General features: G+C 36.8%; 41 protein-coding genes (1 of these 41 running past the window's edge). 18 read left to right on the forward strand and 23 right to left on the reverse strand.

The window, feature by feature from the left end; genetic code table 11:
* From ABR854_RS04095 to leuS, 3 genes are all read right to left on the reverse strand, one after another.
* Positions 1 to 7,680, reverse strand: a 7,680-nt coding sequence (locus tag ABR854_RS04095) for an Ig-like domain-containing protein (RefSeq protein WP_350264087.1), incomplete at its 3' end; no start/stop codon positions are given.
* Between the two features lie 614 nt (positions 7,681 to 8,294).
* Positions 8,295 to 8,480 (reverse strand): hypothetical protein, encoded by a 186-nt coding sequence (locus tag ABR854_RS04100; protein WP_350264089.1) that lies wholly within the window; start codon positions 8,478 to 8,480, stop codon positions 8,295 to 8,297.
* A gap of 132 nt (positions 8,481 to 8,612) precedes the next feature.
* The gene (leuS, locus tag ABR854_RS04105; RefSeq protein WP_350264090.1) at positions 8,613 to 11,450 is read right to left on the reverse strand and encodes a leucine--tRNA ligase; all 2,838 of its coding nucleotides are present in this window, start codon (positions 11,448 to 11,450) and stop codon (positions 8,613 to 8,615) included.
* A 200-nt stretch (positions 11,451 to 11,650) separates the two neighbouring features.
* Between leuS and ABR854_RS04110 the strand changes: the two genes are divergently transcribed.
* Entirely contained in the window at positions 11,651 to 12,568 is a 918-nt protein-coding gene (locus ABR854_RS04110) for an SAM hydrolase/SAM-dependent halogenase family protein (protein ID WP_350264091.1), read from the forward strand.
* An 85-nt stretch (positions 12,569 to 12,653) separates the two neighbouring features.
* Here the strand turns inward: ABR854_RS04110 and ABR854_RS04115 are convergent, their stop codons facing one another.
* From ABR854_RS04115 to ABR854_RS04130, 4 genes are all read right to left on the reverse strand, one after another.
* Entirely contained in the window at positions 12,654 to 13,586 is a 933-nt protein-coding gene (locus ABR854_RS04115; protein WP_350264092.1) for a dihydrodipicolinate synthase family protein, read from the reverse strand.
* Positions 13,587 to 13,652: 66 nt separating this feature from the next.
* Positions 13,653 to 15,023, reverse strand: a complete 1,371-nt coding sequence (locus ABR854_RS04120) for a DUF3748 domain-containing protein (RefSeq protein ID WP_350264093.1) — start codon at positions 15,021 to 15,023, stop codon at positions 13,653 to 13,655.
* 10 nt (positions 15,024 to 15,033) lie between these two features.
* Complete coding sequence (locus tag ABR854_RS04125) at positions 15,034 to 17,253, reverse strand: ligand-binding sensor domain-containing protein (RefSeq protein ID WP_350264094.1); 2,220 nt, start codon at positions 17,251 to 17,253, stop codon at positions 15,034 to 15,036.
* 24 nt (positions 17,254 to 17,277) lie between these two features.
* Complete coding sequence (locus ABR854_RS04130) at positions 17,278 to 18,462, reverse strand: sialidase family protein (RefSeq protein ID WP_350264095.1); 1,185 nt, start codon at positions 18,460 to 18,462, stop codon at positions 17,278 to 17,280.
* Positions 18,463 to 18,650: 188 nt separating this feature from the next.
* Between ABR854_RS04130 and ABR854_RS04135 the strand changes: the two genes are divergently transcribed.
* On the forward strand, positions 18,651 to 20,006 hold the full coding sequence (locus ABR854_RS04135; RefSeq protein ID WP_350264096.1) for a PhoPQ-activated pathogenicity-related family protein: 1,356 nt from the start codon (positions 18,651 to 18,653) through the stop codon (positions 20,004 to 20,006).
* A gap of 62 nt (positions 20,007 to 20,068) precedes the next feature.
* On the opposite strand, the gene ABR854_RS04140 is transcribed toward ABR854_RS04135, so the two are convergent.
* The 3 genes from ABR854_RS04140 to ABR854_RS04150 form a co-directional block, all read right to left on the reverse strand.
* Entirely contained in the window at positions 20,069 to 20,893 is an 825-nt protein-coding gene (locus ABR854_RS04140) for an enoyl-CoA hydratase/isomerase family protein (protein ID WP_350264097.1), read from the reverse strand.
* Positions 20,894 to 20,911: 18 nt separating this feature from the next.
* Entirely contained in the window at positions 20,912 to 21,772 is an 861-nt protein-coding gene (locus ABR854_RS04145; protein WP_350264098.1) for a hydroxymethylglutaryl-CoA lyase-like TIM-barrel protein, read from the reverse strand.
* A 101-nt stretch (positions 21,773 to 21,873) separates the two neighbouring features.
* Complete coding sequence (locus ABR854_RS04150; RefSeq protein ID WP_350264099.1) at positions 21,874 to 23,022, reverse strand: acyl-CoA dehydrogenase family protein; 1,149 nt, start codon at positions 23,020 to 23,022, stop codon at positions 21,874 to 21,876.
* A gap of 141 nt (positions 23,023 to 23,163) precedes the next feature.
* Here ABR854_RS04150 and ABR854_RS04155 point away from each other — a divergent pair, with 141 nt between their 5' ends.
* Positions 23,164 to 24,768, forward strand: coding sequence for an acyl-CoA carboxylase subunit beta (locus ABR854_RS04155; RefSeq protein ID WP_350264100.1), 1,605 nt, complete (start codon positions 23,164 to 23,166; stop codon positions 24,766 to 24,768).
* Positions 24,769 to 24,837: 69 nt separating this feature from the next.
* Here ABR854_RS04155 and ABR854_RS04160 read toward each other — a convergent pair whose 3' ends face one another.
* The 3 genes from ABR854_RS04160 to ABR854_RS04170 all read right to left on the reverse strand — a co-directional run bounded on the left by ABR854_RS04160 (position 24,838) and on the right by ABR854_RS04170 (position 29,839).
* Positions 24,838 to 27,162, reverse strand: a complete 2,325-nt coding sequence (locus ABR854_RS04160; RefSeq protein ID WP_350264101.1) for a family 65 glycosyl hydrolase domain-containing protein — start codon at positions 27,160 to 27,162, stop codon at positions 24,838 to 24,840.
* A gap of 79 nt (positions 27,163 to 27,241) precedes the next feature.
* Positions 27,242 to 27,892, reverse strand: a complete 651-nt coding sequence (gene pgmB, locus ABR854_RS04165; protein WP_350264102.1) for a beta-phosphoglucomutase — start codon at positions 27,890 to 27,892, stop codon at positions 27,242 to 27,244.
* Between the two features lie 75 nt (positions 27,893 to 27,967).
* A complete protein-coding gene (locus tag ABR854_RS04170) occupies positions 27,968 to 29,839 on the reverse strand; it encodes a glycoside hydrolase family 13 protein (protein ID WP_350264103.1) in 1,872 nt (623 codons plus the stop codon).
* 108 nt (positions 29,840 to 29,947) lie between these two features.
* Here ABR854_RS04170 and ABR854_RS04175 point away from each other — a divergent pair, with 108 nt between their 5' ends.
* The 5 genes from ABR854_RS04175 to ABR854_RS04195 all read left to right on the forward strand — a co-directional run bounded on the left by ABR854_RS04175 (position 29,948) and on the right by ABR854_RS04195 (position 36,700).
* Positions 29,948 to 31,777 (forward strand): alpha-amylase family protein, encoded by a 1,830-nt coding sequence (locus tag ABR854_RS04175; RefSeq protein ID WP_350264104.1) that lies wholly within the window; start codon positions 29,948 to 29,950, stop codon positions 31,775 to 31,777.
* Between the two features lie 38 nt (positions 31,778 to 31,815).
* Positions 31,816 to 33,153, forward strand: a complete 1,338-nt coding sequence (locus tag ABR854_RS04180; protein WP_350264105.1) for an MFS transporter — start codon at positions 31,816 to 31,818, stop codon at positions 33,151 to 33,153.
* A gap of 166 nt (positions 33,154 to 33,319) precedes the next feature.
* Positions 33,320 to 34,336 carry a sensor histidine kinase gene (locus ABR854_RS04185; RefSeq protein WP_350264106.1) on the forward strand — a complete coding sequence of 339 codons (1,017 nt, stop codon included), beginning with the start codon at positions 33,320 to 33,322 and terminating at the stop codon, positions 34,334 to 34,336.
* 125 nt (positions 34,337 to 34,461) lie between these two features.
* The gene (locus ABR854_RS04190) at positions 34,462 to 35,199 is read left to right on the forward strand and encodes a LytR/AlgR family response regulator transcription factor (protein ID WP_350264107.1); all 738 of its coding nucleotides are present in this window, start codon (positions 34,462 to 34,464) and stop codon (positions 35,197 to 35,199) included.
* 271 nt (positions 35,200 to 35,470) lie between these two features.
* Positions 35,471 to 36,700 (forward strand): aspartate aminotransferase family protein, encoded by a 1,230-nt coding sequence (locus tag ABR854_RS04195; protein ID WP_350264108.1) that lies wholly within the window; start codon positions 35,471 to 35,473, stop codon positions 36,698 to 36,700.
* A 152-nt stretch (positions 36,701 to 36,852) separates the two neighbouring features.
* Here ABR854_RS04195 and ABR854_RS04200 read toward each other — a convergent pair whose 3' ends face one another.
* From ABR854_RS04200 to ABR854_RS04210, 3 genes are read right to left on the reverse strand one after another with little or no spacing between them, the layout of a single operon-like run.
* On the reverse strand, positions 36,853 to 38,406 hold the full coding sequence (locus tag ABR854_RS04200) for a DUF1501 domain-containing protein (protein ID WP_350264109.1): 1,554 nt from the start codon (positions 38,404 to 38,406) through the stop codon (positions 36,853 to 36,855).
* 43 nt (positions 38,407 to 38,449) lie between these two features.
* Positions 38,450 to 40,063, reverse strand: a complete 1,614-nt coding sequence (locus ABR854_RS04205; RefSeq protein WP_350264110.1) for a DUF1800 domain-containing protein — start codon at positions 40,061 to 40,063, stop codon at positions 38,450 to 38,452.
* A gap of 46 nt (positions 40,064 to 40,109) precedes the next feature.
* Positions 40,110 to 40,781 carry a DUF2461 domain-containing protein gene (locus ABR854_RS04210; RefSeq protein WP_350264111.1) on the reverse strand — a complete coding sequence of 224 codons (672 nt, stop codon included), beginning with the start codon at positions 40,779 to 40,781 and terminating at the stop codon, positions 40,110 to 40,112.
* Between the two features lie 58 nt (positions 40,782 to 40,839).
* On the opposite strand from ABR854_RS04210, the gene trpS reads away from it, so the two are divergent.
* The 5 genes from trpS (at position 40,840) to ABR854_RS04235 (ending at position 44,653) form a co-directional block, all read left to right on the forward strand.
* Positions 40,840 to 41,814, forward strand: coding sequence for a tryptophan--tRNA ligase (trpS, locus tag ABR854_RS04215; RefSeq protein ID WP_350264112.1), 975 nt, complete (start codon positions 40,840 to 40,842; stop codon positions 41,812 to 41,814).
* A gap of 1 nt (position 41,815) precedes the next feature.
* A complete protein-coding gene (locus ABR854_RS04220; protein WP_350264113.1) occupies positions 41,816 to 42,391 on the forward strand; it encodes a phosphatase PAP2 family protein in 576 nt (191 codons plus the stop codon).
* A gap of 10 nt (positions 42,392 to 42,401) precedes the next feature.
* The gene (locus ABR854_RS04225) at positions 42,402 to 42,827 is read left to right on the forward strand and encodes a DUF2147 domain-containing protein (RefSeq protein WP_350264114.1); all 426 of its coding nucleotides are present in this window, start codon (positions 42,402 to 42,404) and stop codon (positions 42,825 to 42,827) included.
* 69 nt (positions 42,828 to 42,896) lie between these two features.
* Positions 42,897 to 43,532: an ABC transporter ATP-binding protein gene (locus ABR854_RS04230; protein ID WP_350264115.1), complete on the forward strand. Its 636-nt coding sequence runs from the start codon at positions 42,897 to 42,899 to the stop codon at positions 43,530 to 43,532.
* Between the two features lie 5 nt (positions 43,533 to 43,537).
* The gene (locus tag ABR854_RS04235) at positions 43,538 to 44,653 is read left to right on the forward strand and encodes a hypothetical protein (RefSeq protein ID WP_350264116.1); all 1,116 of its coding nucleotides are present in this window, start codon (positions 43,538 to 43,540) and stop codon (positions 44,651 to 44,653) included.
* A gap of 54 nt (positions 44,654 to 44,707) precedes the next feature.
* Here ABR854_RS04235 and dnaK read toward each other — a convergent pair whose 3' ends face one another.
* From dnaK to ABR854_RS04250, 3 genes are all read right to left on the reverse strand, one after another.
* The gene (gene dnaK / locus ABR854_RS04240; protein WP_350264117.1) at positions 44,708 to 46,603 is read right to left on the reverse strand and encodes a molecular chaperone DnaK; all 1,896 of its coding nucleotides are present in this window, start codon (positions 46,601 to 46,603) and stop codon (positions 44,708 to 44,710) included.
* Positions 46,604 to 46,708: 105 nt separating this feature from the next.
* Positions 46,709 to 49,423 carry an NPCBM/NEW2 domain-containing protein gene (locus tag ABR854_RS04245; protein ID WP_350264118.1) on the reverse strand — a complete coding sequence of 905 codons (2,715 nt, stop codon included), beginning with the start codon at positions 49,421 to 49,423 and terminating at the stop codon, positions 46,709 to 46,711.
* A 135-nt stretch (positions 49,424 to 49,558) separates the two neighbouring features.
* Complete coding sequence (locus tag ABR854_RS04250; RefSeq protein ID WP_350264119.1) at positions 49,559 to 50,146, reverse strand: DUF937 domain-containing protein; 588 nt, start codon at positions 50,144 to 50,146, stop codon at positions 49,559 to 49,561.
* Positions 50,147 to 50,297: 151 nt separating this feature from the next.
* On the opposite strand from ABR854_RS04250, the gene ABR854_RS04255 reads away from it, so the two are divergent.
* On the forward strand, positions 50,298 to 50,723 hold the full coding sequence (locus ABR854_RS04255; RefSeq protein WP_350264120.1) for a nuclease A inhibitor family protein: 426 nt from the start codon (positions 50,298 to 50,300) through the stop codon (positions 50,721 to 50,723).
* A 91-nt stretch (positions 50,724 to 50,814) separates the two neighbouring features.
* Here ABR854_RS04255 and rplT read toward each other — a convergent pair whose 3' ends face one another.
* Both rplT and rpmI read right to left on the reverse strand, forming a co-directional pair.
* Positions 50,815 to 51,159: a 50S ribosomal protein L20 gene (rplT, locus tag ABR854_RS04260; RefSeq protein ID WP_064196411.1), complete on the reverse strand. Its 345-nt coding sequence runs from the start codon at positions 51,157 to 51,159 to the stop codon at positions 50,815 to 50,817.
* Positions 51,160 to 51,440: 281 nt separating this feature from the next.
* Positions 51,441 to 51,635, reverse strand: a complete 195-nt coding sequence (gene rpmI, locus ABR854_RS04265; protein ID WP_015030871.1) for a 50S ribosomal protein L35 — start codon at positions 51,633 to 51,635, stop codon at positions 51,441 to 51,443.
* Between the two features lie 278 nt (positions 51,636 to 51,913).
* Between rpmI and dnaE the strand changes: the two genes are divergently transcribed.
* From dnaE to trxA, 4 genes are all read left to right on the forward strand, one after another.
* A complete protein-coding gene (dnaE, locus tag ABR854_RS04270) occupies positions 51,914 to 55,492 on the forward strand; it encodes a DNA polymerase III subunit alpha (RefSeq protein ID WP_350264121.1) in 3,579 nt (1,192 codons plus the stop codon).
* 65 nt (positions 55,493 to 55,557) lie between these two features.
* Positions 55,558 to 55,731, forward strand: coding sequence for a hypothetical protein (locus tag ABR854_RS04275; RefSeq protein ID WP_350264123.1), 174 nt, complete (start codon positions 55,558 to 55,560; stop codon positions 55,729 to 55,731).
* Positions 55,728 to 56,018 carry a type II toxin-antitoxin system RelE/ParE family toxin gene (locus tag ABR854_RS04280; protein WP_350264124.1) on the forward strand — a complete coding sequence of 97 codons (291 nt, stop codon included), beginning with the start codon at positions 55,728 to 55,730 and terminating at the stop codon, positions 56,016 to 56,018. Before ABR854_RS04275 ends, ABR854_RS04280 begins: the two co-directional genes overlap by 4 nt.
* A 130-nt stretch (positions 56,019 to 56,148) precedes the next feature.
* Positions 56,149 to 56,472: a thioredoxin gene (gene trxA / locus ABR854_RS04285; RefSeq protein ID WP_350264431.1), complete on the forward strand. Its 324-nt coding sequence runs from the start codon at positions 56,149 to 56,151 to the stop codon at positions 56,470 to 56,472.
* Positions 56,473 to 56,554: 82 nt separating this feature from the next.
* Here trxA and ABR854_RS04290 read toward each other — a convergent pair whose 3' ends face one another.
* Together ABR854_RS04290 and topA are read right to left on the reverse strand one after the other, a co-directional pair.
* Positions 56,555 to 57,253 (reverse strand): SIR2 family NAD-dependent protein deacylase, encoded by a 699-nt coding sequence (locus ABR854_RS04290; RefSeq protein ID WP_350264125.1) that lies wholly within the window; start codon positions 57,251 to 57,253, stop codon positions 56,555 to 56,557.
* 124 nt (positions 57,254 to 57,377) lie between these two features.
* Positions 57,378 to 57,671: the 3' portion of a type I DNA topoisomerase gene (topA, locus tag ABR854_RS04295; RefSeq protein ID WP_350264126.1), read on the reverse strand. Its footprint extends 2,175 nt past the window's final position; the window shows 294 of its 2,469 coding nt (coding positions 2,176-2,469); its start codon lies off the right edge, out of view — the gene reads right to left on this strand; it ends in the stop codon at positions 57,378 to 57,380.

Genomic DNA, 57,671 nt, shown 5'->3' on the forward strand with positions numbered 1-57,671 from the left:
CGTGGTACTTGCCGTAGCTGTACAGCCATTGGCATCTTTCACCGTTAAAGTATAATTACCTGCACTTAATGCTGAAAATACATTACTACTTTGGAAAGTCGAACCATCTTTTGAATAAGTATAAGCCGTTGTACCACCGCTTGCCAATAAACTAATGCTACCCGTGCTGTTTGATTGACAAGTCAAATTCGTTGGGGTGGCTGTCAAAGTTATGTTTGATACAGTAATAGTTATAGTATTTGAAGAACTACTTTCACAACCAGTTACAGTACATATTGCGGTATAATTCGTAGTTACACTTGGCGAAACACTTAATGGACTCCCTGTACCTACTATTGTATTTGAAGCATTTTTCCAAGTTATTGTTCCTTCACATGAATTAGAAATACTTAGATTCGTACTTGAACCAACACATATTGTAGTACTGCCAGTTGCAGTTGGTGTTGTTGGAATCGAATTTATTGTCACAGCCACCGCCGTTCTATCAGTTTCACAAGTGATTAAAGGGCTTGAACCAACTACTGCAAATGCTCTTGCAACATAGTAAATTTGTGAGGCTGTTAATGTTGGTGTATTATATGTTTCATTTCTTGTTCCAGATGTTGGAGATAATGCTGTAATTGAATTTGCTGCATTATACCAATTAAATGTTCCCAAAGACACACTACTATTTGCTGAAAATGAGGCTGAGCCGCTCCCACAAAAACTTGACGAAGCTGGGTTGACCGTTGGTATTCCACTAAGTGAATATGGTGCATTTACAGTAATAATATTTGAAGTTTTGGTACAATATTCTGAAACTACTGTAACTGTATAATCGCCAGCAGTTGATGTAGTATGTGTCGAGTTCGTTGCTCCCGATATTCGATTACCGTCCAAATTCCATTGATATGAATACGAACCCGTTCCACCAACTGGTGAAGCAGTTAAGGTCGTTGTTCTATTTAAAACACCTGTTCCACAAAAATAAGTATTTCCTGAAATAGTCACAGATAAAGGTGGAGTAACAGAAACTTTTGCAATGGCCATGTCACTACATCCAAATTGAGATCTAACTGTTCCAAAAAAGGCTGTAATTTGTGTTGTTGTTGTTGGGTTTATAAATACACCACTTATTGAATTTGTGCTTCCGCTATTCGGGCCTGAAAGATTAGTGGTGTTATCTCGATTCCATGAAAAGGTGGTCGTTCCATTGACAGATTTTCCATCAGAAATAAGCAAATTAATACTTTCTCCGCTACAAATTTTTGCAAAATCGGGTGTTATTGTTGCTTGAGGTATTGGATTAACAGTTATTGTGAAGTTTCTTGGACTTCCCACACATGTTATTCCGTCATTCGTATAAGAAGGTGTTACGGTAATTACGCCAGTAACTGATGTATTTCCAGTATTTGTAACCGTAAATGTAGCAATATTGCCTGTCCCACTTGCGGCTAATCCTATCGCTGTATTAGTATTTGTCCAATTATAAGTTGTTCCGCTTACTGCTCCTATAAAATTTGCCGATGTTGACGTTCCACTACACAAGCTTTGATTTGAAACTGCATTTACTGTTGGGGTTGGATTTACCAAAATAGTGAAATTTTTGACCGTTCCTGAACATGTAACTCCATTGTTTGTATAACTTGGTGTAGTGGTAATTACACCCGAAATTGGTGAACTACCAGTAATTATAGCTGTAAATGTTGCGATATTTCCTGTCCCACTTGCCGCTAAACCAATGCTTGGATTTGTGTTTGTCCAGCTATAAACAGTCCCAGAAACTGCCCCTGTGAAAGCAATCGCAGTTGCTTGAGTGCCATTACACAAGGTTTGGTCTGTTATCGCATTAACCGTTGGAATCGGATTTACTGTAATTGTAAAGCTTGTTGACGAGCCTATACAAGTGAGTCCATTATTGGTATATGTTGGTGTTATCGAAACTATTCCATTTATGGGTGAAGTTCCAGAATTGGTTGTAGTAAAGGCTGCAAGGTTTCCTGTGCCGCTCGATGGCAAACCTATATTTGAATTAGTGTTCGTCCAGTTATAAAGTGTACCACTAACAGCCCCCGTAAAATTAACTGCTGAACTTGTTGAACCATAACAATGCGTTTGATTTGCAACGGCATTAACTGTTGGCGTTGGATTGACTATAATATCAAAACTTTGTGTTAAACCTGTGCAAGTTAAACCACCATTTGTGTACGAAGGTGTAACCGTTATCGTGCTAACAAGTGGAGAAGTACCTGTGTTTGTTGCAACAAAAGCCGCAATATTCCCTGTGCCACTTGTAGTTAAACCAATGTTTGAATTTGTGTTTGTCCAGTTATAAATCGTACCTGCAACAGCTCCTGTAAATGTAACTTGCGTAGTTTGTGAGCCATTACATAAGGTTTGGTCCATAACCGCATTGACTGTTGGAATTGGATTCACGGTAATGGTAAAACTTTGCGAACTTCCTGTGCAAGTTACCCCATTGTTGGAATAAGACGGCGTAACGTTTATTGTTCCTATATTTGGAGAACTGCCAGAATTTGTAGTAGCAAATGCAGCAATATTTCCAGAACCACCTCCTCCCAAGCCGATGTTTGTATTCGAATTTGTCCAATTATAAACTGTTCCACTCACTGCTCCTGTAAAATTAATTGCGTTTGTTGTAGCTCCAGAGCAGAGTATTTGATTGGTAACAGTATTGACTGTTGGTGTTGGATTGACAGCAATTGTGAAAATTTTCGGTGTACCCGTACACGTAACTCCTCCATTTGTAAATGACGGACTAACAGTTATTTCGCTAAAAATTGGTAAACTTCCAGTATTTGTTGCTGTAAATGCTATAATATTTCCTGTCCCACTGGCAGACAAACCAATGCTTGTATTTGAATTTGTCCAGTTATAAATCGTTCCAGTAACCGCTCCCAACATGGTTATTGCCGTAGTTTGCGAACCATTACATAATGATTGGTCTGTAATATTATTAACCAATGGAGTTGGATTTACCGTAATTGTAAAATTCTGAGGTATTCCTGTGCAAGTTACACCTTGATTCGTATATGATGGCGTAGCTGTAATCGTTCCTGAAATTGGACTACTGGTCGAATTAGTCGCCGTAAAGGCTAAAATATTGCCACTTCCGCTCGCAGAAAGGCCGATATTTGTATTTGTGTTTGTCCAATTATAAATAGTTCCACTTACCATACCTGTGAAATTTACTGCCGTAGTTGTAGAAGTATTGCAAAGGACTTGATTCGTTATCGAATTAACAGTAGGAATAGGGTTGACTGTGATATTAGCGGTTGCGACCGTACTTTTACAATTATTTGCAACAATTTCGCAAACTGCATAATAATTGGTTGTTGCACTTGGTGTAACTGTTACTGACGAAAGAGAGTTGGTCAAATTAACATCTGAATACCATAGAGGAACACCCGTGTTACAGGTTGCTGATAAATTTACACTTTGCCCTGCACAAATAGTTGGAGAAGTCACTGTTGGAGCAGCAGGTTTTTCAATTATTTCTACATTCAATGTTTTTGTACAACCTCGTGCATCAATTACTTGGGCAATGTGAGTTCCAGCCGATAAACCAGTAAACGAACTCCCACCCCAGCTACCACCATCAACTCTATATTGATATGGAGCTAAACCTCCTGATGCACTCAAGCTAAACATACCCGTATTTCCGACAATGCAATCATTTTGACTTACAAGAGACAATACAATATCTGCTACAGTATTTATACTCAACGTTTTTTCTAAAATGCAGCCATTTGCATCTTTCACTCCCACAGTATAAGTTCCTGATGATAGATTTGAAAATGTAGTTGTGCTTCCATAACTACTACCATTTATATTATACGTTAATGCTCCAGTTCCTCCAGCTCCCGAAATAGTAATTATGCCATTATCTCCAGTTGTACAATCATTAGATGACTGAATTGAAAGGGACAGTGGGTCAGCTTGTGTTATATTAACAAACTGAGCAATTAAACATCCTTTGCTATCTCTGGCAGAGATCGTGTATGAGCCAGCAAAAATACCAGCAAAAACATTATTAGTTTGAAAATCAACACCATTCTTTGAAAATTGATAGCCCGGTGTTCCACCTGTAGCACTGGCGATAATTGTAACTGGCGAACCAGCACAAGCAGCATTACCTACTTCCAAGCTCAATGCTGGATTAGGATTAACCACTATTGCAATCGCTGCCCTCTCAGTTTCACAACCATTTTGTGTCTGAGAAGCATAATAATTGGTTGTGCCAACCGTATTGGTAGATGGCGTAGGTGCAGTATTAGTGCCAACCCCACCTGTTATAGTATTATACCATAGAACTGTTGCTCCCGAAGCCCCCACTACATTTAATTGGGAAGCTGTAATCCCTTGGCAATATTCGGTTGTACTTGATGGCAGTGTTGCTGGTGTTTGATTGACTGTAATTGTTATATTTCCTGCCGTGCTTTTACACCCTGAGGCACTTACACATGCACCATAATAAGTTGTGGTCATTGTTGGTCTGACCGGACTTGAAACTACATTTGTTAATGCCGGCTCTGTGTACCAAGTTATAATTCCTGAACTACAAGTAGCCGTTAAAGTAGAACTTTGTCCCGAACAGATTGTAGTCGAACTCGCTGCAATACCTGTGGGTGCTGATGGGGTAGGGTTTACATTTACTGTTACATTTTCTGCGGCACTTTTACAGCCTAATCCACTCACACAAGCCACATGATAGGTTGTAGTTGTAATTGGACTTACTGTCGTTGCTACCGTCGTTGTAAGGGCGGCATTGGTGTACCAAGTTATTGTACCACTTGCACAGGTAGCTATCAAAGATGTACTCTGCCCAACACAGATTGTGGCAGGACTTGCCAAAATATTTGTAGGAGTTAATGGAGTAGGGTTTACTGTAACAGTTATATTTCCTGCACTACTTTTACAGCCAGCCGTACTTACACAAGCTACATAGTATGTTTTTGTACTTGTTGGACTTACTGGCGATGTTACCTCCGTTGTAAGTGCATTACTGGTGTACCAAGTTGCAGTTCCACTGCTACATGTTGCCGACAAAGCAGAGCTTTGTCCTGAGCAGATTGTAGTGTGACTTGCCGAAATACTTGTTGGTGCTGATGGTATTGGATTTACAGTTATAAAAATATTTCCAGAGGGACTTTTACAACCTAATGCACTTACACATGATACATAATAGGTTGTAGTTGAAGTTGGACTTACAGTATTTGAAACAGTATTTGTTAAAGCTGCATCACTAAACCAAGTTGTTGTTCCTGTACTACAAATAGCTGATAAAGTTGAACTTTGCCCTGAACAGATTGTAGCGGGGCTTGCCGAAATACTTGTTGGTGCAGATGGTGTTGGGTTTACAGTAACAGTTACATTACCAAATGTGCTTCTACATCCAGTATTACTTAAGCACGCAACATAATAGGTGGTTGTATTTGTCGGACTGACTGAATTTGAAATAGTATTTGTCAATGCAACATCATTATACCAAGTTACTGTTCCGTTACTACATGCTGCCGACAAAGTAGAACTTTTACCCGAACAGATTGTGGCTGGACTGGCCGAAATACCAGCGGGTGCTGTTGGTGTTGGATTTACTGTTATAGCTATATTTCCTGCGGTACTCTTACAACCTGATGCACTCATGCAGGCTACATAATAAGTAGTTGTGCTTGCTGGACTTACCGAATTTGAAATCAAATTTGTCAATGCTACATCGCTGTACCAGGTTACTGTGCCTGTACTACATGTGGCAGATAAGGTTGAACTTTGTCCTGAACAGATTGTAGCTGGACTTGCCGAAATACCAGTTGGTGCTGTTGGTGTTGGGTTTACAGTTATTGTTACATTTCCCGAGATACTTTTGCAACCACCACTTCCTATACAAGAAACATAATAAGTTGTTGTTAATGCTGGGCTAACTGTGCTTGTAACTGTACTCGTAAGCCCCGCATCACTATACCAAGTTGCAGTACCGCTGTTACAAGTTGCCGATAAAGTAGAACTTTGTCCTGAGCAAATTGTAACCAAACTTGCCGAAATAGCTGTTGGTACTGTCGGTGTAATATTTATTGCTCCTACCGTAACATTTGTGGTGGAAGTACATCCACTTGCATCGGCAGCCATAATTGTATAAGTTCCCGCTGTTAAGTTGCTAAAAGTACCTGCTGGGCTTTGTGTGCCAATATTTGGCGAAATAACATACGAAATCGTCCCAGTTCCCCCAGTTGCTGTTTTAACTATTTTACCATTGTTTCCGTCACTACAAGTTACATTTGTAATAGTTGATGCCTCAAAAGTAATAGCAGTTGGTTGAGTAATTATGAGCGTACTAAACTTTGTACAGATATTATCTTTTACGTAGAAAGTATATGACCCCGCCGATAATCCCGAAAATATATTACTTGCTTGATAATTTGTTCCGTCTTTACTATACGTGACAGAACCCGTTGGTGTACCTGTATAATTTACGGTAGCGGTTGAAGTTCCTCCATTACAAGTAATTGCCGTTGAACTTGTCGTTACGCCTGTCAAAGTACAACAGCCTACTGAGGCAGTTCCTGCATTTGCAGGAAAATTCACAGTAGTCGCTCTGTTTGAGTAGTTAGTAACTACCAATACATAAACCTTCCCAGCTGTAACCGATGCAATTGATAGTGAGATATTTGCAGAACTTGAATAATCACAAGTTAATGGCGAACTTTGAGTGGCGAAACAAGCATCAGCGACTGTATTTACTGGTCCCCAAATAGCTCCATCCACATCTACATTTGATGTATTTGTTACATTAAATGAAACAGACCCACTTGTCGAGGGAATAAAATAAAACCATGATTGATTGGGACTTGTTCCAAGGCATCCCCATTGAGTTGAGGCCGTACCTCCGTTTGTGGTATTACCCACCAAAGCTGCAAATGAAGTACCGCTGCAAAGCTGTGCATCACTCGACGTTGAAAGTGCCGCACAAGAAGTGGCTGGTGTATTAATTAAAGGCTTGAAGTTTTTTAATGAAATAGCATTTGTAGCAGTATTACTCTTATCTAAACTTACCGAAACAGTTTTCCATGCACTCACACAGCCTGTTTTTGGTTCTTCGTACCTTACATAATACTCTGTTGGAGTTGTCGTAGGTGTAATCAATGTTACACCACCAGTATTTTGTTCATGTTTCCATCTAAGTTCAACACCATCTATTTCTTTAGTACCCAAATAAAACGGTTCGTTGGAAGTTACATTATAATCTCCTGGAACCGTTGGGGTACCTGTAAAATTGGGCAGACTTACACTAATTGTTATTTTATTTGAAGGTTTACTTTCTCGTTCACCTGCTTTGCGAATGGCATAATAAGTCGTGGTTTCTTTAGGTGAAATTTTTAAAACACTACCGCTTCCAACAACTTCATTCGAACTCGTTTTCCAAGTAATATCGCCATTGTGAGCATCTGTAACCTTCAATTCTGTACTTGTTCCAGCACAAATCTTTGTTGTTCCAGCTAATATTTCTGGAACTTTTATTGCAGAATCAGCTTTGAAAAAATGTTTAGTACTTTCAAGCAGATTTGTTGTATTGGAAAATTTAGTATTAATTCTATGAGCCTCAGTAATTATTGAATTAATGAAAAATAAAAAAAATAATAAATTACCTTTTTCAATTAGGAAAAATCGTTTGCTTACTGCCATTATAATTACAGTTTATTGTATATTTGTCATAAATCATTAGGTCTGATGTAGCAAATTTTGATGATGAGGTATTGGTTAAAAAGTTTTATTTAGGTTAATTCAAACAGCACATAAAATGTCTGAATTCTATCATTATTTTTCAAGATAATTTAGGTTTAACCAACAGACAATGAATCCAAAACTTTGCTTTTCTGATTACGTTAGGACGAAAAAAAAGCTACGAGTAACAACTTTCATACTAAAAAAACAATGGAGATGAACTTGAAAGGCCTAAAGGGGCGGATAAAAGTAAATTAGGTAACTATTAAAGTTGAGATTGAGACACTTCTTGATAATGGCTCAACAAAAAATAATTGCTCTGAATACCGATTTTACAAATAGTTTTGAATTGATTTTTACATTATAGTTTTAAAATTGAAACCTGTCTTTGCTACATTGTTTTCTTCTTTTGAGTAATATTCGTTGATAACACGGTCGCTGCCATAATTTACTTGATCGGTACTTGAATAATTCAGCCCAATAGATTAATACAAATAAGCATTTTAGACAATTGTTTGAAATGATTTACGTCAATCATGCTGATTTGACTACTCTGATTGTTGCCAACTTTCTTTTCAGCCAGTAGAGTGTGTGTCAACCAAAGCCATTATCGAGTTTACTTGGTTGGTTAAATCTAAAAATGGAGTGGGTAGAACTTGCCCGTTAGAAATGATTTTTACTTGATTTTCATTTACAATAAAAAGCCTGTAATCATTGGCATGAGTGATGTCAACGATTGATGAAAAAGCATCAGAAACCAAATTTACTTGTATGTTGGGTGATTGAGCAAAGAATTAATGGGCTTAAGATAAATAATAGTGGAGTTTTCTTTTTGGTTTACATTAAATTAAAGAGTAAAAAAAAGGCAGCAAATAAATCGCTGCCTTTGAATATTATATTACCACATTCACAATCCGCTTCGGAACAACGATGATTTTCTTAGGCTTTGCACCTTCTAACCATTTTACAACTAATTCGTTTTCTAAAACTAATTTCTCAATTTCTTCTTTGCTCATGTCGGCAGGAAAATTGAGTGTTGCCCGAACTTTTCCATTTACTTGAATTGGATATTCAAATGAATCTTCCACTAAATGTTTGGCATCGAACGTTGGGAATTGTTGAGCCGTAATACTATCGGTATGCCCCAAAACTTGCCACAATTCCTCAGTTACGTGCGGAGCATAAGGTGACAAAATGACCAATAATTGCTCAAGAATCGATTTTTTATGGCATTTTAGGTCTGAAAGTTCATTCACACAAATCATAAACGAACTAACCGAAGTATTGAATGAGAATGACTCAATATCTTCGTTTACTTTTTTGATTGTTTTATGCAAAGCTTTCAATTCTTCTTTGCTTGGTTCAGTATCAACTACCAAATTTTTACCATTTTGGTCGAAGAACAAACGCCATACTTTACGCACAAATCTATACGTACCTTCAATTCCACGAGTATCCCACGGTTTGCTTTCGGTCAATGGACCTAAGAACATTTCGTAAAGACGGAATGTATCAGCACCATAACGCTCAACGATTGTATCTGGATTTACAACATTGAACTTAGATTTTGACATTTTTTCTACCTCCGAACCACAAACATACTTGCCGTCCTCTAAAATAAATTGAGGGTCATCTCCAATATCATTTCGTGTAGCTTTGAATTTTTCTACGTCTAAAATGTCATTATCCACTATATTTACATCAACATGAAGTTTTGTAGTTTCATATTGGTCTTTTAAGCCGTAAGAAACAAAAGTTACTTTGTCAGAATCTTTTAAACGATAAACGAAGTTTGAACGCCCCATAATCATCCCTTGATTGATGAGCTTCATGGCATATTCTTCTTGCGGAACATGACCTCTGTCTTTCAAGAATTTATTCCAAAAGCGGCTATACAAAAGGTGACCAGTAGCATGTTCTGTTCCACCCAAATAAAGGTCAACATTTTGCCAATAGTCAATCGCTTCTTTCGAGGCAAACTCTTGGTCATTGTTGGCATCCATGTATCTGAACCAATACCAGCTACTTCCTGCCCAACCAGGCATCGTGCTTAGCTCATATTCATTTCCTTTATAATTCCAACCTTCGGCACGGCCGAGTGGAGGTTCGCCATCTTCGGTTGGTAAATATTTGTCAATCTCTGGTAAAACCAAAGGCAAGTCTTCTTTATCAATTAGATAGGGAAGACCATCCTTAAAAAACACTGGCACAGGCTCACCCCAATAGCGTTGGCGGGCAAAAACCGCATCACGTAAACGATAATTCACTTTTCCTTTGCCAATACCTTTTTCTTCCAACCATGCAATCAATTTGGCCGTTGCTTCTTTGTATTCAAGGCCATTTATCATGCCTGAATTAATGTATTTTCCCTCTTTGGTGGCATCGGCTTGGGTTTCAATATCTGCTTGAGCATCAAGTATTTGTACGATTGGTAAACCAAAATGTGTGGCGAAATTCCAGTCACGTTGGTCGCCCGAAGGTACCCCCATAACTGCACCAGTTCCGTAACCTGCCAATACGTAATCTGCAATCCAAATCGGCACTTTTTCGCCACTGAAAGGATTGATACAATAACTTCCTGTAAACGCCCCCGAAACCGTTCTAACATCAGACATACGGTCGAGTTCTGAACGTTTTTGAGTTTCGGAAATATAATTTTCGATGCTTTCTTTTTGTTCGGGTGTTGTCAAAGAAGCCACTAATTCATGCTCAGGAGCTAAAACCATGAAAGAAACTCCATAAATGGTATCAACACGAGTCGTGAAAACTTCGATAAAAGCCCCCGAAGCGTCGGTCGCCCCCGCCCCCGATGGGGGAGCTGTATTTGTTCCCCCATCGGGGGTTAGGGGGCTAATAGCAAATTTTACCATTGCTCCAACCGAGCGACCAATCCAGTTTTTTTGTTGCTCTTTCAATGAATCTGACCAATCAACCAAATCCAAACCACTAATCAAGCGGTCGGCATAAGCTGTGATTCTCATTACCCATTGTTGCATTTTTTTCTGAATAACAGGGTAGCCACCACGCTCCGAAACGCCATCTTTTACCTCATCATTCGATAAAACCATTCCCAATGCTGGGCAGAAGTTTACTACTGAATCAGAAAGATAAGTTAAGCGATAATCCAATGAAATTTTGTATTTTTCGGTTTCACTAAATGCTTCCCATTCTTCAGCTGTAAAGCTTTGAGCATCGTCATTACAAGCTGCTTTTACCCCCGATGTTCCATTCTGCTCAAATTTTGCATATAAAGTTTCAATAGCTTCGGCTTTATCCGATTCTTTGTTATACCAAGAATTGAACAATTCCATGAAAATCCACTGTGTCCACTTGTAATAATTGGGGTCAGAAGTTCGTACTTCACGACTCCAATCGTAGCAAAAACCAATCTTTTTTAACTGACTAATGTAAGTTGTAATATTATTTTCGGTTGTGATTGCTGGGTGCTGCCCTGTTTGAATGGCATATTGCTCGGCTGGAAGTCCAAACGAGTCAAAACCCATTGGGTGAAGCACATTAAAACCTTTCAGACGCTTGTATCTTGAATAAATATCGGTTGCTATGTAGCCCAGTGGATGCCCAACGTGCAGGCCAGCTCCCGAAGGATACGGAAACATATCCAACACATAAAACTTTGGTTTTGTGTGGTCGATTTCTACTTTGTAAGTTTGGTTTTCTTCCCAAACCTGTTGCCATTTTTTTTCAATTTCACGATGGTTGAACTCCGACATTTCTTGAATTAGCTTTTTGCTATTAGCTATCAGCTATTAGCTTTTTTTAGAATATTTTAAAATTTTGAGTAAAAACAATAAATACTTTGAGCTAAAAGCTAACTGCTAATAGCTAAGTGCTTAAATTTTTACGCAAAAATACAATTTTAAAGCTGTATCGTTGTTATTTTGTGCCTACAAAATCAAACCTTTTCAATCTTATGTCCAGAAAGGTAATAATTTCGCTTGTAATTATTTTAGCAATTGCTTTATTATCAGTGTTTTATGCTAAAACAAAGACGCAAAAGTCGCCTTTAGTTCTAATGACTGATTTTGGGGTAAAAGATGGTGCGGTGGCAGCTATGAAAGGTGTTGCATTGAACTTAGCCCCTGATTTGATGATTCAAGACCTTACCCACGAAATTCCTGCTTATAATATTTGGGAAGGTGCATTCAGATTACAACAAACTGCTCCTTATTGGCCAACTGGAACCGTCTTTGTTTGCGTGGTTGACCCAGGAGTTGGGACTGAGCGTAAATCTATTATTCTGAAAACCAAAGCCAATCACTATTATGTTGGCCCCGATAATGGCCTTTTTACATTAGTTGCTGAAAATGAAGGCGTTGAAGAAATTCGTGAAATTTCGGCGGCCAATCGTTTGCCAAATTCTCAGAATTCATATACTTTTCATGGTCGAGATGTATTTGCTTATTCGGGAGCGAAATTGGCTTCTGCTGGAATTAACTTTGAAGAAGTAGGGGAGAAAGTGGCTGATAATAAATTAGTTATGCTCGATTATCCAAAGCCAAAAGTTGAAAATGGTTTGATTTCGGGAGGGATTCCGATTTTGGATATTCAGTACGGCAATGTATGGACCAATATTGACTCAAAAACTACAAATCAGCTTGGATTAAAGATTGGTGATAAGCTTTCAGTAGAAATTTTTGATGGTGAAAAGAAGGTTTTTGAAGAAGAAATGCCTTATGTGCATACATTTGGCGATGTAAAAGAGGGCGAAAACCTGTGCTATATGAATAGTTTGTTGAATTTATCTTTTGGAATCAATATGGATGATTTTTCAAAAAAATATAAAGTCGGCAGCGGCACAAATTGGCGAGTTGAGTTGAGGAAGTTGTAAAATTGAGATTAGTTTAATGAACAAGTAAATTTCATTGCCGTCAGCTAAAGCAGACGGCAATGAATCTTTCTGATGGAATTAACTATTAAAGCACTGATTTTATATCATACATTTCAGAAATTACTTTAAAAGAATCCATCAAGGCGTTGAATCTGATTGTATCTAAATTTGTAAGCATATCTGTTGGAATACGGCTATTGGTTTCGATTTTCAAGCCTCTATTTTGTAAGAATAATTTAGCCGAAAAAGGGTAAAAGGTATGTGTTACTCTATCCATCATCGTCAGAATGGCATGCAGTTGATTCAGTTTTTCTGTTCGGCCATTCGTGAAAAACTCATTTAATAAATAGCTGTATGGCTCAGGATAATAATTGGCTGAAATAGGTGAAATACCTCTTGCACCAGATTCGAGTGAGTCGAGAGCCGTGGCTGTATCAGCGTTATATAGTCCAAAATTTGTTCCTTTTACGGCGGCTGATTTTCGCTCGAGCGAAATAGAGTTACAGCTTGTATCTTTGTGATACACAAAACGTCCAGTCGACGCCATCCATTTGAGCATATCTGTGCTTAAAAGACGTTTATAAGGAACTGGACATTCATAAACTCCCAAAGGAATATTGCCTGTTTCGCTCATAATTTCTTCCAAACGAGATTTCAAGACATCATCACTTTCATCGGGTTCTACGAGCATACTTGTAATCAAAATCACAGCATTTATGCCCGTATCGTATATTTTTTTGATAAAATCTGTATTTGTAGCACCGCCTCGATTAAAAGTTCCAGTGGCAACAACTGGCACTTTATCTTGACAAAACTTAACGACACTACTCGTGAGCAGTAATCGTTCTTCGGTGGTGAGTTGATACATTTCGCTCGAAAGACAGTTGGTAAACATACCATTTGAACCAGCATCAAGATACATATTTGTTAGCCTTTCTAAGCCATCTATATCAATTTGATTGTTGGTTTTGAATGGAGTAATCATCACAGGCCAAAGCCCTTTGGGTAATAAATTCATTGTTTAAGGAAGGTTGAATGATTTGTTAAATAAAATATTGTTCTGGTAAAAGTTGGCTTTACAGACTCAATCAAGTTTTATCAAAAATATTTGCTTGGTTTTTATGCCAGTTGCTTCGTTTTCTAAAAGTCTGTTAAAGGCAATCGTTTTTCCATCGTGCGATACAACTAAATTAGTTGGCGATGGCGTGCTTGATTTTGAAATGATTTGTAATCGTTTATCAAAATCAAGGTCATTGATTTTAATTTCACAAATACTTCCATTCCAAATATAAAAAATACATTTGCCTGAAGGATGCCATCGAACACTGCCTTCAACGTCAGATTCGTGAAAAGTAATTTGTTTTGGATTCCCTCCATTTGGTGAAATTGTGAATATTTGTTTGATATTTTTTTCATCTTTTGCCAAAAAAGCAAGCAAACTTCCTTCAAAATTTGACCTGACAATGCCAGTACAACCTGCATGAGAATTTTTTGCGGTGAAAGTTAGACGTCTTTGAGAAGCACCCTTTGGTGGTTGAGGTAATTGAGATTCCGTACCTTCCAAAGGACCGAACTCACCATCAACTTCAATGTTTTCTGGAATGTCAACTATAAAAACTTCATCAACATTTTCTCCATTTTCTGTTTTTATAGTGCCAATAAATGCACGAGCCATTTGGCGAGTTCCATCTGATTTCAAATAACCATTTTTACCAACCCAACTATCACCAGCCGCATGGCTTATTTCATCGCTGCCATTTTTCGGATTTGGCACAACTCTCACAACCAATGCCGAAAACCATTCGCCCGAAAGGTTTTCTCCATCATTTTTCTCTGAAATATTTACTGATTTTCCTTTCTTTGAAACTCCAATTGTTCGTAAGTTTTGTTTTTGACCCGTAGCATCTTCGAGTGCCTTCATCACATCATCATTGTAGGTAAAGCCAATCCAGTTGCCGTCTCCACTAAATTCGTGTCGATGAGTTCCGCCTCTCAGTGCACCTTTTGAAAATGGAAAGTTTATGTCTCGGGCATCAACAAAAATCGGGTTTTCGTTTCTTGACACATCAATCATTACTCCAGTGCGTCGCCATTGTTGATAGGGATTTTGTTCAGTAACATTGTTTAAGCCATGAATAAAAACAATCTGATTAGCAACTGGTGAATAGCTCGCTGCCCCAACACCTGGACCGAAATTTTGGTTATTTTGTACCTCATAAACTACCTTTTTTTCGCCCGTCTTTATATTTACTTTTTCAATCTTTGCCGATGCGGCAATTCCTCCATCATCGGTGCGGGTATCGTACACTAACCATTTATTATCAGGCGAAAAATTATCGTTGTTATCTAAATCATGGTGATAGCTGAGGTCGTTGGTTAATTGTATTTCGGGTAAAAAACGCATGGTTTTACAACTTGTCAATAAGAGAAAAATTAAAGGAAAATAGCTTCGCATAGCTTCGAGGTTATTTGTTTTGTGGCTGGCTAATCACCCCCAAATATCTGCCAAGCCAGTAGGGTAGTAGCCAAATATCGCCTGCACTATGCTCCGAAGTTCCGTTTCCTTTTGTTCGGTCCAGATTAAACATATTGGCATTATGTCTTTGAATTGGTCGTTCGTCGGGCGGTAATACTTCATTAATAGTTTGGCTGCGGAAGTTAGTAGAAATTTTCTCAATATCCTTCCTGTGGCTATTCATAATTGTCCAGTCGATGAGGTCGAGTGGGTGTTCTTTCAAATACCAAGTAGCTTCGTTTAATTCAAAATTTTGTGTGCCTGTCACGGCAGTAAAAATATTCCACAAACCTTCTTTTTCGGGGCGTTCAGCTTGCCAATGGTCGATAATTGCTTTTCCATAGTGAGCTTTGAGCGTGTCATTTAAAGCATAACGATATAAACCCCAATAACCCAGAAAATACATTTCATCGTCGGAATGATTCCACGCATCCGACATTTTTTTGCTGTGTTCGTCGGCATCTTCGGGGGCATAACCAATTTGTTTCATTGGTCTCATCAAATTTTCGAAATAGCCGTGTTTTTTCATTAATTCAAATGCTTTTTCTTTATAAATTGGCTTTTTTGTGAAATAATAAGCCGTTTGAAGCATGGCAATGATATTCGATGAATTGAGTTTACGGTCGCCAACATTAGTTGGGAAAGCATTTACATAACTCGGATTCCAACGCCCCCAAGCGGTTGGTTTTCCATCATAATCAATTAAATACAAATCGTTTCGCACGATATGCCCCATGAGCGTATCAATGAGGGCGACCGCTCGCTTTTTGAGGTCAGGGTCTTTGATGAGTTCGGCCATCGCACCGTAGACAAAAATATGTCCGATAGCCTCATCGCTGCTGGTGGTTGCTTTCCAGTCCCATTCTTTGTCGGGCGAGTGTTGCCAGCGGTCAGGGTCGGCAAGTTGTTGAATAAAGCCGCTTCGCTCAAACGAACGAGAAGGAAAGCCAGCGATTGGATTAATGGAATAAAGCCTTTCCATAGCGTCGAGCGATTCTCGACAGTTTTGTAAGGCATCTGCATCTTTAGTAACCACATACCGAAAAATCTCCGCTCCCAAATACATCGAAGTCCAAAGTCCATCATTATCAGAGTCGGCTAAATAACCAGTTGAAAGATTTCCTTTTTCCATGTTATCAAGCGAGGCATTGAAACCGTTTCTTATGTGTCGGCTTCTAACTTGTTTTTCAAAGAAAACGGCTTTTTCGTGCAAGGTCATTTGTTTGAAACAAATTTGAGATAGTCCTTTATCGCTAACAATTAAAACGGAGTTCTCTGGACCTTCGGAGATATGTTTGATTTGATTACTCGTTAGCCAGCGTTCACCATTATAATAATCAAATTTTCCATCTTTTTTCAAGGCAAAAGCCCCGTTAGTAGTGCCAAACCAAACCTTTTCACCAATACTTTTGATGGTCGTAATTTCGGTCGTCGGTAGTTTCGTTTGCTTAATGCCAATCTGCTTTTTTGTGGCAATATTTACCAAGAAATAGCCATCATTTGTACCGATGTAGAGGTTTTTATTATCTGTTGAAAAATCAAAAGCAGTAAAATTGTTTCCTTCAAAAATTACGTCGGTTTTCTTAGTTTCAGCTGAAAAAGTTGAAACTGACTTTCTACCCAAAATCCAAAAAAGATTAGTTGAACTTTGAAATTTCAGGTCAATAATTTCATCTTTAAAATCGGATAATTTCCATAAAGTTTGTGTTTTATCAATCAATTGGAGTGCTTTTCCATTTGAGATAAGTAAATTGAAATTTTTGCCTCCAACAAATAATTTTGCATCAGAAAGCTCATGTTTGGCAAATAAACTTCCTGCCCAAGCATTGCTGAAAACTGTTTTATCATCCAGCAAGACGAATTGCTCTTCGTACAAACTAATTCCTTTGATATTTTTATTTTGAATAGTTCTGTAAGTATTATCTGCAATTAGATTTCCTGCATAAAGAAATTGTCCATCGTGTGGAACTAATAAACCTGCCGAGGAATATATTTTAATATTGCCATTTCGGTCTGAAAAGGCTTTTTGCGGTGAAACTGCATCGTTTTTGGTGTAAAACTTGATGCTATAATCTTGTAGAAAGGGTTTGTCTTGATAAACTGGTTGTTTTGTTTGAGCCAGAACAAGACCCATTTTTAGCGAAAATATGAATAAAAGTATGTTTTTCATTTGAGGCGAGGATTTGATATGAAATCAATAAAGAGGAATTTTTTGAGGATTTACAACTACATACTTGATTGACTTTTTATCTTTTTCGAGATGGTATGAATAAGTGATATGCAATAATCCGTCAGAAGTTTGAATCAGTGAAGGATAAGAAAAACTTCCTTTATTTGGTTCTACTTTTTCGAGATAAGTCTTCCATTTCCAAGTATTTCCTTCATCATCTGATAAAAATAATCCAATTCGGTAGCGACCGTCATCAATATCATTTCCAACAAAAGCCCAGCGGCCATCTTGCAGCACCAAAAGTTCAACACTTGCAGTATTTGGAATAGTGGTTTTGGTGCTTACTTGCCAAGTTTCACCATTATCTTTTGATTCGCTTGTGTGTACTCTGGCGGGGTCATCGCCGCTATCACGCATGAGAGCGAATAAGTTACCGTTTTTCTTTTGAATAATAGCTGGTTGAATCGGCCCACGACCCACCAAAGGCAAACTTGGTCGCCAAGTTGAGCCATCATCATCAGAAATCGCCATTATCGACATATTGAAACCATCGGAATATAATGGTAAAATTATTCGTTTATTGGGCAAAAGGAGCGGTTTTATGCGAGTCATCCAGCCAAAACTACGTTTTACTGGGTCATTACTGGCACTAATGATTGATTCATCATATTTTGGAGCGTAACCTGCCCAACCTGCCGTGCTGGGTGGTGTTTCTTTTAGTTTTTGGGTTACTTCTTTTGCAAAATTATCATCGGGTTTCAGTAAAATATTATCTTGCCAATTCCAAGTTGGAGGGCCACTTTTCAGATAATCTGTCGATGTGCGAAACCTTAGAACGGATTGTTCCCATTTATTGGCTTGAACTGCAATCCAGACCAAGAAAAGCTTTTTTTCATGGTTCAAAAATAGTACAGGATTACAATCAGGAATATTAGGCGTATCGGCCATCAAAAAAGGCTCAGACCAAGCTGATTTACCTTTTTCGAGCCTTGCACCCATAAGTCTTACATCATCAGACGTACGTTCGCCGCTTCCTTGAAACCAAACACATAAAAAATCTCCGTTGGGTAATGCCACTATACTACTCGCGTGTACGTGTTTTTCTTGCATCGGAAAAATAAGTGTAGATGAATGGATAACAGGGTTTTGTGCAAAGAGGAGTTGTGTACTTAATAGTAGAAAAAAATGTAAACATGAATAGTTTCTCATATTTAATGGCTTAGGTTAAAAATGTTTTGAAAGAGAATAGACTGTAAATAAAGCCTGTTGACTTGTGGTATATCGACTGTGGACTACCCATATTTCAAATTTATTAGATTTTATTGAGTATTTATTAAAAAAAATCAAGAATATTACGTGACTTTTTTCAACCTTCTAAATCAAGCCTCTTTTCAGACATGAAATCTATTTCAATCAAGACATTTATTTGTTTTTTAATTTACCTTTTTAATGTTAGTGTTTTTGCTCAAAATGCAGCTGTTACACCACAGACAGCACTAAGAAGTTATTTATCAAATAATGACAAAAGTTTTCAGTGGGAATTAAAAGATTCTTCGGCAATGGGGAATGTAATGATTTATCAACTATTGCTCACTTCGCAAAAATGGAGAAATTATACTTGGCGGCACCAACTCACTGTTTTTGTACCGAAAAACCGACAATACAGTGATGCTCTTTTGTTTATAACTGGTGGCTCAAATAAAGACGAACAACCCAATTGGAGTAAATCAGATGGTTTATGGCCTTCGTTGGCGGGAGTGGCTGAAAAAAATAAAGCAACAGTGGCTTTGATTCGTCAAGTACCAAACCAACCGCTCTATGGAAATTTGACCGAAGATGCATTGATTTCATACACCTTACATCAATTTAAACAAGACAAAGATTATACTTGGCCCTTGTTGTTTCCAATGGTAAAATCTGCTGTTAAGGCAATGGATGCTGTGCAGGAATTTACGAAACAAAAGCAAAAATATGAAGTAAATGGTTTTGTGATTTCGGGTGCATCAAAAAGAGGTTGGACAACTTGGCTATCTGCTGCCATTGATGATAAACGTGTGAAAGCAATAGCCCCTATGGTGATTGATATGCTTAATATGCCCGCCACTCTTAACTATCAATACACAACTTATGGTGAGTATAGCGTTGAAATTGAAGACTACGTAAAACTCGGCATTCCGCAAGGGACTGATACCGAAGATGGAAAAGCAATTACGGCAATGATTGACCCATTTTCTTACAGAAATAAGCTAAATGTACCGAAAATGATTTTTATAGGTACTAATGATGAATATTGGACAGTTGACGCCATTAAACACTATTTGGACGAAATTCCTGGTAAAAATATGATTCATTATGTGCCGAATGTTGGCCATAATTTAGGTGGAGGAAAACAAGCTTTTGAAACGTTAAGTGCCTTTTTCGGACTTACGGTTTTGAATCAACCGTATCCAGTAAATTCGTGGGAAATTACTTCAAATAAAGTTAATGCAGAATTGACTGTTAATGCAGTACCAGAAAATTTACTTGAAGCAACCTTATGGCAAACGACTTCCTCTGACCGAGATTTTAGAAATAATCTTTGGCTAAGCAAGAATATTAAACTGAAAGATTTACCAAAAATTACAGCTTTATTACCACTTCCTAAAAAGGGTTATCAAGCATTTTATGTAGAAACCAAATACAAAGACCCGAACGGAGGAACATTTAGTGTTTGCACTCGTGTGTATGTGACTGATAATGAGAAGGTTTTGTAGAAAATGAATCATTTAGGTTTTGTAGAGACGTTGCATGCAACGTCTCTACGTAATTCTGCACACTATCTATTCCGCCAAACAGGCTTCCTTTTTTCTTTAAAAGCCAAGATTCCTTCTTTTGCATCTTCAGATTCTCGGATTTCTTGCAAAATGCCCAACAAATAATGGTGTTGTTGGTTTTCTGGTAAATTTGAGAAATTATTTATTGCTTCAAAGCCTTTTTTTATCGCAAACGGTGAGTTTTCTAAAATGCTATTTATCAGAGACTTCGTTTCTTGTTCGATATTTTCTTTTAAAGAAATATGCGTCACGATTCCCAGCTCAAAAGCCTCTTTTGCTGAATAGTTTTTACCCAAAATGGCCATTTCCATTACTTTACGCTGGGGCATAATTTTGAGTAAAGTCGCCATTACCTGCATCGGAAAAATCCCTCTTTTTACTTCGGGTAGGCCAAACAAAGCATCATTGACCGAAACCACAAAACTGCATCCTCCAATAATTAAAAATCCACCCGCAAAAACACTTCCTTCCACTTTGGCTATACAAGGTTTTTCAAGATTTTTGAAAGCATCACCAATCGTAATTTCTTTCATTGGCTTTGGCAAACTCTCATTTTGAATATCTAAAGCTGGGTTTTGAAAAATAGTCAAATCCATACCTGCACAAAATGCTGGTCCTTCGGCTTGGATTAAAACACACCAAATATCATTTGCTTGGTGGGCAAATTCTAATGCAAACGCCAACTCTTGAAGCATGGTAGGAGTGAAGGCATTGCGTTTTTCAGCACGATTAAGTGTTATGGTAAATAAATTATCATTCTGCTGAGCTTTTATCAACTGAAACTCAACTGAGTGAAATTTCTGTATGTCAGATAATTTAAAAAACATCTTTGATTGTTATGGATTTTAAGAAATAAGTTCGTGAAATGCAGTTTTTAGAATACTTAATTGCTTTAATTTTTTTTCAATTTGATTTTTTGTGTGAAAGTTATTATCATGATTGAAATTTATTAGATTTTCAGTATCCATATTTCCCACTAAGTCATCAGCAGCCATAGGACAACCACCATAGCCTAAAATCGCCCCATCAAATCTTCGGCAGCCAGCATTATAAGCTGCATCAATTTTTTCTTTCCAAGTTTCAGGGGTTGTATGTAGGTGTGAGCCAAATTCCAAGTTTGGATATTTTGGAATTAAATTATCAAATATGTATTTGATTGAATCTGGGTCTGCTACACCAACTGTATCTGAAAGGGAAAATATCTTTATTCCTAATTTTTGTAATTCTTCTACCCAATACAAAGCAATTTCAGCATTCCATACATCACCATAAGGATTCCCGAAACCCATTGAAATATAGATAACTAATTGTTTATCAGCTTTTTCTGTAATCTCTTGAATGGCTTTGACTCTTTCCATTGAATCGGCAATGGTTGAATTGGTATTACGTAATTGAAATGTTTCGGAAATAGAAAAAGGATAACCAAGGTAGCTAATTTCATCGAATTCGCATGCTTCGGTTGCTCCACGTTCGTTGGCAATAATTGCCAAAAGTTTTGTGTTTGTATGAATCAAGTCTAATTTTCGTACAATTTTGGCAGTATCGGCCATTTGTGGCATTGCTTTCGGTGAAACAAAACTTCCAAAATCAATAGTATCGAAGAGGTTGCTTTCGAGCAGTAAGTTTAAATACTTGATTTTCTTTTCAGTTGGAATAAAATGCTTTATTCCTTGAATAGCATCTCGTGGACATTCAATTAGTTTCATATTTTTGTTTTACCACGAAGGCACTAAGAGCACAAAGTTGCACTAAGTGCCTACTATGTGTTCTTAGTGTCTTATCGGACCGCTGTTGCGGTGGTGAAATATTATTTACAAATCTCTCTACTAATAACCAATTTCTGAATTTCAGAAGTTCCTTCTCCAATCGTGCAAAGTTTGGCATCACGGTAGAACTTTTCGGCTGGAAAATCTTTGGTATAGCCATATCCTCCATGAATCTGTATGCCTTCGGTTGCCACCTCAACGGCTATTTCTGATGCAAAAAGTTTAGCCATTGCACCTTCTTTGGTCATTTTTTTGCCTTGATTTTTAAGCGTTCCTGCGTTTCGAGTCAGTAATTCGGCCGCTTCAATTTTGGTGGCCATTTCAGCCAATTTGAAGCTAATTCCTTGAAAATTAATGATTGCTTTGCCAAATTGTTCTCTTTCTTGGGCATATTTTAAGGCTGCTTCATAAGCTCCACGAGCAATTCCAAGCGAAAGAGCTGCAATAGAAATTCTTCCACCATCCAAAATTTTTAGTGATTGGACAAAACCATCACCAATATTTCCTAAAACATTTTCTTTATGCACACGACAGTTATCGAAAAATAAACAAGCCGTTTCGCTTGCTCGCATTCCGAGTTTATTTTCTTTTTTACCTGCCGTAAAACCTGGAGTTCCTTTCTCGATGATTAAGGCCGTCATGCCATGTGAATCTCCTTTCGCTCCGGTTCTTACAATTACTACCGCCACCTCTGAGCTAATTGCATGGGTAATAAAATTCTTAGAACCATTCAAAACAAAATAATCACCATCTTCAACTGCTGTTGTTGACATTCCACCAGCATCAGAGCCAGTTCCAGTTTCAGTCAATCCCCAAGCCCCAATCCATTCGCCTGAAGCGAGTTTTGGTAAATATTTTTGCTTTTGTTCTTCGTTTCCGAATGTTAAAATATGGTTCGTACAAAGTGAATTATGAGCAGCTACCGAAAGCCCGATTGAGCCACATACTTTTGAAATTTCGTCGAGAATCGTGATATATTCTTGATAACCAAGCCCTGAGCCACCGTACATTTCTGGAACCAATATACCCATAAAACCATATTCTCCCATTTTATGAAATAATTCTACTGGGAAAGTCTGTTTTTCGTCCCAGTCCATTAGGTGTGGGCGAATGTGGTTTTCTGCAAAGTCTTTTGCACTTTGACGAATCATTTCCAATTGTTCGTCAATTTCAAATTCTACGTGTGTCATATTAAATTTTAGGTTTGTTGATAAATTAGTTGTAAAACTAATCATTGTTTTGGCAACTATTTAACATATTTGCAGAAAAATTGTTTAAATCTTAGAGAAAATATAATTATTTTGCTTCATCAACGAAATATAACAAGAATTATGCTAAAAATGGAAGATTTATTGAAGGAATTGACTGAGCGGTACGAGAAATTGAAATTAGGTGGTGGCATAAAAAAAATACAAGCCCATAAAGCCAAAGGAAAACTTACTGCTCGTGAAAGAATTGACTATTTGGTTGATAAGGATGCCGAGTTTGTAGAGTTTGGCACATTTGCTGGCGAAGGCATGTACGAAGAAGAAGGAGGCTGCCCCAATGGTGGTTGTGTCTGTGGTATAGGCTATGTCAGTGGAAAAATGTGTGTGATAGTATCGAATGATGCGACTGTGAAGGCAGGAGCTTGGTTTCCGATTTCGGCTAAGAAAAATCTGAGGGCTCAAGAAATTGCGATGGAAAATCGCTTGCCAATTATCTATTTGGTCGATTCAGCGGGGGTTTACTTGCCCATGCAGGCCGAAGTTTTTCCTGATAAAGAGCATTTTGGACGAATTTTCAGAAACAATGCTCATATGTCATCGATGGGTATTCCGCAAGTAGCTGCTATTATGGGAAGCTGTGTTGCAGGTGGAGCATATTTGCCAATTATGTCTGATTATGCTTTGATTGTTGAAGGAAGTGGTTCTGTTTTTTTAGCTGGTTCGTATTTAGTTAAGTCTTCAATAGGAGAGGATATTGACAATGAAACTTTGGGAGGGGCAACAACTCACTGCGAAATTTCGGGCGTAACGGATAATAAATTTCCGAATGATGAGGCTTGCTTAGATGAAATTCGTAAGATTTTTGATAAAATGGGACATTTCGATAAAGCTGGTTTTGATAGGAAAGAGGCAGTTTTACCAACAAAAGACCCCAAAGAAATTTATTCGATACTACCAACTGACCGTACAAAACCGTATGATATGCTTGAAATTATTGAGCGAATTGTAGATAATTCGGAGTTTGACCAATATAAGAAAGGTTATGGACAAACAATTTTGTGTGGATTAGCCAGAATCAATGGTTGGGCAGTTGGAATATTGGCTAATCAAAGGAAAATAGTTAAGTCGAAGAAAGGCGAAATGCAAATGGGAGGGGTGATTTACTCCGATTCTGCCGATAAAGCAGCTCGTTTTATTATGAATTGTAACCAACAGAAAATTCCGTTAGTTTTCTTTCAGGATGTGACTGGCTTTATGGTTGGAAGTCGTTCCGAACATGGAGGAATCATTAAAGATGGTGCGAAAATGGTCAATGCAATGGCTAATTCGGTTGTACCAAAGTTTACTTTTATCATCGGGAATTCTTACGGAGCAGGTAATTACGCTATGTGTGGCAAAGCTTATGACCCACGTCTGATTTACTCTTGGGTAACAGGCCAAATGGCTGTAATGAGTGGAGCATCAGCCGCTAAAACTTTGGTTCAGATTCAGACAGCTACATTAAAATCAAAAGGTGTAGCAATCGGTGAAGCCGAAGAAAAAGAATTATTGGACAAAATCACCGACCGATATAATTCTCAGTTAAGTCCATATTACGCTGCATCCAATCTTTGGGTTGATGGGGTAATTGACCCTCTCGAAACCCGAAAAATCATTTCAATGGGAATTGAAGCTGCGAATCATGCTCCGATTACGAAGCGATATAATGTAGGAGTAATTCAGACGTAGAATTGTAAATTAAAAGTCAAAAAGCTGTCAAAATTACATTTGACAGCTTTTTTGTGTAATATACTGAAATTAATAACTAACTAAAGCAGAAGATTTTGCAGAAACAATAACTTCTTTACCATAAACTAAAACCGTAATTTCATCACCAGTTATATTCTCAATTTCAATCGTATTTCCTTTGATTGAAATATTCAATGAATTTCCTCTGAATCCAGTTCTGAAAGAAAAACCTTGCCATTGTTCTGGTAAGAATGGTTCGAATGAAAGTTTATCATTTTTCACTCGCATTCCACCGAAACCTTTCACTACTGAAAGCCAAGTTCCTGCCATTGATGTAATGTGCAAGCCGTCTTCAGTATCATTATTATAATCATCTAAATCGAGTCGAGCAGTGCGAACATACATTTCGTAGGCTTTTTCTTTTTTGCCCAATCTTGCCGCATGAATCACATGAACACAAGGTGAAAGCGAAGATTCGTGAACGGTCATTGGTTCGTAGAAATCAAAATTTCGTCGAAGTTCATCCAAAGAAAAATCTTCTTCAAAGAAATACATTCCTTGTAAAACATCAGCCTGTTTGATGAAACAAGAACGCAAAATTCTATCCCAAGACCATTTTTGATTGATTGGACGATGAGCCGCAATTTCATCAACTCTTAATAATTCTTTATCCAAAAATCCATCTTGTTGTAAAATTACTTGACGTTCTTCATCGAATGGGAAATACATATTGTCAATAATATGTTGCCATTTTTGGGTTTCGGCCGAAAAATTAAGGTTAGTTTTTGAAATAATTTCGTCAAATTTTGATTGGTTTTCCTTTTTCAAGCCTTCAAAACTCTCCAAAGTATATTTCAAGCACCAAACTGCCAAATAATTGGTGTACCAGTTATTATTTACGTTGTTTTCATATTCATTTGGACCAGTTACACCGAGCATTACGTATTTAGCTTTGTCGGCAGACCAATTTACACGTTGAGCCCAGAATCTCGAAATTCCTGTTAAAACTTCTAAACCGTATTCTGCCAAATATTGAGAATCGCCCGTGTAACGAATATAGTCAAAAATTGCATAAGCAATTGCACCATTTCGGTGGATTTCTTCAAAAGTAATTTCCCATTCGTTATGGCATTCTTCGCCGTTCATCGTTACCATCGGATACAAAGCTGCTCCGCTCGAAAAACCGAGTTTTTCGGCATTTTCAATAGCTTTTTGTAGATGATTATGACGATATACCAATAAATTACGAGCAACTTTTTGCTCAGAAGTTGATAAATAAAATGGTAAACAGTAAGCTTCAGTATCCCAATAAGTTACTCCACCGTATTTTTCACCAGTAAAGCCTTTTGGTCCAATATTTAGACGAGCATCTTCGCCAGTGTAAGTCTGTTGCAGCTGGAAAATATTGAAACGAATCGCTTGTTGAGCGGCTACATCGCCTTCAATTTGAATATCATTTCCTTCCCACTTTTTTGCCCAAGCAGCTATTTGTTCGGCAAGCATTGTATCAAAACCTTTCGTGGCAACTTTTTCAACGTAAGCCTTTGTTTTTTCATTTAAAGCCTCAATTGAATGGTTTTCAGAAGAAAGATTGGCAGCAAATTTTATTATTGAAACTTCTTCACCTTCAACAAGATTGATTTTGAATTCATTAGCTACATACTTTTCTTTTTTAATTGGAAAAGTCTGACAATCAACCTTTTCACCAGCTTGATAAACATCAAATTTCATCCCAGTGCAAACTTGAAAAGTTGGCACTGTTTCCCAAGCAGATTGCTTAGTTTCAAGTGTCAAAAAACCTTCACCATGTCCAGTTTCTTTTGAGATTTCATTCCAAAACTTCTCTCCGTGATTTGAGTCTTTGTTTGAAACATCGCCATTGAGTGAAACTTTTATTTTAGCTGAACCGAAGAAATTTAATGGCGTAATTGAGTATTTAATAACGCCTGATTCATCATCAACCAAACTTAAAAAACGTTGAGAATGAATTTTTAGCGTTTGGCCACTCGCCAGTTCTATTGTACAGATACGCTCCAAAACGCCAGTTCGCATATCAAGTGTACGAGTAAATTCATGCACTTTTGCCTTATTCAAATCAATGCTTTCGCCCTCAATTTCCACATCAATTCCTGTCCAATTGCAAGCATTGATAACTTTTGCGAAGTAATTTGGATAACCGTTTTTCCACCAACCTACACGAGTTTTATCAGGAAACCAAACACCAGCCACATAATTTCCTTGTAGCGTTTTTCCTGAATATTTTTCTTCAAAATTTCCACGTCCGCCCATACGGCCATTTCCCAAACTCATCAAACTTTCGGTGATTTCATTATGCTCTGGATGGAAACCATTTTCTACGATGCACCATTCATCGTGTGTTATATAATTTTTCATTTTTGGCTTTAATTTCAATTAAATTTAAAGAAGTCTTTGCTGGGGACTTTCGCTTTGAGCGAAGGCTTCCTTATTACTTTTAAGAAACTTTACTTAATAAATCATTGAGTTTGAGATTTTCAAACCCACTAAAAACAATATCTGCCATAGTTAAAACCTCGGCATGACCAATACCAACTACTTTCATTCCTGCATTTTTGCCTGCTTCTACGCCTGCTACGGCATCTTCAAAAACGAGACATTCTTCGGGCAAGAGATTCAATTCGGCTGCACCTTTCAAAAAAACTTCTGGGTCGGGCTTGCCTTTTGATATTTTTGTTCCGTCAATAATCGCATCAAAATCATTGATAAGTCCAACACCTTCGAGAATCATTCGGGCATTTTTACTTACCGAACCCAATGCTATTTTAATATCGGTTTGCTTGATTTGGGCAAAAAAATCACGAACACCGGGCAAAATATCATTAGCGGTCATTTTGCTTACTAAAGTCAGATAATGTTCATTTTTCTTTGCTGCGAGTTCAAGCTTTTCTTCTTCTTTCAAAACTACATTACCGTGTTCGAGAATCAAATTCAATGAATCCATTCTACTCACGCCTTTTAGGGTTTCATTAAATTCTTCCGAAATATCAAATCCTAAATCGTTGGCCATTTTACGCCATGCTTGATAATGAAATATGGCAGTTTCTACGATTACACCATCTAAATCGAATAAAAATCCTTTAATCATATTTTTACAACAATTTTCTAAATTGTTTCATATTTAAAATTCTAACTTCTTAACTCTACAATTTGGGAAATTGTGTTACTTTAGTTCCAGAATCAACGCCGTCATTGCTGGCACTTTGACATTTGAAATATCACTAAGTATTTCGCCAGTCATGATATTTTTTGCCGATTTTGCTCCTTTAATAATTTCGGCAAAATTAGCCGTTGGTACTGTTGATTCTGTGTTTTTAGTGTTGCTCACAACCATCACAGTTTGTTTATCAGTATATCTGAAATACACATAAATTCCGCCATCAAAAGGCGTAAACTGCATAAATTTCCCTTTGGTTAATGCCTCTGAAGTTTTGCGATAATTCAACAATTTCTTATTAAACTCAAATGCTTCATTTTCTTGGGCGTTTCTTCCTGTGGAAACAAATTTGTTTTCTGAATCACCTTTAAAACCTCCAGGGAAATCTTTTCTAACTTCGGCGTCGGTTGGGTTTTTGAAATTTTTCATCAAAAACTCAGTACCATAATACATCTGTGGTACACCTCGAACGGTGTAAAGCCAAGTTAAACCTAACTTATATTTATTAAAATCTTCACCAATTACCGAAAAATATCGGTCAGTATCATGATTTTCTACAAATGGTACAAGTTTTTCTGGGTTTTGGTATACGAGATCTTGTGAAAGTGTTGTGTATAAGCGATTTACGCCTTCATTCCAACCAAAATTTTCTTTCAAAGCAGTGTTAATTGCTCCTTGAACCTGAAAGTCACAACTCGAAGGGAGATTGCATTTGAAAGGAATATTCAAATTGTTTTTGGTGAAATATGATTGACTAATCACTGTATTCACGGCCGATTCTCCAAAAAGCAACATATTTGGGTGTTCGTCAAGAATCGCTTTGTTACAACGATTCATAAACTCCATGTCGTTATAGATATAAGTATCAATTCTCCACGCATCAATATTAAAATATTCGATCGTCCAAAGTGCGTGTTGGATTAAATAAGTTGCCAATAAAGGCTCTTTTTGATTCAAATCTGGTAAAAAAGAAGTAAACCAGCCTTCTTCGGTTACTTTTTTGTCATATTTAGAGCCGTTCACATCAATCAAAGGTTGGTCTTTGTAAGAGGTATTGGTGTATTTATCCCAATTGTGTAACCAATTTTTTGATGGCAAATCTTTTACTAACCAAGCATCTTCGCCTACGTGATTGTAAACAGCATCTTGTACAATTTTAATGCCCTTTTTATGAGCTTCGTTGATGAGTTTTTGATAAGCAGTATTTCCGCCAAAACGACGGTCAATTTGATAGTGGTCAGTAAAATGATAGCCATGATACGAGCTACGCATTGTGCCGCCTTCATTACTTTGGTGGGTATTATTTTCGATAATTGGTGTTAACCAAAGGGCGGTTACACCCAGTTCATTAAAGTAATCGAGATGCTCAGTGATACCTTGTAAATCTCCACCATGACGCAACCATGGACTTTTTCGGTCGGCTTGTACATCAAACATATCATCGAATTTATCGTTCGATTCATCGCCATTGGCAAAACGATCGGGCATCAATAAATAGACAACATCGGCTTGGGTAACAGCTTGAGGTTTGGCAGTACGAGTGTGTAATTTGTAATTTACGGTAGAAGATTCCGAACCATTAGAGAAAACCAATTGAAGATTGCCAGCTTTCGCTAATTTTGAAATATCCAAATCAACAAAAATGTAATTTGGGTTTTCAACGGTTTGTGTTTTTTTTAGTTTTACGCCATTGTAGGGTTTCAAACTAACTTTTGCAGTACCAATGTTTTTGCCATAAACCAATATTTGCAGGTTGGAATTTTTCATGCCAACCCACCAGTTAGTTGGGTTAATTCTCTGAATATCAGGCTTTTGGGCAAAACAATAGGTTGCAAGTCCTAATTGTACAAAAACAAGAAGGAGTAAGCGTTTTGTCATTTTCATAAGTGTTAAAGTATTCGTTTCAATGGCAAAATAACACAAACAAACTATTTTTTCATAAAAAAATCCTGTTTAGATTTGAAACTAACTTTAACCTTACATAAAATGAATAGAATAATTGCGATTGTCTTTTTGGCAATAAGCCATTTTGCAGTAGCTCAAAAATCAACAGAAATGACCAAAGAAAAATCTAACTTACCTAAAACTGACAAATTAGTAGTTTACCAAATTTACACCCGCCTTTTCGGTAACCTTAAAACTACCAATAAATTTTATGGCTCAATTGAGGAAAATGGATGCGGGAAATTTAATGATATTAACGATAAAGCTCTACAAGAACTCAAAAAGTTTGGCGTTTCACATGTTTGGTTTACGGGAGTGATTGAGCATGCAACCATGACTGATTATTCAAAGTCGGGCATTCCGCAAGATAATCCATTAGTTGTGAAAGGAATTGCTGGTTCGCCTTATGCCATCAAAGATTATTATGATGTTGACCCCGATTTGGCAGTTGACGTGAAAAATCGAATGAAAGAATTTGAGGCTTTGGTGAAACGTAGCCACACGAATGGCCTGAAAGTAATCATTGATTGTGTACCGAACCACGTGGCAAGAAGTTATCATTCTGACAAAAAACCAAAAGGAATTAAAGATTTTGGCGAAGAAGATGATAAAACCAAAACGTTCGACCTAAATAATAATTTCTACTACATCAAAGACCAAATGTTTGTGGTGCCAAGTGAGGTAAATCCTCCTGTTGTACCAAAAGAGAATTATACCGAAATTCCTGCCAAAGCTACTGGTAATGATGTTTTTTCAGCAAAACCGAGTATCAATGATTGGTTTGAGACAGTAAAACTAAATTATGGCGTAGATTATCTCAATAATCGCAGCAAGAATTTCGAGCCGATTCCGAGTACTTGGCTAAAAATGCGTGATATTTTGACATATTGGACTAAAAAAGGTGTCGATGGTTTCAGATGTGATATGGCAGAAATGGTACCTTTTGAATTTTGGGGTTGGGTAATTCCAGAAATTAAGAAAGTGAATCCAGAAGTAATTTTTATTGCTGAAATTTATAATCCGCAGACTTATAAGCAATATCTTTTTGAAGGGAAATTCGACTATTTGTACGATAAAGTGGGGCTTTATGATGCACTTCGCAGATTGATGGAAGGACACGGTAATGCCAATGATATTACTCGTGTTTGGCAAAACGAATCGGGCGATTTCTCAAACCGAATGCTCCGTTTCTTAGAAAATCATGACGAGCAGCGTATTGCTTCAAAATACTTTGCAAATGACCCTTACAAGGCTATTCCTTCGATGGTTGTGAGTGCTGCACTACACACTGGGCCTGTGATGCTTTATTTCGGGCAAGAAGTGGGCGTAAAGCCAACTGTGGCTGAAGGATTCAGCGGAGAAGATGGTCGCACAACGATGTTCGATTACTGGGGAGTACCTGAGTTTCAGAATTGGGTAAATAATCATCAATACGACGGTGGAAAACTTTCGCAAGAACAAAAATCTCTCCGAAAGATTTATGCCGAAATCTTGAAGTTTACTAATGAAAATGAGGCTGTAAAAGATGGGAAATTCTACGATTTACAATATGTAAACGGCAATGGACAAACCGTAAATTACAATGACCAAAAAATATATAGCTATTTGAGATTTACAGAAAATCAAAAATTATTGTTTATTTGCAACTTTGACTTGGAAAAATCATACGACACAGGAGTTTTTATTCCCCAAGGAGCATGGGAAATGATGAAAATTAATATCAATGAACCTGTGAGTTATTCATTAAAGGAGGTTTTTGAGAAAAGTATGAGTTCAACGGAAATAAATCAGCAAACGAAATCAATTTCAACCAAAGAAGCGATAAGATTGATACTACCTCCTAATAGTGTGACGATTTTAGAAATTCGATAAACGAAAATATATTCAACTTTAACCTATAACTTATCAAAATGACGTCTAAAAAAAGTAAGCCACTCTTAAGTTTTTGGCAAATCTGGAATATGAGTATCGGATTCTTAGGAATCCAGATGGGTTTTGCCCTTCAAAATGCCAATGCGAGTCGAATATTACAATCTTTCGGGGCTGATGTCGAGCATCTCTCTTGGTTTTGGTTGGTGGCACCTTTTACGGGTATGGTTATTCAGCCAATCATTGGTCATTACAGCGATAAAACTTGGACAAAGCTGGGACGCCGAAGACCATTTTTCTTGACAGGTGCAATTTTGGCATCAATTGGTCTGATTCTTATGCCTAATGCCGATATGTTCGTCAGTATTTTGCCTGCGTTGTGGGTTGGTGCAGGTTTTCTAATGATAATGGATGCTTCGTTTAATGTAGCAATGGAGCCATTCAGAGCATTGGTTGCCGATAAATTGAATGCCTCACAACAAACACTCGGGTTTTCGATTCAGACAGTTTTAATCGGAATCGGTGCGGTTGTTGGTTCGTGGTTGCCTTATGTATTAACCGAATGGTTTGGCTTTGAAAAAACAGCCGAAGCTGGTCAAATACCTTTCAGTTTGGTGTTATCTTTCATTATTGGTGCAGTTTCGTTACTTTCTTGCATTATATGGACAATCATAAAAACGCCTGAATATTCACCAAAAGAACAAGCGGAGTTTGAGGGAGAAGAGGAGAATGAAACCGAAAAAGGTAGCTTCTTCGATATTTTCAAAGATTTTGGTAATATGCCCACGACAATGAAGCAACTCGGTTTGGTTCAGTTTTTTTCTTGGTTTGGTCTGTTTTCAATGTGGGTTTTTATGACTCCTGCCATTGCTCAACACATTTATGATTTACCTGTAAACGATTCAAGCTCCGAAAAGTATAATGATGCAGGAAACTGGGTTGGAGTCATTTTTGGTGTTTATAATGCTGTTTCGGCAGTTTACGCTTTCTTTTTACCTAAAATGGCTGCAAAATATGGCCGTAAAAACACACACGCTTATTCCCTGATTATTGGTGGTTTAAGCTTGATTTCAATCTATTTTATAAGTGATTACCACTGGTTAGTTTTACCAATGGTAGGCGTTGGTTTTGCTTGGGCGAGTATTTTGGCAATGCCTTATGCTATTCTGGCAGGTTCAATTCCTGCCAAGAAAATGGGGATCTATATGGGTATTTTCAATTTCTTCATAACCATTCCACAAATCATCAATGGAATTATTGGTGGGCCAATTGTCAAGAATTTCTATAATAATCAAGCTATTTTTGCGGTAGTCGGAGGAGGTGTCTGCTTTCTTTTAGCAGCTCTAAGCGTCAGGTTTGTTGAAGATAAAAATGAATAATTTTAAAAATTTACAAAAGCCTTCGTTTTCGATGGCTTTTGTCGCTTAATAGCCTTACTAAGTCTCAACTTCCAAATGGTTTATCTTATAAAAATATGACTTTTGTCAATATTTTTTATAATTGTACTGAACACTTACTAACTTACCTTACTCTATATTAACAACAATGTTTAAAAACCGATTTCTTTATATATTCTTACACATTATTATGTGGATAGGATATACTGCATTACCTTTACTCAATGCTTTTCAAAATGATTCAACAAGAAGCCGAGTAAATCCATATACTAATACAACTTATTGGTTGTACGTTTCTATCACGTCAATTATTTTGTTTTATATAAATTCAGAGGTTTTGTTTCCAAAAATATACAAAAAACAGCCAATTCGTTATTTTTTAAGTCTGATTGCTGTAATTTTAGTTTTACTTTGGGGACGTTTTTTTGTGAGAATTACTTTTGTCGGAAACGACATCAACAAAAGCTTGTTTTATGTAAATGCTTTCATTCAGTACTTGTATGTCTTTGGAATTAGTGCATCTTACTGTTTTTTTTCAGACTACCAAAAACAACAGGAAATTCAACGTGAAAATGAAAATGAACGCTTAAAATCGGAACTATCATTTTTACGTTCTCAGATTTCACCGCATTTTATGTTCAATCTGATGAATAGTTTGGTTTCGTTAAATCGAAAGAAATCAAACTTAGTCGAACCTGTTTTATTAAAAATGGCAGATTTGTTACGGTACATGCTCTACGAAAAAGATGATAAACGTATTTCACTCGAAAATGAAGTAAAATATCTATCAAATTATATTGACCTACAAAAAGTAAGATTTGGCGATTATGTTAAGATAGATTTTGATGTGAATGCTTCAGATTCGAGCAAAAGTATTGAGCCTATGTTACTAATTCCATTTGTTGAAAATGCCTTCAAACATGGAGTCGGTCTAATTGAGAATCCTTTCATTAAGATAGAGTTAGAAACCAATACTGAAGAGCTTCGTTTTAAAGTTACCAATAAGTTTAGTAGCGATAGCAAAGAAGTGAAAGATGGAGCATCAGGTATTGGCCTGAATAACGTTAAACGTCGATTAGAGTTGCTTTATCCAAATAAATATGTACTCGATGTAAGTGAATCTGAAAATCTTTATACCACTAATCTGAAACTAAATTTCAAATAGATTGCGTTACTAAAGATAAAAAGTATTATATTTTTATGAATCTTTACACTTTCGAAGATGAAAGTTGCTTTTTTAAGGTTTAAAGATTTTTAGAATTCAAAACCTATTATTAATCAAAACGAGCGGTGTCGCTTTTAAAATATATGCGTTGTATTGCGGTTGATGATGAACCCTTAGCACTTGATTTATTGGAAGATAATATTACTCAAGTGCCTTATCTCGAATTTGTCGGTAGATGTAAGAATGCTTTTGAAGCAATTGAACTCATCCAAAAAGAAAAGGCAGAAAATCGAAATATAGATTTGATTTTTCTGGATATTCAAATGCCTGGTATTACAGGTGTACAGTTTGTGAAGAGTATGGTTTCAAATCCTATGGTAATTTTTATTACTGCCTATGACCAATTTGCACTCGAAGGATTTGACTTGAATGTGATTGACTACCTGCTAAAACCTGTTTCTTTCGAGCGTTTTTTAAAGGCATGTAATCGGGCAAATGAACTGTTTTTATTAAAAGAAAATGCCCAAACTCCAAAGGTTTTACAGGAAGAACACTTTTTTGTAAATGCAGAATATTCGTTAGTAAAAGTAAAGTTTGCTGATATTTTATATATCGAAGGTTTGAAAGATTATATAAAAATTTATATAAGTACACAGCCTCGACCAATCATTACACGCATGACAATGAAGAGTATTGAAGAGAAATTTGCAACAATGCCATTCATGCGAGTACATAAATCATACATTGTTTCTTTGAATAAAATAGAATCAATTAGAAACTTAAAAATTAGTATTGGTACTCATCTAATACCCGTGAGTGAACAGTTTTCTGATGAATTATTACGAAGAATAGGCAGTAAATAATGGTAGTCGCAAGAATTGGGCATTTTGTCTCATGTGTGTTGTGGCTTACAAATTATCTATTATTTTCGTGTTATAGATTATTAATCAAGAAAAAAAGCAGTAATGCTGCTTTTAAAATTAGTAAGTTGTTGGATGTGGAGATTGATTGAGCGTGCATTTTAGTTTCGGAGTAATTAACGACTCATAAATAATAGGTTAGTACTTAAAACTCGTGGGCTTTGCATGCGAGTTTTTTTTATGCCAAATTTGTAAGAAAATTAGAATAAACCTTATGACAACTCGACAACTTTTTCTTCAAAATGTTGCTCAAACCTCCGATTTTCCGCTTGCTCTTGAAATCCAGAAAGCAGAAGGTATTTATTTATACAGTGAAACAAAAAAGTACATTGATTTAATCTCAGGAATTGCCGTTAGTAACGTTGGACATCGACACCCAAAAGTAGTTGAGGCCATTAAAAATCAAGTGGATAGCTATATGCACTTAATGGTTTATGGTGAATATGTACAAACTCCACAAGTAAATTTGGCGGAAGCAATCTGCAAAACATTGCTTGGTACGGGGCTGAATAATGTCTATTTCACAAATTCTGGTACAGAAGCCGTTGAAGGGGCAATGAAATTAGCCAAACGATTTACTCGACGAACTAATATTGTTGCCTGCACAAAAGCTTATCATGGCTCAACTCAAGGTGCATTATCGTTGGGAGATGAGCATTTCAAACGTAATTTTCGCCCGCTCCTTTCTTCAATTGATAAAATTGAAAGAAACAATTTTGCCGATTTAGAAAAAATAACTAATCGCACTGCCGCTGTATTCTTTGAACCAATTGGTGGTGAATCAGGCGTACAGGAGGCAAACTATGAATATTTACAGGCTCTCCGCAAACGCTGTGATGAAGTTGGTGCTTTATTAGTTTTTGATGAGATACAGTCTGGTTTTGGCCGAACTGGAAAGTTTTGGGCGTTTGAATATTTTGATGTTAAGCCTGATATTTTGCTTTGTGCTAAAGGCATGGGCGGTGGAATGCCAATTGGTGCATTTATCGCATCGCATGAAATAATGGGAGTTTTAAAAGATAATCCAATCTTGGGGCATATCACAACTTTTGGTGGACATCCTGTAAGTTGTGCAGCATCATTGGCAACTTTAAATGCAATTTTTGAGGAAAATATGTTATATAACCCCAAAAATTGTAAGTTTGGCTGTATTCAATCAAGTTGTCGTTCAATTGAATGTAATTTGATTGAACAAAAATCTCAGTTATTCAAAAAACTATTGGTTCATGAAAAAATAAAAGAAGTAAGAGGAAAAGGTTTAATGTTGGCCGTAGAATTTGAAAGTTTTGAAGTGTTGAAGCCAATCATCGACCAAGCTATCGAAAAAGGCGTAATTACAGATTGGTTTTTATACTGCGATAATTCGATGCGAATAGCACCGCCTTTAATCATTACCGAAGAACAGATTAGGTTTGCTTGTGAGGTAATTTTGAGTTGTTTGTAGATACGTTGCAATGCAACTTCTGTTGGTAACGAGAAGTTATAAAATTGTAAAAAAAGAGACGTTGCAGGGTGACATCATTTAGTATTGAAAAGGGACTTGATGTTATAAAAAAACAAAAAAAAGAGACGTTGCACTGCAACGTCTCTACAATATTATTTGACCATTCTTCGTACCTGCTGAATTTCTCCGTTTTGTAAGCGAACGAAATACATTCCGCTATTAAAATCTCTTGTATCAACAAACACTTCGTGACTTCCAGGCTCAAAATCGCCATCAACTGGCATCGCTATAACACGGCCAACATTATCGAAAATCTGAATCATTGTATGACCACCTTTAGTCTGAAAGGTCAATGTTGTTGAATCTGCAAAAGGGTTTGGATAATTACTGATTAGTTCTTCGCTTACTATACTTGGCTCATTAGCTGTAATTTTGCCACAAGCTTGTACTTGTACAAGTGGTAGAGGCTGAAAGTCTTTGAGCAAAACATCATCAACATAAGCTTGGTCGAGACAAAACCATTGAGTAAGAATAGATGCATAAACCGAACGAAAATCATATTGCATCGTAAGATTATCGTTGGTATTTGGAGAGGCAGCAATATCTGGTGATTTTCCGAGTACAACTGGGTTTACCAAATCGCCAAACATAAACATCGGAGCCGCTGCACCGTGGTCGGTTCCACCACTGGCATTCGATTTCACTCGGCGACCAAACTCAGAATATGTTACTCCTAATACTTTTTTCGATACGCCAAGAGTAGTAATATCATCTGAAAATGCTTTGATGGCATCGCTCACCGTTTTCCAAAGATTGGCGTGTGTGCCAGTGGTCGTATCACTCGTATTTACTTGATTGCTATGTGTGTCAAAACCACCGATACTTACATAGTAAACTTTGGTTTTCAGACCGCCTGCAATCAATTGAGCGACAATCTTTAATTGGTTCGCCAAACTTGTATTTGGGTAGGTTGCTTGTTTAGTTACTTTCGCTGCCGCTGCTTTTATTGAATTTGCATAAAGATTGGTCTGATTGGCTACTTCTCGCAAAAACTTTAACTCTTTGCCCGCCAATGTATTGGGAGTTGTTTCTACTTTATTCGAGATTAAATTATAAAAACTCGCTGGGTTTGAAATGGCCATTCCCATTGATTGCACTGGCCCTTGAAGTGCAGTATTTACAACCGAACCAATCTGAATTGCCAACGGGTCAGGATATTTGGTACTTGGGTATCCAATCGGATAATTGGGGTTTTCAATGGCCAAATATCTTCCTGCCCAACCATTATTTACAAAAACATTCGAGTCAGAAGCCGAATTCCAAATATCGGTTGCTCTGAAATGTGAGAAATTAGGGTTTGGATAGCCCGCACTCTGAATCAATGCTGCTTTGCCTTCCTTAAACATAGTTTGGAATGACGTCATTGCTGGATTCAAACCGAGCGTATCTGTCTGAGGAATCAATAGAAGCTTTTCTTTAGGAATAGCAATATTCGTTCTGGCGTTTTGATAAAGACTATATTTATCAATTGGAATAACAGTGTTCAGACCATCATTTCCACCCGAAAGTTGAACAACGACCAATACGTTTTCATCACCAATGGCATTTTCATCTACGTTTCCAAAGGCTTTGAAAGAAACACCATTAAGTAGAGCAGGGATTACAACACCTGCAAAAGTATTTTGTATAAAATCTCTCCGTTTCATAGAATCCCAATAATTTTAAAATGGTGTTTTGTTTGCTAGATTGTCAACTTAACTGATATTCAGGTAGAGCCAAAAGATATTTGAATAGATTTCGGAGTCGAGTTGTTACCATATTCAGTGTATTGGTATCGTTGGGTTTACTAATCATGGCATCCCACAGTTCTGTCCAATAATAATCACTCGATTGCCCACTTAAAAGAATATCTTTCTTGACTTGTTGAACAAGTTCGTCACTAACTGGGATTTTATACAAAATATTCAAAGATTCGCTAATAAGCTTATTTGGGTCGTTAGGCACAGGCATTTTTTTTGCAAAAGCAACCACATCAAGCTGAATACGTCTACCATTTTTAGTGAAACCCGAATTGATAAATGTGTCGGTAAATTGGTTTCGTTTTGGATAAGTATCCGAATTTATCCAAATTTCATAAAACATGGGTTCTTGATAATATGCTGGCCAACCCGCAACATTAGGTGGGTCGCCGATATCTTGTTGCATAATTTGCCCTTGACGAACCATTTCTCCGAATAAATTATAATATTCTTGCAAGTAATCTTTTGGAGAAGGAAAGACAACACTAAATTCTCTTAGTGTGCCTACAACCAAATCCAATGGACTTTTTATCATGGCACCATATACGTTTGCATCAAAGAAATGTTGACTCTTAAGTAGTTTTTCAATGACAGGTTTAATCTCGTATTTACTATCTCTAAAGATTTTTGCTAACGGCTCAATGATGTCTTTTTCAACAGCAGGAGTAATGTCATAATATACAAAAAACTGATAAAATTTTCTGCATATAAATTTACTGACTTCTTCGACCGCAAAAATCATAGTAAGCATCTCATCTAATTCTTGTATGCCAGTTGCATTATTTATGCCTTTTATGACAGTATTATTGTAGAAAGACGAGAATTTTTTATCAGTTATGTCGTGGTTTGCTACATTAAAATTATAGACCATTCGGTCGTTGTTAATACCAATACCCGTAAGCACTCTTGCTGCAGCTTTTACGTCATCTTCTGTATATTTTGAGCCACTTCCTTTTCCTACTGTAAAAAGCTCCTGCAACTCACGGGCATAATTTTCATCTGGAGCATTTTTAGTATTCAATCGGCCATTCAAATAGCGAAGCATGGCGGGGTCGAGCGTTATTTGCTTTACAAACTCTTTGAAATTCCCCAGTGCATATTTTCGGAGTACTGTATTGTGTAGATATGCAAATCGAGCATCGTTAAATTCATTGATTTCGGTAGCAAAATGATTGTGCCAAAATAAAACCATTTTTTCATGGATGTTTCGCTTTTGGTTGGCCATTTGCATCACCCACCAGTATTTGAATGATGCTCTTCGCCTTGAATTTACTGTGCCATCGCCATAAATGGCTTTTATCCAAGTTTCACCAAATTTGATACCTTGTGGATCTTTATAATCGGCAGTTTCATAAAAATTTAAGGGTGGTTCGGGGTCGGGTAGGGATGCCAAAAGTTCATCAATACTCTGCTTTATTGTCTTTTTCTGAAAGTAGGCAATGTCATCAGGACTTGCACCAAACATTGTACGTTTTAACAAATGACTTATTTGAGTGGTTTTCCATTCACCCTTATACTCGTCAATGCCGCCTTGAATAGCCGTTGGAGAGTAATGTTGACTCATAATTTAGATTAGGTTTTTACTATTGACAACACTTATTGAAAAAGGTTTAATTTTCTTCTCCGTAAAATAAGTTATTTATATAGTCAAGATATGGTTTTAGTATTTGGCAGCCATTTATGACTTCTGCTGCAAAGTTTTTAGTCAATAATTCATCATCAGAATACTTATGGACAAAGAAAAGTTGTTTGTATTTCAATAACTCAATTTCTGGATGATCGATGGCATAACCTTTGGGCATTTTCTTTACTTTTTCTCCGTGAATTTCGTTGAAATAATGCTTGAAAATATCATCTTCGATGATGCCTTTAAGGATATGTGGGCTATAATCAATTTCCTGTCTGAAACTTGCTAATTGAGCGGATGTTGCAGCCCACATTCCACCACCCAGAAATGATTCTCCGTTGGGTTGGATGTGTAAATAGAAATCAACTTTTCCAGAACTCTTTCCGCCTGGGCCAAAGCCTGCTGCCAAGTATTTTTTATATGGAGACTTATCCGCAGAAAACCGAATATCTCGATTGATGCGTAAAATGCAACTTTTGACAGTCGTATTGAGTAAATTTTCTTGAAACTGAGCAATTCCAGTCAAAATTTCTTGGCAGAAACCCTCAAATTCTTCTTTTGTTTGGTCATAATCTTTGCGATTTGCATGAAACCATTCTCGATTATTATTTTGTTCTAAGTTTCTTAAAAATTGGAGTGAATGATGGCTAAGCATTGATATTTTTGTCTATTTTTGTGGAAAATTACATTATTTTTATCATTATTCAGAAATTATGGCAAGAATTTTAACAGGCATACAAGCAAGTGGTGTACCACATCTCGGAAATATTTTAGGAGCGATTTTGCCTGCAATAAAGTTATCTCAAAATTCACAGAACGAATCTTTTTTATTTATCGCAGATCTGCACTCAATGACTACCATCAAAGATGCAAACGTGATGCAAGAAAACACCAAAGCAGTAGCTGCAGCATGGCTGGCTTGTGGTTTCGATGCCGAAAAAAACTTTTTTTATCGTCAATCTCGTTTGGCTGGTTATCATACTGAATTGATGTGGTATTTGAATTGTCAAACGCCATATCCTATGTTGGCAAATGCTCACTCGTTCAAAGATAAATCAGACAGGCTTTCTGATGTAAACGCTGGACTTTTCACCTATCCAGTTTTGCAAGCGGCCGATATAGTGCTTTATGGAGCTAATTTTGTTCCAGTCGGCAAGGACCAACGCCAACATCTCGAAATGTCGAAAGATATTGCCGCTATTTTTAATCGTACTTATGGAGAAGTTCTGACATTACCTGAACCATTGATTGATGAAACAGTTATGGTGATTCCTGGGACTGATGGCACGAAAATGAGTAAATCATACAATAATTTCATCAATATTTTCTTGGCTGAAAAACCTTTGTTGAAAGCAATAAAGTCAATAATTTCTGATAGTACGCCACTCGAAGAACCAAAGAATCCTGATACGGATGTAACGTTTAAGTTATTTTCGTTGGTTGCCGAACCCCACGAAATTGAAGATATGCGTCAAAAATATTTGGCAGGTGGCTTCGGCTATGGGCATGCAAAACAGGCTTTATTTGAAGTTTTGTGGAAGAAATTTGAAAAAGAAAGAGAGATTTTTAATTATTACATGGAAAATAATGATGCTTTAGAATCAAAATTAAAACATGGTGAAGCCAAAGCTCGTGAAATTGCCGAAAAAACAATCAATGATGTAAGAGGTGTTTTAGGTTATTTATAAGATGATTGAAACTATCAAATACGCTGAATATGAGTGGTTTTTGTGGCTTAATAGCTTTCATTCACCATTTTGGGATACTGTTATGTTTTGGGTGACATATCGCTTTACGTGGATTCCACTTTATCTTTACATTATCTATTTCTTGTATAAAAATATCCGTTTTGATTTTGTAAGAAGTCTTCTCTTTGTGCTGATTTCGGTAGGGTTAGCAGATAGAATTACGTCTGGATTAATGAAACCTTATTTTCAACGTTTGAGGCCATGCCATGACCCGATGATTCAGCACATTGTGCATGTGGTTGGTAATTGCGGCGGACAATATGGTTTTGCTTCGAGCCATGCTTCCAATTGTTTTGCTTTGGTTGCAGCACTTTTTATTTTGTTTAAAACTCATAAAATTGAAACTAAAATGTTGCTTTTTTTGTCGATTTGGGCAATAATTGTATCATATAGTCGTATTTATGTGGGCGTTCACTTTCCGACCGATATTTTAGTCGGCGGACTAATCGGTTTCTTGATTCCGTTTGCCCTTTATCCAATAATTACACTTTTTAAACATAAAAATTCAGTAATCTAAACCTAATCTTATGAAAAAAACACTTTCAATTATTACATTCTTGCTTTTTTCTGCTTTTTCGTATGCACAAGACATCACGCAAGGCACTTGGTATAATGAAGAAAAAACTGGAAAAATACAGTTTTTCAAGCAAGGAGATAAAATCAATGGTAAAATTGTTTGGTTAAAAGAACCAAACGAAAATGGCAAGCCAAGAATGGATAAGGAAAATCCAGATGCTAAACTTAAAACTCGCCCGATTTTGGGATTGATGAACCTAAAGAACTTTAAGGCTACTGGCAAAGGGACTTGGCAGGACGGTGAAGTTTATGACCCCAAAAATGGCAAAACATATTCTTGTAAAATGACATTGGTTAGTCCAACTCAACTGGATGTACGTGGATTTATCGGAATTTCGATAATTGGTCGCACTTCAAAGTTTACAAAAGCCGATTAACACATTTTATATAAAGTTCTTGAAGCGAAGATTTATTTTTGAAGAAATAAATCTTCGCTTTTTTGTTGTATGCAATTATCCTTCACTAATTATCGAAAAGCCTTTGGGGCAGTTGAAGTGCTAAATATTAATGATTTAACTCTTGAATCTGGCATTTATTGGGTCAAAGGAGAGAATGGTTCTGGTAAAAGTACACTTTTTAAGTCTATTGCTGGTATTATTGATTTTGATGGAAATATTGAGCTAAATAAAAGCCTAAATTCGCAAAAACAAACAGTTGAGTTTAGAAAAATGGTCAATTTCGCCGAAGCTGAGCCTCTTTTTCCAGAATTTCTAACTGGCAAAGATTTAATCAATCTTTTTTCGGAAGCCAAAAATGCACCTCCTTCGCAAAGCGAATTTTATTTGAATGATATGAAAATGCAAACCTACATCAATGAACCAGTAGGAGCGTATTCAAGTGGAATGCTCAAGAAATTATCAATAGTTTTGGCTTTTCTTGGGAAACCCCAATTGATTCTGCTGGACGAACCTTTAATCACGCTCGACACCTATTCGCTAAAGATTTTGTATAAATGGATTGAAAAGAAATTTGTGGAAGATGGTGTCAGTTTCTTGATTTCATCGCATCAACCATTGGGTTTTGATAGTGGAATTGCCACGAAAACACTTTTAGTTGAAAATCGAACGCTTAATTTTGCTTAACTCTGATGGCTCTTACTCAAATTCTCTACAAAATTTTTGTTAAAGGTTTTTATAAAGTTCATTCAGGTCAGTTATTGTTTTTATTTGGAACAATTCTGACTTATCTGTTTTATATTCAGGTACTTAGCGATGACCACATTACTACACAAGAAACTATTTTCTATAACCTAAGTTTTATTTTGACTATCATTAGTTCACCAATTTTGGCGGTTTTGATGATGTTCGTTTTTCTGATTTTTACGCTCAAAGGTTACAACTATATTTCAGCACAAATCTATTTACCGTGCAACTTTTTTTTGTTTTATAGTGCCAATTCTTTAAGTAAGTCTGAGCAGCTAAAAAGTTGGTTTATTACCCAATTACTCATTTCTTTTCCAATTATTCTCTATATTATTTTTTCGATAATCGTTGGCTTTGTATATGATTATTATCTGTTGCCGATAATTTTTCTTTGCTTTGTATTTGGTGTAAGTTTACTTTGTACTTTATCTTACATACATCTAATAAATACACCTATTAAGGCTTACAATGGCGGTTTATTACTGAAATTTATAAAGAAATGGAAGAAAAGTCTGCTGATGATTACGTTTGTTCAAATTTTTGATAAACATTTGCTTACTTTTTTGATTAGTAAGTTTTTTGCTGTCTTACTTATATTTGGGTTGACTGAATTATTATCAGATTTTAATCAATCTGCTTTGGGGGCATTGATTACATTATTTATATCTTTATCGAATGCAGCCTTGATTTTTGAAATTTACCGTTTCGAGCGTCAATATTTAAGTTTTATTTTGAATTTTCCAACCAAGCTTTCCACTACATTTTCGCAATGGATTTTAACTATTATCATCTTAGTTTTACCCGAAATAATTGCAATAAAGTTACTTTTCGATTGGGCAGTTTTCTTGAATAGTTTCTTTATTCTTGTTGCTACTTGTTTACTCCTAAAGTCCTTACTATTAATGATTTCACTGAATATGAAATCATTTTTATATAAGATATTTATTTTACTTTTCGTTGGTGTAGTATTGATACAATTCGGACTTAGGACTATTGTTAGCCTTGCTTATTTGGTGTTGTCAATACTTATTTTCTGTAAAAAGTATTATCATCAGATATAAAAAAAGCCCCCAATTCTCTCGAAAAGGGGGCTTTTGTATGAATTCTTGAAGAAATTACTTTACTTCTTCAAAGTTTACGTCAGTTACACCTTCGTCAGCAGTTGCAGTGCTACCACCTGCTTGTTGACCACCGTCTGCTCCTGGAGTTGCACCAGCAGCATACATTTCTTGCGAAGCAGCCTGCCATGCCGCATTTATTTTTTCCATTGCAGAATCAATCGCAGCTAAATCTTTCGTGCCGTGAGCGGCTCTCAATTCAGTTAGTGCACCTTCAATTGCAGATTTGTTGCCTTCTGAAAGTTTGTCACCATATTCTTTCAACTGTTTTTCAGTTTGGAAAATCATGGTATCAGCCGCATTCACTTTCTCTACTTTTTCTTTTTCAGCTTTGTCGGCTTCTTCGTTTGCTTTTGCTTCATCACGCATTTTTTGGATTTCTGCGTCAGATAAGCCCGAAGATGCTTCAATTCTGATTTTTTGCTCTTTGCCTGTTCCTTTATCTTTAGCCGTAACGTTCAAGATACCGTTGGCATCAACATCAAACATTACTTCTACTTGAGGTACACCACGTGGTGCTGGTGGAATACCATCTAAATGGAAGCGTCCGAGAGTACGGTTTTGCGTTGCCATTGGGCGTTCACCTTGCAGGATATGTAACTCAACAGATGGTTGGTTATCAGCCGCTGTTGAGAATGTTTCAGTTTTCTTGGTTGGAATCGTTGTGTTCGACTCAATCATTTTTGTAAATACACCACCCAAAGTTTCGATACCAAGTGATAATGGAATAACGTCAAGCAACAAAATATCTTTTACTTCGCCAGTCAAAACTCCACCTTGAACTGCCGCTCCGATAGCAACAGCTTCATCAGGGTTTACATTTTTCGATGGTTTTTTGCCAAAGAATTTCTCAACTTCTTCTTGAACCTTAGGGATACGAGTCGAACCACCAACTAAAATAACTTCATCAATATCACTGATATTCAAGCCTGCATTTTTCATGGCACGCTTACAAGGCTCCATCGCACGTTGAATAAGGTTATCAGACAACTGCTCAAATTTCGCTCTTGAAAGGTTTCTTACCAAGTGTTTAGGAATTCCATTTACTGGGAAAATATAAGGCAAATTGATTTCAGTTTGTGCTGAACTCGAAAGTTCGATTTTAGCTCTTTCAGCTGCTTCTTTCAAGCGTTGTAAAGCCATTGCGTCTTGACGGAGGTCAATACCTTCATCTTTTTTAAATTCTTCTGCCAACCATTCGATAATTACTTGGTCAAAGTCATCACCACCGAGGTGAGTATCACCATCAGTTGATTTTACTTCAAATACACCATCGCCCAATTCAAGAATCGAAACGTCAAAAGTACCACCACCTAAGTCAAAGACCGCAACTGTAATATCTTTACCTTGCTTGTCGAGACCATACGCCAAGGCCGCAGCCGTTGGTTCGTTGATGATACGTTTTACATCTAAACCAGCGATTGTACCCGCTTCTTTAGTTGCTTGACGCTCTGCATCGTTAAAGTATGCTGGAACAGTGATAACAGCCTCTGTAATAGTTGTGCCAAGATAGTCTTCGGCAGTTTGCTTCATTTTTTGAAGAATAGATGCCGAAATTTCTTGAGGAGTATATAATCTATCGCCGATGCGTACACGTGGAGTATTATTTGCTCCTTGTTCAACATCATAAGCAATTGTTTTTAATTCACTTCCAACTTCTGTAAAACGTTTTCCCATAAAACGTTTGATAGAAGAAATCGTATTTTTAGGATTAGTGATAGCTTGACGTTTGGCAGGTGCTCCAATTTTCTTTTCTCCATTCTCTAAAAATGCTACAATCGAAGGGGTAGTACGAGCACCTTCGCTGTTTGCAATAACAACTGGCTCGTTTCCTTCCATCACAGCAACGCACGAGTTTGTTGTTCCTAAGTCAATTCCAATAATTTTTCCCATGTTTTTTGTGTCAGTATTTTTAATCAATTTATTTCAATTATTTATCTCAACAATTGAAATGCCAAGCATAAATTTGGCAGCAAATACTGACAGATTGTCAGATAACTATTGTGTCAATTTCCTTGATGGTCTTAATTTTGTCTCAATTATTGGTAAAACTTCCAAATTGTCAGCAGCTGAACTTGGAAGACTCGGCGTGCTTGGACAACCAGCAATATTTGCTCTAAATACAGTTCCTGAATCTACAGAAAATCCGGGAAGTAGTGTTACTGATTTGGCCGCATTGTAATTTACTTTCGCACTTGAAGAGATAATATTTGTTGCTGAAATAGTTTGTGAGGCATTGAAAGTCAGCGACGTGCTTGCACCAGTATAGTTATCTTTATTTTTTACTAATGAATAGATACTTTTGCAGTCTGGAATAACTTTAACAGTATCTCGGGTGGCAGCACTTGTACAATCGCCAACTTTGCAAGTAACGCTGTAAATTGTTGTGTCTGTTGGACTAACTACTAAAGGATTTGCCGATGAGCCGTTTGACCAGGTAACGGTTCCTCCAAAACAACCAAAAGCCAATAATGAACTTGATTGGCCTTTATTGATGATTTTATTGGAGTTTGATATGATTAAATTTTGTAATGTAACAATTTCTACCAAATTACTTTGGTTTGAAATATTACCTGAATAATCAACTGCTTTTACTACAAATGTATAATAATACAACGGATTGAGTCCAGTTATTTTGAAAGTTGTTATTGGTGCTTCAACACTACCAATTAAAGCTCCATCTTGGTAGATATTATATTTTTCTACCTCCATATTATCGGTAGAAGCATTCCATGAAAGTGTTACACAGTTTTGAGAAAGTAAGCTTTCAACTAATGAAGTAGGTGCGGAGGGAGCTTGGGTATCTACACAATGCAATCGAGCATTTGCCCAGTCAGCATGGTCTGCAAAGTTATTATCGCCAGCATCATTGACTTCGAGTTTGAGTTCATTTACCCCCGCAACATCTAAATTGATTTTTACGATAGAACTATTTTTATTGAGGGTGCCACTTGTATATGTTAATTGATTGTCTTTATAAACCTTAAAAATCACGGTTGTTCCTGCACTTGCGGAGGCCACCTCATCATCAATGCCAATCGAAGAAATAAATCTGCCGAAATTGTTATTTAGCCTGTAAATAATTGTTGAATTTGCATGCGTACCTATGCCTTTTGAAAAACTTGTTCCTCTTAATTTAAGAGTTGTTCCATCACCTGCTCCATTTTCTCCGTTACTTTTATCCATTTCTACTGGACCCCAACCATTTGATGAGCTACAAGCCGCTACATCTGATAAATAAGTAACTCCCGAGCAAGTAGTTATACCTACACAACTGCACTGCGAACCAACATTCTGAACTGTCACTGGCTGTGTAAAAGTAATATTTCCTTGAGCATCTGTTACATAGCAACGATACGTACCAGATGAACGGTCAATAAATTGGGAGGTGGCTTCGGTAGGATCTTCATAATCCTCATTTCCAGTATCAATACGTACCCATTTATATGAATTATAGCCAGCGGGGGCTGTAATTCGGAGTTCAGTTGCGGAATGACAACTTACCGATAGTTGAGGAAACACTTTTGCGGTGATTGGAGTTGCATCATTGAAAAAATCATTGCTTAGTGCAGAATCCCATCTGTTAGCCAATTCTATAAGCCCTGCACCGTAAAAGTGAACTTCATCCAAACGATTGGAACCCAAAATATCATCCGTTGAAGGCCCTGGGTAAACCTTATTGCTACTATTGACCAATGAATTTTGTGCATTAATAATATTATAGTTTGGGTTTCCTGCACCACCATTTGCATATTTATTATTGACAGAAGCACGAGAAATGACCCAAGGTATATTACCTAATTCTGAACGAGTTTTATTTATAATATGATTTACATTTGAATAATAATTGGATTCCGAAGTATTTGCACTATTATCAGTTTCACCTTGATGCCATAAAATTGCTCTTACACCAAATATTGATGCGTAATAATTAATTGTTCTTTCTAATCCAGAATAAGGAACTCCAACCGCATTACAATAACTAAATTGCAATGGGTCAAAAAAGTTCTGTGTTGGTTGACCGTCTGAGCTTTCTTTCCAGTTATATGATGTGGTGTTTGTTGCCGCAGCATTGAAAAAAACTATAGGAACACCTAATTTTGCTGTTAAATTATCACCCAGTTTTCCGTAGCACCAAGGATTGAAACCTGTCTTCGATAAAAAACTTCGAGTATCACCATTGCTAAATATCTGAGTGAAAGAAGGATAATTAGGTGTTTTTTTATCGCACTGCTGAATTGAAATATCATACCATGATAATTCGTTGTGGGTTAGTACACGCTCATCGTTAGCTCCAACTTCACTCCAATTACCCTCTCTCCCTTGTGCATTTGATTGCCCCGCAATCAAGAATACTTCACCTACACCAAGTCGATTGATGGTTGCTGTACCAATAATATTCGTTCCCAATTTTCCTCTAACTTCCACAATATACCAACCTCCAGGAACATTAGCTACATACCCACTAAAAATTCCTCCATTAATGTTAGTGGTGAAGGTTGTCCAGTCAATAACAACCTGACTATTTGTGGCGTTTATAAAGCGAGCTTCGGCAGAAGAAATATTTGACGTATAGCTTCCCGCTATATAAATATTAGAAGTGTTATTTTGATTTCTTTGGAAGACCGCTTTTTCCATTGGAAATGTTATGCTTATCTGACCAACAGAAACAAACGATAATAACAATAGAGTGAGTGGAGCTACAAATTTCATGTAGTAGTTATTTATAATAATCAAATGCTAATCCAAATTTACAAAAAAAGCGTAGCCAATTGAATATATCAATTCCATTATTTATTTAATGGTCAGATATATTCAACTAACTACGCTAATTTAAGGCTGATTATCTTATTTGCCGCCAAATAGGCCTCCAAGAAGGCTTCCTAAGCCACCGCCACCTTGTTGTTTTTGGCCGCCCATCGCACTTCCTGCGATATTCATTAAATCATTCATATCTAATTTGCCATCAGCCAAAGCACCTGCTCCTTGACTAAGTAGGCTTCCGAAATCAATACCGTTTGTTTTTCCACCTGTAATAGACCCCATTAAACCACCCATGTCAATGGAATCATCATTTGGGTCGTTTGTTTTGTTAATAAGCCCTCCTAATACAGATGGCAACATACTTCCAACTACTCCGGCAGCAGCCGAATTTGACAATCCGAATTTTTCCATAAGGTTGCCAACTACACTTTGAGCAATGCTTCCAACAATTGGATTCGACATTAAGTTGCCACCATTACCAGCACCTCCGCCGAGTAATCCGATTAAGCTTCCAAGACCACCTTGTGAATTCGCTTGATTTGAAAGTCCTCCCATAAGACCCTGCATTACTTCGCCCATAACACCTTCATTATGCTCATTTGGAACTTCTGGGTTTTGAACGACAGCACTTTGACCAGCTTGTTGAATAAGACCTTGCAATACTTCTAACATTTTTTTTTGATTTAATGGTTTTTAATTGGCACAATATTACTATTTTACTTACATTTTTTTCCAAATATATTGGAATTATTTTCGGATATTTGACACACAAACCATTGAAAGGTAACGAAAAGTACAAAAGAAATTTTACTAACCAAAAAAAGTGAGCGAAATCAACCAAAATTCAGAAAAAACACTTGTCGAAATTTTGACGAAAGGTGTCAATGGTCTATTATATCCGAGCGAATCAGATGAAAAAATAAAAGTAATTGATTGGCAAGCCGACAATCCTGCTCCTTTTGATACAATTCTTTTTAGGAAATATATTGGTGTGACACCAGCAGTTAGAGTAGAGGTTTTACCTTGGGAAAAATTTTTCGAATCAATAATCACTGAAAAAGAATGGTGGACTGATTTTGAAAAAGAAAGAGCAGCTAAATTTTTGAAAATTAAAGATTTAGTTACGGAAAACCTCATCAATATAGAGTATTTACGAGCTGGAAACAGAGTGGAATTTGAAGCCTACTTAATTGGACAAGATAATGAAGGGAAATGGAAAGGTTTGAAAACTTTGATAATTGAAACTTAGGCCTTTCATGCAGAGTCATAAAAAAGCATCAAGTTTAACTTGATGCTTTTTACATTATAAACTAACCTTTATTTCCTTTAGGAATTAGGGGTTATTTCACTTTGTCAACAACCGCTTTGAACGCATCGTAATGGTTCATTGCTAAGTCGGCCAATACTTTTCTGTTAAGTTCGATGCCTGCCTTTGCGAGTTTGTCAATCAAAACAGAGTATGACATTCCGAGAGGACGCACACCAGCGTTGATACGAACAATCCACAAACGACGATAACTTCTTTTCTTTTGTTTACGACCTGAATAGGCATAAACTAAACCTTTTTCAACGGCATTTTTCGCAACCGTCCAAACATTTTTTCTACGTCCGTAATAACCTTTGGCTAATTTTAGGACTTTTTTACGTCTCGCTCTTGACGCTACGTGATTGACACTTCTTGGCATTTTTTTGTTTTTTAGTTTTTTGACGTTGGCGGCTATTTTAATTAAGAATTGAGAATTAAGAATTAAGAATGGTTAGATTCTTCAACTCATAACTCATAATTCAGAATCGCAACGGTGAACCGTTCATAACTCTTTCGTTGCCATTTGTCGGGTGAAACATAAGCAGTATCAATTTTTGAACTGCATTTAACCATGTACTTTAATTTGAAATCTTAAAAACTGAATACGAAAATTTAGAAAAACATTCTTAATTCTACATTCTCAATTCTTAATTTATCAAATTACATACATAATAAGCCTTCGATACGGTCTGTATCTGCGGCACTTACAAGCGTTGCAGAAACCAAGTTTCTTTTACGTTTGTTAGATTTTTTTGTTAGGATGTGGCTATGGAAAGCGTGTTTACGCTTAATCTTACCTGTTCCTGTAATTTTGAAGCGTTTTTTCGCTCCAGAATTGGTTTTTTGCTTTGGCATCGCTAAAACATTAAGTATTGAACAAAAAGTAAATTGGGGTGCAAAGATACGATTTGATATTGAGTTTTCAAATTTTTTTGAAAATGTTTTCAATTATAAACTTGACTATCAGTGATTTAATTTTATTCAAACAAATTTCTCTCAAAAAACTCACACTTTTTGACTAAGTTTATGGTTGAAATACTAAAATTAAAACTTACCAAATCTGTTTTAATGCGAGAAATATGTAATGCCTAATCATTCTTAATTCTCGATTCTTTATTTTTAATTCTCCCAAAATGCAATTTTCTCACCTACATAATCATACCCAGTTTTCGTTACTTGATGGAGCTTCCGACATCAAAAAACTCTTCAAAAAAGCCCAAGCCGATAATATGCCTGCTATGGCCATTACCGACCACGGGAATATGTTTGGCGTTTTTGATTTTGTGTCAACAGCTGGAAAGTTTGGTGTAAAACCAATCGTTGGCTGTGAGTTTTATGTGGTTGAAGACCACCATCGTAAGCAATTTACGAAAGAGCAAAAAGACAAGCGTTTTCACCAGCTTTTGTTAGCAAAAAACGCTCAAGGTTATAAAAATCTCGTAAAACTCTGCTCTTTGGGTTATATAGAAGGTCTTTACGGTAAATATCCCCGTATCACGAAGGCCATGATTGACCAGTACAAAGATGGTTTGATTGCCACTACGTGCTGTATTGGAGCTTCTGTGCCACAAATGATTCTGAAAAAAGGAGAAGAAGAGGGAGAAAAAGAATTTCAATGGTGGCTGGATAGATTTGGGGAAGATTATTACGTAGAACTTCAACGACATGATATTCCTGAGCAAATAAAAGCCAATGAGGTTTTGGTGAAATTTGCTAAGAAATACCAAGTTAAGGTAATCGCCTCGAACGATAGTCACTACGTTGACCAGCAAGATTGGGTAGCTCACGATATTTTGTTGTGTGTAAATACCAACGAAAAATTTTCTACGCCTTCGGCCAAAGATTTTAATGATGATGAGGGCTCATCAAAAGATACTCGTTTTGCTTTCTACAACGACCAGTTTTATTTCAAGACTACGCAGGAAATGACCACGTTGTTTAGCGATATGCCCGAGGCTATTGATAACACCAACGAGATTGTTTCTAAGGTCGAAACCTTAAAATTGAAGCGTGACATCATGCTTCCCAACTTCCCGATTCCGAACGAATTTAAAATTCATGATGATGATGTTGCCAATCAGTGGGAATACTTGAAACACTTGACTTACGAAGGTGCAAGAAAACGTTACAGTGAGATAGGAGTGGAGGTGCAAGAACGCCTCGATTTTGAGCTATTCACCATCAAATCAATGGGTTTTGCAGGTTACTTTCTCATAGTTTCTGACTTTATAAAGGCTGGGCGAGACATGGGCGTAATGATTGGGCCAGGTCGTGGTTCGGCGGCAGGTTCGGCAGTGGCGTATTGCATCGGTATCACTAATATCGACCCTATCAAATACCAATTACTTTTTGAGCGTTTCTTGAATCCTGACCGTAAGTCAATGCCCGATATTGATACCGACTTTGACGATGAAGGTCGCCAAAAAGTGATTGATTATGTGGTGCAAAAATATACCAAAAATCAAGTGGCTCAAATCATTACTTACGGTACGATGGCCACTAAATCATCTATCAAAGATGTAGCCCGAGTTATGGAATTACCTTTGGCCGATGCCAATTATATCGTGAAATTGGTGCCTGATAAACCCGCCTATGGCATTGATTTCGAGAAAATGGTCAATTATCCACTCGAAGGAAAAGGCAGCTTGGCGGATATTGGTGTACAACCCGACGAGATTGAGAATGTTAAGAAGTTTAGAGCCATGTATAATGGTAATGACCTCACAGGCAAGGTTTTACAACAAGCTCATAGGCTTGAAGGAACGGTACGAAACACGGGTATTCATGCGGCGGGTATCATCATTGCTCCCGAAGATTTATTCAATATTTTACCTGTTTCAACTTCAAAAGAAACAGAATTATTGATTACACAATACGAAGGGAAAATTATTGAAGATGCGGGTGTAATCAAGATGGACTTTTTAGGTCTGCGAAACTTGACGATTATCAAAGATTGTCTCCGAATGATTAAAGAAAATCATGGGGTAGAAATTGATATTGATAATATTCCGCTCGACGATAAGCTGACGTACGAACTTTTTCAACGAGGCGAAACCAACGCAGTTTTCCAGTTTGAATCCGATGGTATGAAAAAATACATGAAGGAACTCAAACCCGATAGACTTGATGACTTGATTGCGATGAATGCCTTGTATAGACCTGGGCCGATTGCCTATATCCCTAACTTTATCAACCGTAAACACGGTAGGGAAGAGGTAAAGTATGATTTGGCCGATATGGAAGAGTTTTTGGGAGAAACTTATGGAATTACAGTGTATCAGGAGCAGGTAATGCTTTTATCGCAAAAATTGGCAGGTTTCTCGAAAGGTGATGCCGATGTTTTGCGTAAAGCTATGGGTAAAAAAGACCGTGCAACACTCGATAAACTTAAACCAAAGTTTATGGACGGTGCAATGGCCAAAGGACACGATGGAAAAACACTTGAAAAAGTGTGGACTGACTGGGAAGCGTTTGCCTCTTATGCCTTCAATAAATCGCATTCGACTTGTTATGCGTTTGTTGCCTATCAAACTGCTTATTTGAAGGCTCATTATACCTCCGAATACATGGCGGCCGTTATGACTTCCCAATTAGGAAATATTGATAAAATTACATTTTTCATGGAAGAATGTAAGGCTCTGGGCTTGAATGTACTTGGGCCAGATGTCAATGAATCTCAAAAGCAATTTAGTGTCAACAAGCAAGGGGATATTCGTTTCGGAATGGGGGGAATTAAAGGCTCGGGTGATGCGGCAGTTGATGCCATTATTGAGGAACGGAAGAAAGGTCATTTTACTGATATTTTTGATTTTATTACTCGTGTAAACCTACGAACAGTCAACAAGAAAACCCTCGAATCTTTTGCTTATGCTGGTGCTTTCGATTGCTTCACAGATTTGCATCGAGGTCAATTCTTTGATGAAACCGAAGGCACAACGTTGATTGAAAAAATTATCAAATACGCCAATAAATACCATGAAAACAAAGATGCTGGGCAAAATTCACTCTTTGGGAATATGGGTGGAGCATTTGATATTGCCAAGCCTAAAATTCCAGAATGTGAAAAATGGGGTGATATTCAGAAACTAAAGTTTGAAAAGGAGGTCGTAGGATTTTATATTTCGGGGCATCCGCTTGATGAATTTAGGCTCGAAATGCGTCGTTGTGTGCCGCTCGACCAAGTTTTTGACCCACTGAACGCTAATAAAGAATTTGCCATCGGCGGGGTTGTAACGAGTGTGATGCACAAGACCTCCAAAAATGGAAATCCATTCGGAATTATGAAAATTGAAGATTATAATTCAAGTATGGAAATGATGTTTTTTGGGCAAGACTTTGTTAATTTCTCTAAGTATATGCAAGTTGGATTGTTTTTATTCATTCGTGGAAAAATACAAACCAAATGGGGGCGTGAAGGTGATTTTGAGTTCAAGCCGCTCGGCATGGAATTATTGAGTGAAATCAGAAATAAACTATTCAAAGAAGTGAAAATTTCGTTGGGCTTACAGTTTGTAAATGCTCAGTTGATAGAGCAAATTCAAAAAACTACGGCTCGTTACCCAGGTAATTTTGACTTCAAAATGTCGGTTTATGATTCCGAAGAAAAAATGGATGTAATGTTGCTTTCTCGTAAGCAAAAAGTAGCTTCAACCAACGATTTTGTAAAAGAATTGAAAGAATTAGTTGGTGAAGAGAATGTTGTTTTAGCGTAAAAAGCACTAATTTGTTTTTTTCTCAAAAAGAAGTATTTTTACATCATATCTATAATAACAAAAAAATGTTAACAAGAGAGAGAGTAATAAGCGATATTAAAAATATGCCTAATGAATTTTCTATCGACGAACTTGTTGAAAGACTTCTCTTTATTAGTGCAGTAGAAAAAGGCATGGAGCAAGATGATAAAAATGAAGTAATGACCACTGAAGAATTAAAACTAAAATTGGGAAAATGATTAGTATTCATTGGTCAAATAAAGTTTTTGATGATATTCTTTTAATTAAAGAGCATTTGGGACATAGTTCAGAAGTTTTAGCCGATAGGTTTGTAGATAAAGTATTTGAGAAAGTTGAGTTGTTGAAGACTTTTCCTCAAATTGGCAAAATGGTGACAGAGTTTAATAGGAAAGATATTAGAGAGTTGATTTTTAAGCAGTACAGGATTGTTTATAGAATTAGAAATGAGGAGAAAATTATTCAGCATTCTTCTCGTCCGATGTCATACGAGTCAATTTTTGAGTAAAATCTAAGCATTTTTCTTATTGAAAAGGTAATTCATTTTGAAAGGAACTTTTATTTATTACTGTTTTGTTATCCAATCAATAAAACAAATTATAAATAATATTTTTATTTCCGAAGAGGAATTTACAGAAATGGCAGGTAAAGCAATTGAAATTACAGATGCAAGTTTTGCAGACTTAATCAAATCGGACACACCAGTATTAGTTGATTTTTGGGCAGAATGGTGTGGACCATGTAAAATGATAGGACCAGTTGTTGAGGAAATTGCTGGTGAATATGAAGGAAAAGCAATTGTTGGCAAGATGGATGTTGATGCTAACTCGAACGTTCCAGCAAGTTTTGGTATCCGCTCAATTCCTACTTTGATGATTTTTAAAGGTGGAGTAATGGTTGATAAAATTGTTGGTGCAGTGCCTAAGCATATCCTTACTTCAAAATTAGAAGCTCACGTTTAAGATAATTCTTATTATAGATTTAAGCCTCTGTTTTCATAGACAGAGGCTTTTTTGTTGGTGAATATTTATTAAGACTAAAAAATCATATAAAGTTTTGGATTAACTTTTGGGCTAATTCAGGAACCCCAACAGTAGCTGTTTCAGTAATAAAAGTCAAATTTTGATAGAGGTTTGAAACCTCGGGCATGTTGGGGTCAATGATATATTTTGGAGCATCGTCAGATACATAGCCTATCAATCCAGCAGCGGGATAAACTTGCATCGAAGTACCAATTACTACAAAAATATCAGCATTAAGGCATAAATCAGCTGCTGGTTCAATCATTGGAACCATTTCACCAAACCAAACTATATGTGGGCGAAGCTGTCCTCCATCTTCGGCCAAATCTCCAATTTCGATAGATTTTGCCCCAATTTCATAAATTAAATTATCGTTTTTTACGCTTCTTACCTTTGATAGTTCACCATGAAGATGCAAAACATTTGTTGAACCCGCTTTTTCGTGCAAGCCGTCAACATTTTGAGTAATGATTCTTACATCAAAGTATTTTTCTAAGTCAGCCAGTGCCAGATGGCCAGCATTTGGTTTTGCTTCAGCGGCCTTTGCACGGCGTTCGTTATAAAATTGTAAAACCAACTTTGGGTTTTTACGCCAACCTTCGGGAGTTGCTACTTCTTCGATACTATGATTTTCCCACAAACCTCCCGCATCACGAAATGTCATGATGCCACTTTCAGCACTAATGCCCGCACCTGTTAAAACTACAAGTTTCTTTTTCATATTTTCTTGTATTTATATGATACAAAAATGGCACAACTAATTATTATTTCTAATAAGTTGTGCCACATATTTTATAACGTGAAGGCATAATTCACCATTTACCATTTATCATTTACCATTAAAATCAACCATTTGCCAATTTCAAGCAATCTTCCAAAGTCAATGTTGCTGGGTCAGTTCCTTTTGGAATTTTTACGTTGCGTTTACCTGCTTTGATGTATGGCCCATATTGCCCATTAAGTACTTGAATTGTTTTATTTTCTTCAAATTCCTTAATTATTTTATTGCTTTCTGCTGCTTTTTTAGCTTTAATAATTTCAATTGCACCTTCAACTGTAAGTGTCGATGGGTCAGTTTTCTTATCAATATTATAATATTTATCGCCGTGTTTTACATAAGGACCGAATCTTCCTTTGCC

Source organism: Emticicia sp. W12TSBA100-4 (assembly GCF_040253585.1).
Taxonomy (GTDB): domain Bacteria; phylum Bacteroidota; class Bacteroidia; order Cytophagales; family Spirosomataceae; genus Emticicia.

Bases quoted from the DNA above. Each gene is read 5' to 3' on its own strand.
- trpS (WP_350264112.1), top strand. From the start codon at position 40,840: ATGGCAAGAATTTTAACAGGCATACAAGCAAGTGGTGTACCACATCTC.
- pgmB (WP_350264102.1), bottom strand. From the start codon at position 27,892: ATGATTAAAGGATTTTTATTCGATTTAGATGGTGTAATCGTAGAAACT.
- ABR854_RS04200 (WP_350264109.1), bottom strand. From the start codon at position 38,406: ATGAAACGGAGAGATTTTATACAAAATACTTTTGCAGGTGTTGTAATC.
- ABR854_RS04210 (WP_350264111.1), bottom strand. From the start codon at position 40,781: ATGCTTAGCCATCATTCACTCCAATTTTTAAGAAACTTAGAACAAAAT.
- ABR854_RS04160 (WP_350264101.1), bottom strand. From the start codon at position 27,162: ATGAAAAATTATATAACACACGATGAATGGTGCATCGTAGAAAATGGT.
- ABR854_RS04205 (WP_350264110.1), bottom strand. From the start codon at position 40,063: ATGAGTCAACATTACTCTCCAACGGCTATTCAAGGCGGCATTGACGAG.
- ABR854_RS04235 (WP_350264116.1), top strand. From the start codon at position 43,538: ATGGCTCTTACTCAAATTCTCTACAAAATTTTTGTTAAAGGTTTTTAT.
- ABR854_RS04225 (WP_350264114.1), top strand. From the start codon at position 42,402: ATGAAAAAAACACTTTCAATTATTACATTCTTGCTTTTTTCTGCTTTT.
- ABR854_RS04155 (WP_350264100.1), top strand. From the start codon at position 23,164: ATGCTAAAAATGGAAGATTTATTGAAGGAATTGACTGAGCGGTACGAG.
- ABR854_RS04130 (WP_350264095.1), bottom strand. From the start codon at position 18,462: ATGAGAAACTATTCATGTTTACATTTTTTTCTACTATTAAGTACACAA.
- ABR854_RS04120 (WP_350264093.1), bottom strand. From the start codon at position 15,023: ATGCGAAGCTATTTTCCTTTAATTTTTCTCTTATTGACAAGTTGTAAA.
- trxA (WP_350264431.1), top strand. From the start codon at position 56,149: ATGGCAGGTAAAGCAATTGAAATTACAGATGCAAGTTTTGCAGACTTA.
- ABR854_RS04245 (WP_350264118.1), bottom strand. From the start codon at position 49,423: ATGAAATTTGTAGCTCCACTCACTCTATTGTTATTATCGTTTGTTTCT.
- ABR854_RS04175 (WP_350264104.1), top strand. From the start codon at position 29,948: ATGAATAGAATAATTGCGATTGTCTTTTTGGCAATAAGCCATTTTGCA.
- leuS (WP_350264090.1), bottom strand. From the start codon at position 11,450: ATGTCGGAGTTCAACCATCGTGAAATTGAAAAAAAATGGCAACAGGTT.
- ABR854_RS04135 (WP_350264096.1), top strand. From the start codon at position 18,651: ATGAAATCTATTTCAATCAAGACATTTATTTGTTTTTTAATTTACCTT.
- ABR854_RS04140 (WP_350264097.1), bottom strand. From the start codon at position 20,893: ATGTTTTTTAAATTATCTGACATACAGAAATTTCACTCAGTTGAGTTT.
- dnaK (WP_350264117.1), bottom strand. From the start codon at position 46,603: ATGGGAAAAATTATTGGAATTGACTTAGGAACAACAAACTCGTGCGTT.
- ABR854_RS04115 (WP_350264092.1), bottom strand. From the start codon at position 13,586: ATGAATTTATTACCCAAAGGGCTTTGGCCTGTGATGATTACTCCATTC.
- ABR854_RS04220 (WP_350264113.1), top strand. From the start codon at position 41,816: ATGATTGAAACTATCAAATACGCTGAATATGAGTGGTTTTTGTGGCTT.
- ABR854_RS04170 (WP_350264103.1), bottom strand. From the start codon at position 29,839: ATGACAAAACGCTTACTCCTTCTTGTTTTTGTACAATTAGGACTTGCA.
- ABR854_RS04280 (WP_350264124.1), top strand. From the start codon at position 55,728: ATGATTAGTATTCATTGGTCAAATAAAGTTTTTGATGATATTCTTTTA.
- ABR854_RS04110 (WP_350264091.1), top strand. From the start codon at position 11,651: ATGTCCAGAAAGGTAATAATTTCGCTTGTAATTATTTTAGCAATTGCT.
- ABR854_RS04185 (WP_350264106.1), top strand. From the start codon at position 33,320: ATGTTTAAAAACCGATTTCTTTATATATTCTTACACATTATTATGTGG.
- rplT (WP_064196411.1), bottom strand. From the start codon at position 51,159: ATGCCAAGAAGTGTCAATCACGTAGCGTCAAGAGCGAGACGTAAAAAA.
- ABR854_RS04195 (WP_350264108.1), top strand. From the start codon at position 35,471: ATGACAACTCGACAACTTTTTCTTCAAAATGTTGCTCAAACCTCCGAT.
- dnaE (WP_350264121.1), top strand. From the start codon at position 51,914: ATGCAATTTTCTCACCTACATAATCATACCCAGTTTTCGTTACTTGAT.
- ABR854_RS04150 (WP_350264099.1), bottom strand. From the start codon at position 23,022: ATGACACACGTAGAATTTGAAATTGACGAACAATTGGAAATGATTCGT.
- ABR854_RS04290 (WP_350264125.1), bottom strand. From the start codon at position 57,253: ATGAAAAAGAAACTTGTAGTTTTAACAGGTGCGGGCATTAGTGCTGAA.
- ABR854_RS04250 (WP_350264119.1), bottom strand. From the start codon at position 50,146: ATGTTAGAAGTATTGCAAGGTCTTATTCAACAAGCTGGTCAAAGTGCT.
- ABR854_RS04145 (WP_350264098.1), bottom strand. From the start codon at position 21,772: ATGAAACTAATTGAATGTCCACGAGATGCTATTCAAGGAATAAAGCAT.
- ABR854_RS04275 (WP_350264123.1), top strand. From the start codon at position 55,558: ATGTTAACAAGAGAGAGAGTAATAAGCGATATTAAAAATATGCCTAAT.
- rpmI (WP_015030871.1), bottom strand. From the start codon at position 51,635: ATGCCAAAGCAAAAAACCAATTCTGGAGCGAAAAAACGCTTCAAAATT.
- ABR854_RS04125 (WP_350264094.1), bottom strand. From the start codon at position 17,253: ATGAAAAACATACTTTTATTCATATTTTCGCTAAAAATGGGTCTTGTT.
- ABR854_RS04180 (WP_350264105.1), top strand. From the start codon at position 31,816: ATGACGTCTAAAAAAAGTAAGCCACTCTTAAGTTTTTGGCAAATCTGG.
- ABR854_RS04230 (WP_350264115.1), top strand. From the start codon at position 42,897: ATGCAATTATCCTTCACTAATTATCGAAAAGCCTTTGGGGCAGTTGAA.